At 60.8% G+C, this 56298-nt stretch carries 56 protein-coding genes (2 of these 56 running past the window's edge); 30 read left to right on the forward strand and 26 right to left on the reverse strand.

Features of this window, described 5'->3' with window-relative positions; all coding sequences use genetic code 11:
• The 4 genes in view from F0184_RS01720 to flhA are tightly spaced (at most 49 nt apart) and all read left to right on the forward strand, a layout consistent with a single transcriptional unit that may run on beyond the window.
• Window positions 1-279 carry the 3' end of a FliH/SctL family protein gene (locus F0184_RS01720; protein ID WP_150494598.1) on the forward strand. 423 nt of this gene lie to the left of the window's left edge, so 279 of the gene's 702 nt are visible here — the last part of the coding sequence; its start codon lies beyond the left edge, outside the window; its stop codon occupies window positions 277-279.
• Window positions 280-281: 2 nt separating this feature from the next.
• Complete coding sequence (gene fliN / locus F0184_RS01725) at window positions 282-617, forward strand: flagellar motor switch protein FliN (RefSeq protein ID WP_150493814.1); 336 nt, start codon at window positions 282-284, stop codon at window positions 615-617.
• A gap of 11 nt (window positions 618-628) precedes the next feature.
• Complete coding sequence (flbD, locus tag F0184_RS01730; protein ID WP_150493816.1) at window positions 629-1987, forward strand: sigma-54-dependent transcriptional regulator FlbD; 1359 nt, start codon at window positions 629-631, stop codon at window positions 1985-1987.
• A 49-nt stretch (window positions 1988-2036) separates the two neighbouring features.
• The gene (gene flhA, locus F0184_RS01735) at window positions 2037-4211 is read left to right on the forward strand and encodes a flagellar biosynthesis protein FlhA (protein ID WP_150493818.1); all 2175 of its coding nucleotides are present in this window, start codon (window positions 2037-2039) and stop codon (window positions 4209-4211) included.
• A gap of 10 nt (window positions 4212-4221) precedes the next feature.
• Here flhA and F0184_RS01740 read toward each other — a convergent pair whose 3' ends face one another.
• A complete protein-coding gene (locus tag F0184_RS01740) occupies window positions 4222-4461 on the reverse strand; it encodes a hypothetical protein (protein WP_150493820.1) in 240 nt (79 codons plus the stop codon).
• A gap of 252 nt (window positions 4462-4713) precedes the next feature.
• Between F0184_RS01740 and F0184_RS01745 the strand changes: the two genes are divergently transcribed.
• A complete protein-coding gene (locus F0184_RS01745; protein ID WP_150493822.1) occupies window positions 4714-5322 on the forward strand; it encodes a GNAT family N-acetyltransferase in 609 nt (202 codons plus the stop codon).
• Between the two features lie 57 nt (window positions 5323-5379).
• Here F0184_RS01745 and mtnA read toward each other — a convergent pair whose 3' ends face one another.
• Window positions 5380-6486, reverse strand: coding sequence for an S-methyl-5-thioribose-1-phosphate isomerase (gene mtnA / locus F0184_RS01750; RefSeq protein WP_150493824.1), 1107 nt, complete (start codon window positions 6484-6486; stop codon window positions 5380-5382).
• Window positions 6487-6715: 229 nt separating this feature from the next.
• On the opposite strand from mtnA, the gene F0184_RS01755 reads away from it, so the two are divergent.
• Window positions 6716-7300: a hypothetical protein gene (locus F0184_RS01755; protein WP_150493826.1), complete on the forward strand. Its 585-nt coding sequence runs from the start codon at window positions 6716-6718 to the stop codon at window positions 7298-7300.
• 38 nt (window positions 7301-7338) lie between these two features.
• Here the strand turns inward: F0184_RS01755 and F0184_RS01760 are convergent, their stop codons facing one another.
• Together F0184_RS01760 and F0184_RS01765 are read right to left on the reverse strand one after the other, a co-directional pair.
• The gene (locus F0184_RS01760) at window positions 7339-8259 is read right to left on the reverse strand and encodes a metallophosphoesterase family protein (protein ID WP_150493828.1); all 921 of its coding nucleotides are present in this window, start codon (window positions 8257-8259) and stop codon (window positions 7339-7341) included.
• A gap of 436 nt (window positions 8260-8695) precedes the next feature.
• On the reverse strand, window positions 8696-9670 hold the full coding sequence (locus tag F0184_RS01765; protein ID WP_150493830.1) for a glutathione S-transferase family protein: 975 nt from the start codon (window positions 9668-9670) through the stop codon (window positions 8696-8698).
• 360 nt (window positions 9671-10030) lie between these two features.
• Here F0184_RS01765 and F0184_RS01770 point away from each other — a divergent pair, with 360 nt between their 5' ends.
• Complete coding sequence (locus tag F0184_RS01770) at window positions 10031-10528, forward strand: GNAT family N-acetyltransferase (protein ID WP_150493832.1); 498 nt, start codon at window positions 10031-10033, stop codon at window positions 10526-10528.
• A 155-nt stretch (window positions 10529-10683) separates the two neighbouring features.
• Here F0184_RS01770 and F0184_RS01775 read toward each other — a convergent pair whose 3' ends face one another.
• From F0184_RS01775 to F0184_RS01790, 4 genes are read right to left on the reverse strand one after another with little or no spacing between them, the layout of a single operon-like run.
• Window positions 10684-12759 (reverse strand): hypothetical protein, encoded by a 2076-nt coding sequence (locus tag F0184_RS01775; protein WP_150493834.1) that lies wholly within the window; start codon window positions 12757-12759, stop codon window positions 10684-10686.
• A 10-nt stretch (window positions 12760-12769) separates the two neighbouring features.
• Window positions 12770-15583 (reverse strand): DUF4159 domain-containing protein, encoded by a 2814-nt coding sequence (locus tag F0184_RS01780; RefSeq protein WP_150493836.1) that lies wholly within the window; start codon window positions 15581-15583, stop codon window positions 12770-12772.
• Complete coding sequence (locus F0184_RS01785; RefSeq protein ID WP_150493838.1) at window positions 15583-16506, reverse strand: DUF58 domain-containing protein; 924 nt, start codon at window positions 16504-16506, stop codon at window positions 15583-15585. The genes F0184_RS01780 and F0184_RS01785 overlap by 1 nt, the downstream gene beginning before the upstream one ends.
• A gap of 31 nt (window positions 16507-16537) precedes the next feature.
• A complete protein-coding gene (locus F0184_RS01790; RefSeq protein ID WP_150493841.1) occupies window positions 16538-17557 on the reverse strand; it encodes an AAA family ATPase in 1020 nt (339 codons plus the stop codon).
• Window positions 17558-17826: 269 nt separating this feature from the next.
• On the opposite strand from F0184_RS01790, the gene F0184_RS01795 reads away from it, so the two are divergent.
• The 5 genes from F0184_RS01795 (at window position 17827) to F0184_RS01815 (ending at window position 21872) form a co-directional block, all read left to right on the forward strand.
• A complete protein-coding gene (locus F0184_RS01795; RefSeq protein ID WP_308809946.1) occupies window positions 17827-18402 on the forward strand; it encodes a DUF1285 domain-containing protein in 576 nt (191 codons plus the stop codon).
• 45 nt (window positions 18403-18447) lie between these two features.
• Window positions 18448-19101 carry a CoA pyrophosphatase gene (locus F0184_RS01800; protein ID WP_150493845.1) on the forward strand — a complete coding sequence of 218 codons (654 nt, stop codon included), beginning with the start codon at window positions 18448-18450 and terminating at the stop codon, window positions 19099-19101.
• A gap of 26 nt (window positions 19102-19127) precedes the next feature.
• Window positions 19128-19358, forward strand: coding sequence for a DUF6111 family protein (locus F0184_RS01805; protein WP_208998271.1), 231 nt, complete (start codon window positions 19128-19130; stop codon window positions 19356-19358).
• A gap of 3 nt (window positions 19359-19361) precedes the next feature.
• Window positions 19362-20636, forward strand: a complete 1275-nt coding sequence (locus F0184_RS01810; RefSeq protein ID WP_150493849.1) for a CCA tRNA nucleotidyltransferase — start codon at window positions 19362-19364, stop codon at window positions 20634-20636.
• A gap of 102 nt (window positions 20637-20738) precedes the next feature.
• A complete protein-coding gene (locus F0184_RS01815; protein ID WP_150493851.1) occupies window positions 20739-21872 on the forward strand; it encodes an HD-GYP domain-containing protein in 1134 nt (377 codons plus the stop codon).
• Window positions 21873-21947: 75 nt separating this feature from the next.
• Here the strand turns inward: F0184_RS01815 and hemF are convergent, their stop codons facing one another.
• Window positions 21948-22874, reverse strand: a complete 927-nt coding sequence (hemF, locus tag F0184_RS01820) for an oxygen-dependent coproporphyrinogen oxidase (RefSeq protein WP_150494601.1) — start codon at window positions 22872-22874, stop codon at window positions 21948-21950.
• A gap of 32 nt (window positions 22875-22906) precedes the next feature.
• Window positions 22907-23398, reverse strand: a complete 492-nt coding sequence (locus tag F0184_RS01825) for a tRNA (cytidine(34)-2'-O)-methyltransferase (RefSeq protein WP_150493853.1) — start codon at window positions 23396-23398, stop codon at window positions 22907-22909.
• A gap of 157 nt (window positions 23399-23555) precedes the next feature.
• On the opposite strand from F0184_RS01825, the gene F0184_RS01830 reads away from it, so the two are divergent.
• The 12 genes from F0184_RS01830 to F0184_RS01885 all read left to right on the forward strand — a co-directional run bounded on the left by F0184_RS01830 (window position 23556) and on the right by F0184_RS01885 (window position 36248).
• Window positions 23556-25406 carry an ABC transporter ATP-binding protein gene (locus F0184_RS01830; protein WP_150493855.1) on the forward strand — a complete coding sequence of 617 codons (1851 nt, stop codon included), beginning with the start codon at window positions 23556-23558 and terminating at the stop codon, window positions 25404-25406.
• A 203-nt stretch (window positions 25407-25609) separates the two neighbouring features.
• Window positions 25610-26026: a DUF2177 family protein gene (locus F0184_RS01835; RefSeq protein WP_150493857.1), complete on the forward strand. Its 417-nt coding sequence runs from the start codon at window positions 25610-25612 to the stop codon at window positions 26024-26026.
• Window positions 26027-26159: 133 nt separating this feature from the next.
• The gene (locus F0184_RS01840) at window positions 26160-27479 is read left to right on the forward strand and encodes a methyl-accepting chemotaxis protein (protein ID WP_150493859.1); all 1320 of its coding nucleotides are present in this window, start codon (window positions 26160-26162) and stop codon (window positions 27477-27479) included.
• A gap of 535 nt (window positions 27480-28014) precedes the next feature.
• Complete coding sequence (locus tag F0184_RS01845) at window positions 28015-28461, forward strand: hypothetical protein (RefSeq protein ID WP_150493862.1); 447 nt, start codon at window positions 28015-28017, stop codon at window positions 28459-28461.
• Window positions 28454-30295: an ABC transporter ATP-binding protein gene (locus tag F0184_RS01850; protein ID WP_150493864.1), complete on the forward strand. Its 1842-nt coding sequence runs from the start codon at window positions 28454-28456 to the stop codon at window positions 30293-30295. Before F0184_RS01845 ends, F0184_RS01850 begins: the two co-directional genes overlap by 8 nt.
• Window positions 30296-30621: 326 nt before the next feature.
• Window positions 30622-31185 (forward strand): ubiquinol-cytochrome c reductase iron-sulfur subunit, encoded by a 564-nt coding sequence (petA, locus tag F0184_RS01855; RefSeq protein ID WP_150493866.1) that lies wholly within the window; start codon window positions 30622-30624, stop codon window positions 31183-31185.
• 24 nt (window positions 31186-31209) lie between these two features.
• Window positions 31210-32478 (forward strand): cytochrome b, encoded by a 1269-nt coding sequence (locus F0184_RS01860; RefSeq protein ID WP_150493868.1) that lies wholly within the window; start codon window positions 31210-31212, stop codon window positions 32476-32478.
• A 30-nt stretch (window positions 32479-32508) separates the two neighbouring features.
• Window positions 32509-33351 carry a cytochrome c1 gene (locus F0184_RS01865; protein WP_150493870.1) on the forward strand — a complete coding sequence of 281 codons (843 nt, stop codon included), beginning with the start codon at window positions 32509-32511 and terminating at the stop codon, window positions 33349-33351.
• A gap of 138 nt (window positions 33352-33489) precedes the next feature.
• On the forward strand, window positions 33490-34359 hold the full coding sequence (locus F0184_RS01870) for an S-methyl-5'-thioadenosine phosphorylase (RefSeq protein ID WP_150493872.1): 870 nt from the start codon (window positions 33490-33492) through the stop codon (window positions 34357-34359).
• A 184-nt stretch (window positions 34360-34543) separates the two neighbouring features.
• Window positions 34544-35092, forward strand: coding sequence for an adenine phosphoribosyltransferase (locus F0184_RS01875; protein WP_150493875.1), 549 nt, complete (start codon window positions 34544-34546; stop codon window positions 35090-35092).
• 14 nt (window positions 35093-35106) lie between these two features.
• Window positions 35107-35757: a 5,6-dimethylbenzimidazole synthase gene (bluB, locus tag F0184_RS01880; protein ID WP_150493877.1), complete on the forward strand. Its 651-nt coding sequence runs from the start codon at window positions 35107-35109 to the stop codon at window positions 35755-35757.
• An 11-nt stretch (window positions 35758-35768) separates the two neighbouring features.
• Entirely contained in the window at window positions 35769-36248 is a 480-nt protein-coding gene (locus F0184_RS01885) for a GNAT family N-acetyltransferase (RefSeq protein WP_150493879.1), read from the forward strand.
• Window positions 36249-36352: 104 nt separating this feature from the next.
• On the opposite strand, the gene F0184_RS01890 is transcribed toward F0184_RS01885, so the two are convergent.
• Complete coding sequence (locus F0184_RS01890) at window positions 36353-36838, reverse strand: MaoC family dehydratase (RefSeq protein ID WP_150493881.1); 486 nt, start codon at window positions 36836-36838, stop codon at window positions 36353-36355.
• Entirely contained in the window at window positions 36835-37302 is a 468-nt protein-coding gene (locus F0184_RS01895) for a MaoC family dehydratase (RefSeq protein WP_208998302.1), read from the reverse strand. Before F0184_RS01895 ends, F0184_RS01890 begins: the two co-directional genes overlap by 4 nt.
• Window positions 37303-37552: 250 nt before the next feature.
• On the opposite strand from F0184_RS01895, the gene F0184_RS01900 reads away from it, so the two are divergent.
• Window positions 37553-38575: a methyltransferase gene (locus F0184_RS01900; RefSeq protein ID WP_150493884.1), complete on the forward strand. Its 1023-nt coding sequence runs from the start codon at window positions 37553-37555 to the stop codon at window positions 38573-38575.
• Window positions 38576-38702: 127 nt separating this feature from the next.
• Here F0184_RS01900 and F0184_RS01905 read toward each other — a convergent pair whose 3' ends face one another.
• From F0184_RS01905 to lgt, 13 genes are all read right to left on the reverse strand, one after another.
• Window positions 38703-40478: an SLC13 family permease gene (locus F0184_RS01905; protein ID WP_150493887.1), complete on the reverse strand. Its 1776-nt coding sequence runs from the start codon at window positions 40476-40478 to the stop codon at window positions 38703-38705.
• Between the two features lie 156 nt (window positions 40479-40634).
• The gene (locus F0184_RS01910) at window positions 40635-41318 is read right to left on the reverse strand and encodes a fumarylacetoacetate hydrolase family protein (protein WP_150493889.1); all 684 of its coding nucleotides are present in this window, start codon (window positions 41316-41318) and stop codon (window positions 40635-40637) included.
• A gap of 72 nt (window positions 41319-41390) precedes the next feature.
• Window positions 41391-42491, reverse strand: a complete 1101-nt coding sequence (gene ychF, locus F0184_RS01915; protein WP_150493891.1) for a redox-regulated ATPase YchF — start codon at window positions 42489-42491, stop codon at window positions 41391-41393.
• A 121-nt stretch (window positions 42492-42612) separates the two neighbouring features.
• Window positions 42613-43602, reverse strand: coding sequence for a ribonuclease T2 family protein (locus tag F0184_RS01920; RefSeq protein WP_172971947.1), 990 nt, complete (start codon window positions 43600-43602; stop codon window positions 42613-42615).
• A 72-nt stretch (window positions 43603-43674) separates the two neighbouring features.
• Window positions 43675-44421 carry an aminoacyl-tRNA hydrolase gene (gene pth / locus F0184_RS01925; protein WP_150493896.1) on the reverse strand — a complete coding sequence of 249 codons (747 nt, stop codon included), beginning with the start codon at window positions 44419-44421 and terminating at the stop codon, window positions 43675-43677.
• Window positions 44422-44521: 100 nt separating this feature from the next.
• On the reverse strand, window positions 44522-45136 hold the full coding sequence (locus tag F0184_RS01930) for a 50S ribosomal protein L25/general stress protein Ctc (RefSeq protein WP_150493898.1): 615 nt from the start codon (window positions 45134-45136) through the stop codon (window positions 44522-44524).
• Between the two features lie 169 nt (window positions 45137-45305).
• A complete protein-coding gene (locus tag F0184_RS01935; RefSeq protein ID WP_150493900.1) occupies window positions 45306-45998 on the reverse strand; it encodes an MOSC domain-containing protein in 693 nt (230 codons plus the stop codon).
• Between the two features lie 71 nt (window positions 45999-46069).
• A complete protein-coding gene (locus F0184_RS01940; RefSeq protein WP_150493903.1) occupies window positions 46070-47002 on the reverse strand; it encodes a ribose-phosphate pyrophosphokinase in 933 nt (310 codons plus the stop codon).
• Between the two features lie 232 nt (window positions 47003-47234).
• A complete protein-coding gene (locus tag F0184_RS01945) occupies window positions 47235-47759 on the reverse strand; it encodes a hypothetical protein (protein WP_208998272.1) in 525 nt (174 codons plus the stop codon).
• A gap of 80 nt (window positions 47760-47839) precedes the next feature.
• Entirely contained in the window at window positions 47840-48991 is a 1152-nt protein-coding gene (locus F0184_RS01950) for a M24 family metallopeptidase (RefSeq protein WP_150493905.1), read from the reverse strand.
• Between the two features lie 2 nt (window positions 48992-48993).
• Complete coding sequence (gene pgeF, locus F0184_RS01955; protein WP_150493908.1) at window positions 48994-49761, reverse strand: peptidoglycan editing factor PgeF; 768 nt, start codon at window positions 49759-49761, stop codon at window positions 48994-48996.
• 31 nt (window positions 49762-49792) lie between these two features.
• Entirely contained in the window at window positions 49793-50896 is a 1104-nt protein-coding gene (locus F0184_RS01960; protein ID WP_150493910.1) for a class I SAM-dependent methyltransferase, read from the reverse strand.
• Entirely contained in the window at window positions 50893-51720 is an 828-nt protein-coding gene (gene lgt, locus F0184_RS01965; protein ID WP_244298949.1) for a prolipoprotein diacylglyceryl transferase, read from the reverse strand. Before lgt ends, F0184_RS01960 begins: the two co-directional genes overlap by 4 nt.
• A gap of 188 nt (window positions 51721-51908) precedes the next feature.
• On the opposite strand from lgt, the gene F0184_RS01970 reads away from it, so the two are divergent.
• From F0184_RS01970 to F0184_RS01990, 5 genes are all read left to right on the forward strand, one after another.
• Window positions 51909-52202, forward strand: coding sequence for an accessory factor UbiK family protein (locus F0184_RS01970; protein ID WP_150493912.1), 294 nt, complete (start codon window positions 51909-51911; stop codon window positions 52200-52202).
• A gap of 260 nt (window positions 52203-52462) precedes the next feature.
• Window positions 52463-52963 (forward strand): type III secretion system chaperone family protein, encoded by a 501-nt coding sequence (locus F0184_RS01975; RefSeq protein WP_150493914.1) that lies wholly within the window; start codon window positions 52463-52465, stop codon window positions 52961-52963.
• Complete coding sequence (gene proC / locus F0184_RS01980; protein WP_150493916.1) at window positions 52960-53778, forward strand: pyrroline-5-carboxylate reductase; 819 nt, start codon at window positions 52960-52962, stop codon at window positions 53776-53778. Before F0184_RS01975 ends, proC begins: the two co-directional genes overlap by 4 nt.
• Window positions 53779-53865: 87 nt before the next feature.
• A complete protein-coding gene (locus F0184_RS01985; RefSeq protein ID WP_150493918.1) occupies window positions 53866-54582 on the forward strand; it encodes a TetR/AcrR family transcriptional regulator in 717 nt (238 codons plus the stop codon).
• Window positions 54583-54656: 74 nt separating this feature from the next.
• Window positions 54657-54998, forward strand: a complete 342-nt coding sequence (locus tag F0184_RS01990; RefSeq protein ID WP_150493920.1) for a tRNA-binding protein — start codon at window positions 54657-54659, stop codon at window positions 54996-54998.
• Between the two features lie 53 nt (window positions 54999-55051).
• Here F0184_RS01990 and F0184_RS01995 read toward each other — a convergent pair whose 3' ends face one another.
• Window positions 55052-56298: the 3' portion of an ATP-binding protein gene (locus tag F0184_RS01995; protein ID WP_150493922.1), read on the reverse strand. It continues 145 nt past the right edge of the window; only the last 1247 of its 1392 coding nucleotides appear in the window; its start codon lies beyond the right edge, outside the window — the gene reads right to left on this strand; the stop codon is at window positions 55052-55054.

Raw genomic sequence — 56298 nt, forward strand, 5'->3', positions numbered from 1 at the left:
GTGATCCGCATACACGAACGGGATGTGGAAGCGTTGAAAAAACGTCTCGATCCCATCGTGATGGAAAAGGGCTATGACGGACGGCTCGTGATCTTGGGAGAGCCTGACATTGCCCGCGGGGACTGCCGGATCGAGTGGGCGGACGGCGGTATCATTCGCGACCGCAAGGCGCTGGAACGCGAGATCGACGCCCGGATCAAGGCTTACCTCCAAGCCCGGGCAAACGAACGACAAGCTGGAAAAGTGGCGGCTGATCCCAACACACAGAGGGATGAATAAACATGGCTGAAGAACAAGAAGCCGGGATTCCGCTCAACGAGCTGGATGCTCCTGCGACTCAAAGCAGCGATGAGGAATTGGCAGCACCGCAATCGGCTGCCGATCTTGAAGCTGTTTTCGACGTGCCTGTGCGGATCTCGGCCGTGCTGGGTCACTCCAAAATGCATGTGTCAGATCTTCTCAAACTCGCCTCCGGGACCGTTTTGGAACTGGATCGGAAGGTGGGGGAGGCAATCGACATCTATGTGAATGACCGGCTGGTGGCGCGCGGTGAGGTCGTCCTGGTTGAAGACAAACTCGGCGTGACCATGACCGAGATCATCAAGACAGACCGGTAGGGGGTGGGGCCATGCGGCTTTTGATCATCGGATCCCTTGGAGGTCAGCTTAGCGCGGCGTCGAAGATCGCCATGCAGCGCGGGGCTAAGGTCACACATGCGGACGCCATCGATGGAGCGCTCCAGATCCTGCGCTCGGGCCGCGGCGCCGACTTGTTGATGGTCGATGTCAGCCTTGATATTGCGGGGTTGCAGGCGAAGCTGCAGGCCGAGCGCGTACACGTCCCGATTGTCGCGTGCGGTGTCGAAAACGACGCAAAGGCCGCCGTCTCGGCGATCCGCGCCGGTGCCAAGGAGTATATTCCGCTCCCGCCGGATCCAGAACTCATTGCAGCCGTGCTTTCAGCGGTCGCGCAGGAGCGCGGCGATCTGATCTATCGTGACGACGCCATGGCGGCGGTCGTCAAGCTTGCGGAGCAGATTGCGCCGTCTGACGCCTCTGTCCTGATTACCGGTGAATCGGGCACGGGCAAGGAAGTCATCGCTCGGCATGTGCACAGATGCTCGAACCGGGCCTCCAAACCTTTTATTTCCATCAATTGCGCTGCAATTCCCGAGCATCTCCTGGAATCGGAATTGTTCGGCCACGAGAAAGGTGCCTTCACCGGCGCTGTCGCCCGCCGGATCGGGAAGTTCGAGGAAGCCAATGGCGGAACGCTGCTGCTCGACGAGATTTCCGAAATGGATGTGCGGCTGCAAGCCAAACTGCTTCGGGCCATTCAGGAACGGGTCATCGACCGGGTTGGCGGCAGCCGTCCGGTCCCGGTCGACATCCGCATTCTGGCCACCTCCAACCGGGATCTGGCCGAAAGCGTGCGCCAAGGCCAATTTCGCGAAGACCTTTTGTTCCGTTTGAACGTTGTCAATCTGAAGCTGCCCCCCTTGCGGGAGCGTCCGGCGGACATTCTGGAACTCGCCCGGTTCTTTATAGCGCATTACTCCGCGGCCAATGGTGTGCCGGAGCGCCCGCTTGCGGCCGATGCCCGGCACGGGCTGATGACCAATCCCTGGCCTGGAAATGTGCGCGAGCTAGAAAACACCATGCACCGCGCCGTTTTGTTGGCCATGGGCGATGAAATCGGGATTGAGGCGATCCGGATGCCGGATGGCAGCCCCATCCTGGTCGATCGCGGTCCGGCCATGCGCGCGGCTCAGGCCGCGGAAGCCGTTACGCGATCCTTTGTCGGGCGCACGGTCGCGGATGTGGAACGCGATCTCATCCTTGAAACGCTCGATCATTGTCTGGGCAACCGGACCCACGCAGCGAAAATTCTGGGTATCTCAATCCGCACGCTGCGCAACAAGCTGAATCAATATACCGATGAAGGTGTTGCTGTTCCGGCACCGGGAGAAATCCGTGGTGTGTCGTAAAACGGACCGGATTTCGAGGTTCAAGGGTTAGGCGGGTCGATAGACGCTCATGACAGACGCACCGGCCAATACGGATCGCAAGGCGGGGCTTCCAGCCGAAACGGGTCCAAACGCAGGCATTGGTCCGCAGCCTCAAGGTCTTGGTCTGCCGAGTTTGGCGGAAATCTTCGATACCCTGCGCCGCGGCGATGTTGGCCTGGCAACCGGGATCCTTGTGATTCTGACGTTGCTCATCCTTCCCATGCCGCCCGTCATGCTCGATATGTTCCTGGCCGTATCGATCGTGTTTTCCGTTATGGTTCTCATGACGGCCCTGTTCATCCAGAAACCGCTCGAGTTCTCCTCGTTTCCGACGGTGCTTCTTATCGCGACGATGCTTCGGCTGGGTCTGAACATCGCGTCCACCCGACTGATCCTGTCCAATGGGCACGAAGGTACGGCTGCGGCTGGAAACGTTATCCAGTCCTTCGGCAATCTGGTCATGGGCGGGAATTACGTCATCGGGATCATCGTGTTCGCGATCCTGGTGATCGTCAATTTCATTGTGATCACCAAAGGTTCCGGCAGAATTGCGGAGGTCGCGGCCCGCTTCACCCTGGACGCCATGCCGGGGAAGCAGATGGCCATCGATGCGGACCTGTCGGCTGGCCTTATCGACGAGGCCGAGGCGCGTGCCCGCCGTAAAAACCTTGAAGACGAAAGCTCTTTCTTCGGCGCCATGGACGGTGCGTCGAAATTCGTTCGCGGCGATGCCATTGCAGGGCTTTTGATCACGTTCATCAACATTCTTGGCGGCATCTTCATTGGTGTTGCTCAGATGGAGCTCAGTTTCGGCGAGGCGGCCAACAACTATACCCTGCTGACCATCGGCGATGGGCTTGTGTCGCAGATTCCGGCGCTGATCGTCTCGACGGCCGCTGGTCTTCTGGTCTCCAAGGCGGGCGTTCAAGGGGCCGCTGACAAGGCTCTTGCCGAACAGTTTACAGGCTATCCCAAGGCCCTTGGAATGTCGTCGGCGGTGATGGTCATTCTGGCGATGCTGCCCGGTATGCCGCTGATTCCTTTTCTCGGTCTGGCCGCCCTCACCGGCTACCTGGCCTATGCAATCGGCACAAAGCGGAAACAGGAGGCGCAAAAGGCGCAGGTCAAAAAAGCCATCGAGGAGGCTCCGAAGCCGGCGCCCGAGCCGCCGATCACTGACGCGCTCAAAATGGACGAATTGCGCATTGAACTTGGCTACGCGCTGCTTCCGCTGATCAATGGCAAGGATCAAGCCGGCGACATGCTCACCGAGCAGATTAAGGCCCTTCGCCGCCAGATCGCAAGCGACCTCGGCGTCATCATGCCGCCGGTTCGAATCCTCGACAATATCCAGCTCAGTTCAAACGATTACACGATCAAGGTGAAGGAGGTCGACGCCGGGCGGGGAACGCTCTATCCGAACCACTTCATGGTGATGGACCCGGCCGGCGGCCAGGTGAAGCTTCCGGGGACGCACACGACGGAGCCGACATTCGGATTGCCGGCGACCTGGGTCGAGGCGCAGTACCGCGAAGATGCCTCCTTGCGTGGCTATACTGTTGTGGATCCGGCAACGGTGCTCGCCACACATTTGACGGAAACCATCAAGGGGAATGTCGCGGAACTGCTGACCTATGGCGATGTTCAGAAACTACTCAAGGAACTCAAGGGAGAGCAGGCGAAACTCGTCGACGATCTCATTCCGACCCATATCACGGTGTCCGGATTGCAGCGCGTTCTTCAGGCCCTGTTGAACGAGCGGATCTCGATCCGGGATCTCGGGACGATTTTGGAGGGGATCTCGGAGGCTGCCGGGTTCTCGCGCAACACGGATACCATCGCGGAACATGTCCGCAGCCGCCTGGCCCGGCAGATCTGTGCGGCGAACCTCGCTCCGGGCGGCTATCTGCCCTTGATCTCCTTGTCGCCACAATGGGAGCAAGCGTTCCTCGAGGCGATTGTCGGGGAGGGGGACGAGCGGCAGCTTGCGATGCAACCATCCAAGCTGCAGGAATTTGTTGGCTTGGTGCGAGACCGGTTTGAAGAGGCAGCTCAGATCGGCGAAGTGCCGGTGCTTCTTACCTCTCCACAAACACGGCCATTTGTCCGATCAATTGTCGAGAGGTTCCGGGCGCACACGACCGTGATGAGCCAGAGTGAGGTCCATCCCAAGGTCAAGCTGAAAACGGTCGGGTCTGTCTGACGCGATGTGCTCAAACCACAATGTTGACGCGGGCCATGACGGCGGTTGTCGACGCATAGACCCCCTGTGCACCGGCAAGCGGAGTCCGCTTGTCGATCTGCAAAGCAGAGTTGAACACGTTGGTTGTGAGGGATTGGCGCAGCTTCTGGGAGTTCTGGATCATGTCCTTGCGCCGGGCTTTCCAGGCCTTGTTAAAATCGGAGAAGGAAACGCGTTCTTCCCGATTGACGTAGTTTCCCACCGCCGGCATTTGCGAACCCCTTCTGGATGCAGGTGCAATCGTGCATTGGTATGGTTAACAAAGCGTTAATTCCGGCCTGTCCTGCATTCTGGCGTTGCATGTGGCGTCACTGTACACGCCAGTTCGGCAGGCCGGGGAATATTGTTTCCATGCCATCTTGATCCTTCCCGCTCGGCGGCGGGGCCATGTGCTGCTAGCCGTTGGCAGACCCGCCGGGGCCTGCTACAGCCCGCCTTGCGCATTGGACAAGTGGGGAAAAGAATGGCAGAAGCGAAACTGGAATTGAACGGATACACCGAAGTGCCCGACGGTAAGATCGCCATGGTGGTCACCTATCTGGAGATGTCGGAAGCGCGGCTCGCTCCCCCGGTACAAGATCGCACGGACGTGTTGCTGGAGCGGTGGCATAGACCTGACCTCGATGAGTACCGGAAGCTGTTTCGTGAGGTGGGCGAGGACTGGATCTGGTTTGGACGTCTGACGCAGACTGACGCGGCCCTTCAGGCGCTTCTGGCGGAACCAGCCCGCGAAAATTACATCCCCAAACGCAATGGCGAGGCCTTGGGGACATTGGAGCTGAATTTTGCCGACCCGGAAAATGTCGAGATATCCTATTTTGGCCTCGTGCCCAAAGCCATTGGCGGGGGATTGGGGCGCTGGCTGATGAGCCGGGCGCTGGAGATCGCGTGGACGCGGCCGCAGACCAGAAGGGTTTGGCTGCACACATGCACGGCTGACAGCCCGCAAGCGCTCGGCTTCTACCAATCCTGTGGGTTCAAACCCTACAAGCGGGCGGTCGAATTGGCCGACGATCCGCGTTTGACAGGCATTTTGCCCCGGCATCTCGGGCGCCATCTGCCGATCATCTAACAGTGCCCGATGAGCGTGGACCCGGGTTGCAGCGCACCCGCCCGATGGGCACCGGGATTAGGCCGCGCCGCGAACCCGGTCCGGAAAGGCCGCAGCGATCGCTTGCCGGTTCGCCGCCACGAGCCCTTTTTCGGTGATCAAGCCGGTAACCAGGCGCGCCGGGGTGACATCGAAGGCCGGATTGGCCACATCTGAGCCATCGGCGACGATTTCGACGGTCTCGATGGTGCCGGCGCGGGTTCGCCCGGTGATGTGGCTGACCTCCGTGCCGGAGCGCTCCTCGATCGGGATCTGGCGCAATCCGTCCGACAGGGAGAAATCGATCGTCGGAGAGGGCAAGGCGACATAGAACGGAACGCCGCAATCCTTGGCCGCCAGGGCTTTCAGATATGTCCCGATCTTGTTGCACACATCGCCGGTCGCGGTGGTCCGGTCCGTCCCGACAAGGACGAGGTCCACTTCCCCATGTTGCATGAGGTGCCCTCCGGCATTGTCGGCGATAACGGTGTGTGGGACGCCGTGGTGCCCCAACTCCCAGGCCGTCAGGAAAGCGCCCTGATTGCGCGGGCGGGTTTCATCCACCCAGACATGAACGGGTATTCCGCCATTATGCGCCATGTAGATGGGGGCGGTCGCCGTGCCCCAGTCCACGGTGGCCAGCCAGCCGGCATTGCAATGGGTCAGGATGTTCACGGGTTCGCCCGGGGCCTTGGTCTTGGCGATCTGGGCAATGATCTCAAGTCCGTGGGTGCCGATCGCCATGTTCATGGCGACATCCTCATCGCAGATGCGCGCCGCAAGGTCGTAGGCGGCCTGTTCACGGCTGTCGGGATGAACCTGGACAAGCGCCCGGCGCGCCAGATCCAGTGCCCATTGAAGGTTCACCGCTGTCGGCCGGGTTTCCAGAAGGCTGGAACAGGCCGTATGCAGGGCGTTGTCCGAACTGTCCTTTGCCATGGCCAGCGCAACCCCATAGGCGGCGGTCGCCCCGATCAGGGGGGCCCCGCGGACTTGCATGACCCGAATCGCATGGGCTGCGTCTTCGAGGCTCCGCATACGGACCGTTTCGAACGCATGGGGGAACCTGGTCTGGTCGATGATGTCGACACTCCGGCCGTCTTCGGCGAGCCAGATCGTTCGATACCGGGTTCCATTCACATTCATCGGCCAAATCCCCAAGCTTTTCTGCCGTTTGGCTTGCCAGTTTATCAGACTTCATCCGGCCGATGTTGATTTGCCTGGTCAAAATCGGTTCAAAATATTAATCTTTGTTAACCATACTTCCCCGATTGGCAGTGGATGACGCCAACACGAAGCGCTGCGGCGGTTTTTCTCGCGCGAAATTTGGTTAAGCTAGGATTAAGGTTAGCGTAGAGATGGAGTCCATTGGCCAATGTCTGAGGCGCAGGACAATGTGGTGCCGCATACCCGGGTGAGGTCATTGCGGGATGCCATACGGAAGGTCCAGCTTGGAGAAGTGGAGCGGTCCGACGTGGTCGTGGAACTCCAGGATACGGAACGCGCGCGCCTGGAGATGCTCGCGGATGAACTGAAGGACGTCTTCAAGGAAATACCGGAAGACGACGATCAGTTCACCTTGCAAATTGTGACCGGTTCAACTCCCCGGTTCTGGGTCGATGTCACGAGCCATATCTCCATTGGCGGCGACCGCCAGACCTATCGGTTCTTGAAGGACACACGTCTTGGCCGTGTGATCATTCTTGAAACGCCGAGCCTGGACGACATGGCCGACTGCGTCACCGAATACATTGCCGAGCGCATCCTTGAGCGCGAAAAGGCAATGGAAGGCGATTGGTTCAACAACCGGTTGCGTCAGGTCGCAACAGAAAACGGACGGCAGTACCGGGCTGAACAGAGTGGCAGCACGTGGCCGGCCGTGCTTGCCGGTTTCCTGATCGGGGCTGCTGCCGGGATGGTGGGGTTGATCGCGTTCGCGTGGTTCGCAAACCCGATGTAGACAAGGCCGACCCGGTTTGCTCGGCAGTCCGCGTCCTTTCAGGGTATGGCCTTGGGCAGCGTGAAGCGCGCGCGCGCGATCTCCACAATCGCATCCGAATCCGTGAAGCCCCGTTCCACCATCTGGACATTCCATGCGGTTTCATCTTCCGAAACCTGGAAGAGGTTGTAGCGGCCCGCGGGCTTTTTTCCTCCCGGCGCGGTCGTGGCAGACGGCACACCGATGACAGGGACCTGCCCATCGCGGCCCGCGATATACTGCAGGCTGTCGACATGGGTATGTCCGTGAAGGATCAGTTCCGCTCCGGCCCGCTTGATCATGGCGCGAACCCGTGACGCATCGGACAAGCGCTTGTGCCAGCCGGTCGCCTTGCGGAACGGGGGGTGATGCAAGATCACGACCCGGAACAGACCTTCCGCGCGCAAGGCATCCAGCGTGTTGCGAAGCCTCCGCGATTGGGTACTGCCGACGCGGCCGGTCGCGAACCACGGACCACTGGCGCGCGCGGTTGAAATGCCGACAAGCGCGATCTTGCCTCGCTTGCGGACAAACGGAAAGGTTGCGTCCGGCCATGGGCCGGATGCTTGAGCGCCGCATTCGGACATATAGGGATACCACGCCCGGATCGCCTTCTTCAGGGCTCCGGGCACATAGGCATCATGATTCCCGGGAACGACGGACACTTTTTCGGGCGGTCCGATGCCGTCGAGCCAGGCTTTTGCGCCGGTGATTTCAAGTGGAAGGGCGATGTTGACCAGATCGCCAGTAATGGCAATGTGATCGGGGTCCTGGCCCTTCAAATCGTCCACGAGGCGGCTGAGATAGGAGCCGCCCATCGCCTTGGCGCGATTTCGCCGCCAGTTCAGATAGCCGAGAATCCGCTTCGAGAACAGCTGGAGCAGTTTCGGGTCGGGCAGGGGCCCCAAATGAGGATCGGACAGATGAGCGAGCGTGAACATGGTGCGCGCATCATCAATCAAGGCGTTTAACAATCAAGGGGCAAATTTTCATTTGCCCCGTTTATGCGCTGGGCCGCAGGAGGGCGCGGTCAACGCGCCCCGGAGCACACCAGGTCGGTCAATTGGAAGGGAAGGTCGACAAAGCCTGAACAAGCCGTTGGTTGCTCAGATCGAGAGACGGCTTCCAAGTGTAGCTAGCGCGGCGGCGGCGGTTGTGGATCAAACGGTTCAACATGGGTATGGTCCTAGCTTGATGGGGTTGTGCCTTTTTTCCCGGCACGATGGGCATGAAATAGGCACGACCGGCCGGTTTGAGTAGCCGGTCTTATCTCGCAGCTGATCTGCGCCGGGTGCATGGGTTAATCAATCCCAAATGCGTGCCGGTCCGCAGAAGTCCTTCAAGATACCAGAGGACTTGCCAGGCTCAGGGCCGCGGTCACGCGGCCTTGGCGATCCGGTCCCGATGGTGCGGGCGGATCAGGTCGAGTGCGGGGCCGGCCGGAACAATGCCGGTCGGATTGATCGTCGCGTGGGAGCCATAATAGTGCGTCTTGATCGCATCCATATCGACGGTCTCTGCCACCCCGCCAACCTGATAGAGCTCGCGCATATAGGCGGACAGATGCGGATAGTCCTGGATCCGGCGGATGTTGCATTTGAAATGGCAAACATAAACGGCATCGAACCGGATCAAGGTGGTGAACAGGCGCCAGTCGGCCTCGGTCAATCGATTGCCCACCAGGTACCGTTGGTGCGACAGCCTGTCTTCCAGCATGTCGAGGGTGTTGAAAACGTCGGCCACGGCCTCTTCATAGGCTTCCTGGGTCGTGGCAAAGCCGGATTTGTAGACCCCATTGTTCACCGAATGATAGATGATCTCGTTCACCTGCTGAATTTCCGTGCGCAAATCCGGCGGATAGAAATCGACAGCCGACCCGGTCAGGCTATCGAAGGCACTGTTGAACATTCGAATGATTTCGGAGGATTCGTTGCTGACGATCGTTTGCCGCTTCGTGTCCCAGAGGATCGGCACGGTCGCCCGCCCACTGTAGGTGGGATCCGCCTTGACATAGAGCTGCCAAACGTAGTCCGCGCCATTCACCGGGTCGGGCGAAGCGAAGGTCCAGCCATTCTCCAGCATCAGAGGGGTGACGGAGCTGACCCCGATCAGATCTTCCAAACCTTTGAGTTTGCGAAAGATCAGCGTTCGATGCGCCCAGGGGCAGGCATAGGACACATAGAGGTGGTAGCGGCCGGCTTCGGCCCCGAATCCCCCTTCGCCGGATGGGCCGGCGGCGCCGTCCGGTGTCATCCAGTTGCGGAAGGCCGACTCCTTGCGGACAAAGCGCCCGCCCGACGACTTCGTGTCATACCAGGTGTCTTTCCATTCGCCGTCAACGAGAACGCCCATCGTTCATCTCCCAATGGATCCGATTTGTTTCCACGCCTAGACATGGGCTGCTGTCAGCGGCATGGCAACCGGGTGAATAAACTGTTCAATCTGGTTGAACGATTGTGCCTGTTTGCGCGCGTGTTGCTGTCAAAATAGATCTGGACCGATCCCGACCGGCATGCTAAGCGCCTCGTCCATTCGAGCAAAACGGATTGACCCAAGCCTCCATGCTGAGCTTTGCGACACTGCGACGACGAACCGGCCGACGAGTGAGAACTCGTCCCGACCATCGCGGCTGACCGGTTCCCGCCCGCATGAACACAATGGCGGCACGGACCTGGCGGCAGCACATCGCTCTCGTATGCCAGGAAGTGCCGAATGAAACCGTTTTGTTGGTTTGTGCGTCTCGAAACCCCCGAAGATGACCAGGGTATCCAGACCCTCCAGGCCGAAGCCTTCGGACCGGGCCGTTTTGTCCGGACTGCGTTCCGCTTGCGCGAAGGCGTTGGCCATCGCACGGATCTCAGTTTTGTCGCAACCAGCGGAACCACACTTGCCGGCTCGGTACGGCTGACGCAGATCCGGATCGGGCATGAGAAGGCGCTGTTGCTCGGGCCGCTCACGGTGGCGCCGGCCTTCAAAAACCGCGGCATCGGCAAAACCTTGTTGCGCACGGCTCTGGAGGCGGCCGCATCGTGCGGGGAACGTGCTGTCTTGCTGGTCGGCGATGCGGCCTATTACGCACCGCTGGGCTTCGAACCCGTTCCGTTTGGAAAGATCACCTTGCCGGGTCCTGTCGACCCGGCCCGCCTTCTTCTGGCCAGACTGAATGAGGCGGGACCACTCGAAGGCGCGGTCAGCGCGGTCCCGGGTTGAGACCGGCAGGGCCGATGCCAGGGTATCTCTTGACAGGATTGAACCGCTGCGCGATCGATTGGATCACGAAAAAATACCCGAATAGCTTATAAAACAAAGAAGTTTCTTTCCCTGTCAGTTTGGAGTGGTCCTCTCCAAACTGACAGGACATCGCACTAGCGCCCTTCCCGATACCACATGGCCGAGACCATGCCCAAGAGCAGGGCGAGGCCGAAGAAGCCAAGAAACAGGGGATACCGATCGACGCCGTTCAGAACGCTGGCCTCGGTCGTTTTCAGCCCAATCCAGCCATTGCCGGAAAAAGTCGCTGCCGAGCGCATCGCGACAACCCGCGGCACGTCAACGTCTCCCCCGATATCCACCACCCGTTGGGCGCCGCCACCGGTGGCCTGGGCGACGGGATCAAGCAGGTCCGTTGTGGACAGCACGTCCGTGAATTCTTTCGGGTTCTGTGGTCCGGCATGAACCAGGGTGGTCAGGTCACCATTCGTGACGGAAAACAGGCCGATCTCGCTGACCGGCATGGTCCCGCGCCATAAGCCCGGCTCCTGTTCACTCATGGTAACCGGTGCTGTTTCCCCCGATGGTGCCGTCACCGTCACACCGGAGATGTCATCCGACAGTGTTTGACGCTCCACGACCAGATCCGCCCCGCGCATGGTCACCCGCAAGGCTTCCTCTTCCAGATCCGGTTCTTGCATCAGCCAGTGGCCGAGACGGCGCAGAAGCGGCACATGCGGTCCACCGCCTTCATATCCGCGGGCCCAAAGCCAAACATGATCGGACAGAAGAAGCGCGACACGGCCTTCGCCCTCGCGGTTGAGCACCAGGAGCGGCGTGTCGCCCGGACCGGACATCAGGGTTTGGCCGGCCAGAATGTCCGTTTCCACCGCGCGGAACCATCGGCTCCAGGCAGGCGGGTCCTGATCCGCACCCGGCAAGCCGCGCGTCACCGGATGGCGTTCCCCCAGACCGGCCAAGGTGGCGTGGAAGGGTTCTTCGAGAATGCCGCCGGTTGGCCGTGCGGGCAAGATGGGCGCGAGCGGTGTCCGGTAAAGGCTTCCAGCTTCGGCATAGTCGGGACCTCCGGCCAGAAGCACCGCGCCCCCGTCGCGGACATAACGTGCGATGTTGTCGAAATAGAGCATCGGAAGGACGCCCCGGCGGACATACCGGTCGAAAATGATCAGATCGAATTCGTCGATCTTCTCCGCGAACAACTCACGCGTTGGAAAGGCGATCAGCGAAAGCTGATTGATCGGAGTGCCGTCCTGCTTCTCCGGCGGGCGAAGGATGGTGAAGTGAACAAGATCGACGGAGGCATCCGACTTCAAAAGGTTGCGCCAGGTGCGCTCTCCGGCATGAGGGGATCCGGAGACGAGGAGAACGCGAAGGTTTTCCCGGATGCCCTCAACGGTGACCACTACCCGATTGTTCAACTCGGTCAGCTCGCCGTCCAGGGGCTCGACTTCGAATTCGAAGATATTGTCGCCGCCATTCGATATCTCGACCGGGATGTCGAGGGTGACGCCGACGGTCGCTTGCCGCTCGCTGATCATCGTTCCGCCGCGCTTGACCGAGAGCCGGACACGATCGCCGCCGCCAGCGTTTCGGCCGCGGTCCATCACCCGCACGGAAATGATCTGCTCCGACCCGACAAGACCAAATCTTGGCGCCTTGCTGAGAACCAGACGCCGGTCGCGCTCGTTCGCAGAACCCGTGATCAAGCTATGGACCGGGGCATCGAAGCCGAGCGCTTCGGCCGTTTCGGGGATATCGTGCACCTGTCCGTCCGTGATCACCACCGCGCCGCCCACCCTGTCCGGCGGGACGTCGGCCAGACTGTCGGACAGCGCCTTGAAAAGCTGGGTGCCGCCGCCCGAGCCTGTGTTCCGCGCCTCGACGATACGGGTCTCGAAACCAGGCAGTGCATCAAGGCGTTCGGTCAACTGGCGTGTCACCTCGTCGGTCACCGACTCCCGGTCGGCCAGCCTCTGACTTTGGCTCTTGTCCACGACCACGGCCACGACGCTGGACAGCGGCTCGCGGTCCTCGCGCTCGATCGCCGGATTGGCCATTGCCAGACACACGAGGACCATGGCAGCGCCGCGCAGGACCCAGCCGCGCAGCCCAAGATACCCGGTGATCAGGAGGACGGCCGCGACCAGCAGGGCAGCCGCACCCAGGGCCCAAAGCGGGATCAGCGGATCAAATGTCATGGACCAGATCATCAGGCGCTCCTCATTGACCCAACCGTTCGAGCAGCGCGGGTATATGCACCTGATCTGCCTTGTAGTTTCCGGTCAGGCTGTACATCACGATGTTGACGCCGGAGCGGAAGGCATAGTCCCGCTGCGCAATATCGTTGGGTACGGTTGGAAACATGAAGTTTCCGCTGTCGTCGATGGCCCAGGCGGATGCGAAGTCATTTCCGGTAATCAGCACGGGAGAAACCCCATCGCCAGCACGGACCGGACGGCCACCGGCCCCGCTTTCCTCAAGGCTTTCGACCCAAAGCGGGCTGGTGGAATAGCGGCCGGGGAAACTGTCGAGCAGGTAGAATGCCTTTGTGAGAACGTGATCCGGTGGGACCGGCTCCAATGGCGGGATGTCGAGACCTTCCAGGATTTCCCGCAGTTTCAAGGTGGCGGGGGTTGAAGAGAAGCCGCTCGTCGTTGCCGAAATGTGATCGCGCGTGTCGAACAGTATGGTCCCTCCGTTGCGCATGAACGCGTCGATGCGGGCCATGGTCTGTTCCGTCGGTTTTTCGAGTGCGGAGTCGATCGGCCAGTAGAGCAGGGAATAGAAGGCCAACTCGTCTGTCGCGATGTCGACGCCCGCCGGGGGGCCGGGCTCCAGTGCGGTCCGTTCTGTCAGAAACTGGGTCAAGCCTCGAAGGCCTGCTTCGCTGGCTCTGTCGACCTCGGGCAGTCCCGTTTCCACGAAGGCCAGCCGCGTGTCCCGTGTGGACTGGATGGCCTGAAGGTCCTGGGGCGCGTTCTGCGCTTGCGCATCGTGGGGATTGCCAAGTCCGGTGCCGATCAGGATGCCGAGACCGGCGAGTGTTCCCGCCGCCGCCCTGCGCAGGCCGAGCCGCCCGGGACCGCCTGCCAGCAGGAAGACGGCGACCGCGTCGGCAATCAGCAAAAGAAACGCCAGAACGAAAAGCGCCGCGCGCAGGTCGACCGGGTTTGCCGAAGGATAGCTTGCGATCGTCGCCTGCTCGCCAAGCGGGGCAAGATCCAAAGGCTGCAGCTCTGCGTCCGGCGTGAGCAGGTTGAGGGACCGGAAACCGTCATCATTGCCATAAAGACCAGGCGGAGTGGCCCGGCTGGCGACCGCATCCCGAAAGGCTGCGGTGGACACTGGGCGAACATTTGCCGGAGGAGACGTGAATTGGCCGTATCCATTGAGCAGCCGCAGGGGCGGCAAGGTGCCGACAGAGCCGTCCGCATTGGTTTCTCCGCTGATGGCCGCGTTCGAGATCGCCAGCATGCGCCGAAGCATATCGAGAAAAACGCCGGAAAGGGGCAGGTTTGACCAGGCGGTGTCCGCCGTAACGTGAAACAGCACGATCGTGCCGCGACCGAAGGGTGTAGCGGTGACCAGGGGCGTGCCATCTTCCAGGGTCGCCCAAGTCCGGTCCGGCAACTCGGATGTCGGCTCAGCCAGGACCTGGCGCGTGATCGTTACGTCTTCTGGAACGGAAAGGCCGGCGAAGGGCGAAGTTTCGGAAAACTCTGCAAGCCGTTGTGGCTGTTTCCAGGACAGGCTTCCACCCAGAGACCGGTTTCCGGCCCGCAAGGTGACCGGAACCAGACGGTCCGTGCCGCCCGCCGTGCGCGGGCCAGCAAAACGAACCAGGGTTCCGCCATTTCTGATCCAGGCTTCCAGTTCGTCGGTCGCCATGTCCGGCAAGCGCCCGACATCGGCAAGAACCAAGACGGAAATGCCCTGATCAAGCAGGGCAGGAACCGCTTGAGCCAAATCCGCATCGCGGGGGCTGCGGATGTCCGAAAAGGGCGACAGCGCGCGCTCCAGAAAATAAAGCGGTGACAGGAGCGGCTGATCGAGGTCGCCGCCCTGGCCCGAGACGAGGCCAACGACGCGCCGCCGCCAGCTGTCGTCCAGCAGTTGAACCGCAGCCGCCGATCTCTCTCCTGCGATTTCCACCCGGGCAATGTCGTTGCGAAGTTCGCTCGGCAGATCGAACCGGACCTGCGTCTCGGTTGCTCCGGCGTCAAAGTCGGCTTCCGCTTCGCCAAGGACAAGACCCTTGAGGTCCAGGGCGCGCACCACAGCCGTGTTGACCGTGTCATTCGGATGGCGCACCGCGGTCAGGGTGAGTGCATCCGCATCGTTGCTGAGCGCCTTGAGGCCTTTGCCGGGAAATAGACCCGTCAAGACCGTTACAGGTGCGCTGCCGATTGCGGTGTCGAGGGCTTCAAGAAACGCGGTTGTTGTGGACGTGTGCGTGCTGTCTGACAGCCACAGGATCGAGCCGGGAGCGGTCATTTGCGCGGCCGCTGAAAGACCGGTGACAAGTTCAGATCGCTCCGGCGCGTAGGGCCGGGGTTCCAGTGCCCGCAAGCGTTCCAGAGCCGCCGCCGCGGATCCCGGCGTGAGATCCTGATTGGGGCCCTCCGCCGTCGCGGCGAACAGCACCGGCCGCCCCTGGCTTTCCGCGAGTGTCAGGATCTGCTCGGCCGCGCCGCTTTTGTCGTCCCATGCCTGTGCGGATTGCCAGCCATTGTCGATAAGCAGCCACAACAGACCGTCACCCGTCTGTACGGTGTCGGCTGGCCGCCAAATCGGCCCCGACAGTGCGAGGATCAGGAACGCGGCCAGCAGCAGACGCAGCAAGGTCAGCCACCAGGGGCTTTGCTGCGGCATTTCCTGATGCTTGTCGATATCAAGCAACAAGCGGGTGGGCGGGAAGGAGATTTCCCGTGGGCGCGGCGGCGTGAGCCGGAGCAGCCACCAGATCACCGGAAGAAGGGCCAGTCCGGCAAGGGCCCAGGGAGCGGCAAAAGCAAGAGGAAATCCTGACAGCATTACCGCGGGCCTCCTTGAGAGATCGCTTCGGCCGATCCGGACAGCGCACTGTGCAGCACCAGAAGCGGCTCCGCCGCTGGTCGGTCCGTGTGATGCAGAACACATGTCCAACCGGCCTTCCGGGCTGCGTCCCGGATTTCCGCCCGATGCGCTTCAAGACGTTGCTGATACGCTTCCCGCCATGTCTCTGCCCGGCCCGTGATCAACCGCGTTCCACGTTCGGGATCGCGGAATTCGATCCGGCCATCAAAAGGAAAGGTCTCTTCAATCGGGTCCAGGACCTGAACCAGATGCCCGCGGGCTCCCGTTCCGGCGACGCGCGTGATCCAGTTTTTTACCTCTTCGACGGGATCGAGAAAATCGGTGATCAACACAACGTCGGAAAACCTCTGGATTCCGGCCGTTTCGGGAAACGCGGCCGGTTGGCTCAGATGGGCAAGAGCATCGGCCAGACGTTCTGCCGCCTTGCGGTCCGAGAAAGCCCGGGTCAGCCCCGGAAGGCCGATCCGTTCGCCGGTGTCCGCCAGCATGTCCGCCAGGGCGAGCATCAATACAATGGAGCGATCGCGTTTTGAAACTTTGGCCAGACGCGACTGAAAATTCATGGAGGCGGAGAGGTCCGCCCAGAGCCATACGGTGTGTGCGGCTTCCCACTCCCGCTCGCGGACATACAAATGATCGTCCCGCGCCGAGCGGCGCCAGTCGATCCGCCTGGCCGGTTCGCCCATGTTGAAAGGGCGAAACTGCCAGAAACTTTCGCCTGGCCCCGCGCGCCTCCGGCCGTGCCAGCCCGACACGATCGATGCGGCAACATGGCTGGCTTCGGCGAGAAGGTCGGGCAAGGCTTCAGCCACGGACCGGGCTTCGCCAACGATGTTCGGCCAATTTGTCTGTTCAGAGATATCCTGGCTCTTCAACGCCATTCACGCTGGCCTCCCGCCGCTGCGTCCGGTCTCAAGTGATGCGTTCCTTGACCCGCCGAATCAGGTCACGGACGGTGTGTCCATCCGCCCTGGCGGCGAAGGTGAGCGCCATGCGGTGTTGCAGCACCGGTTCCGCAAGGGCCAGAACGTCATCGATAGAGGGAGCGAGGCGGCCATCCACAAGAGCGCGGGCCCGGACGGTCAGCATCAGCGCCTGACTGGCCCGTGGACCGGGGCCCCATGCGATCAATCGGGTGATTTCGTCCGATGCGTCCTCGCCGTCCGGGCGCGCGGCACGCACGAGATTGAGAATGGCCTCAACGACGGATTCGCCGACCGGCATCTGGCGCACCAGCTGCTGATACTCGGCCAGTTCCGCCGCTTCCATCGTGGTCTGGGGGGCGACTTGATTTGCGCCGGTCGTTTCCAGCAGGATGCTGCGCTCCGCGTCACGGTCGGGATAGTGAACGTCGATTTGCATGAGAAAGCGGTCGAGCTGTGCCTCTGGGAGGGGATAGGTTCCTTCCTGCTCCAGCGGATTTTGCGTTGCCAGCACATGAAACGGCCGCGGCAGATCGTATGGGTGTCCGGCCACGGTGACGTGATACTCCTGCATCGCCTGCAGCAGAGCCGATTGGGTTCGGGGGCTTGCCCGGTTGATTTCGTCGGCCATCAGCAGCTGGGAGAAAATCGGGCCCTGTATGAAGCGGAATGCCCGGCTGCCGTCAGCGCTTTGTTCCATCACTTCCGCGCCGAGGATATCGGAGGGCATCAAATCGGGGGTGAACTGGATCCGGCGTGCGTTCAGTCCGAGAACGGTGCCAAGTGTTTCGACGAGCTTTGTCTTGGCCAGCCCCGGCACGCCGACGAGAAGGCCGTGCCCCCCGGCGAGGATGGTCACGAGCGTTTGTTCCACGACCGATTGCTGTCCAAAAATCACTTGGGCGATGCCGTGACGCGCGGCCATGATGCGATCGACGGCCCGCTCGGCCTTTTCGGCGATTGCACTCTCATCCACGGTTCCGGAGGGGGCGGGGGTTACAACGCTCATAGGTCACCTCTCGTATCGCGCATGCGGTGCCAGGGTCAGATGGTCAGCGGTCCCACTCTGCACTGGTTGATCGAGTGTTGCACCGTTTGCGATTTTAAATAAGTCGCAAATTGTTGCGAGACAGAGGCAAGTCACGCATTTTTCAGAAAGCGCCGTGCGGCGTCCAACGTTGACAGCCATGCGCTGGCGGCCCAAGTCATGGGGGGACCGTCTCTGATTTTGACCGGGTAGGGAGCTCCATGCGTTCCGCTGATTTTGATTTTTCGAGGATGCCGCAAGGCCTTGCCGAGTTGATCGGCAGAGCCGATAGCACCGGTAGGGCACCGCCGCCGGTGGAGAAATGGGATCCGCCGTTTTGCGGGGATTTGGACATGCGCATTGCGTCCGATGGATCATGGCATTACCTCGGATCGCCGATCGGCCGCGCGCCGCTGGTCCGGCTGTTCGGATCAATACTGCGCAAGGATGAGGACGGCCGCTACTATCTTGTTACACCGGTCGAGAAAGTCGGAATTACCGTGGAGGACGCGCCTTTTCTTGCGGTCGAATTGCACGCCCAGGGAAAGCGGGACACGCAGCTGATCACATTCAGGACAAATGTGGGTGATGTGGTGGTCGCGGATGCGGATCATCCTTTCCGGTTCGCAACGGATCCTGACAATGCCGGTCTCAAGCCGTATGTGCTGGTCAGAGGCCGTCTGGAAGCGCTCCTGGCCCGCCCCTTGCTCTATCAACTGGCCGACCTGTTCGAAGAGCATGACCGCGGCGAAGGGCCTGAAACGGGGGTCTGGAGCGGTGGCCGGTTCTTTGCATTGCCACCAGAGTGCCTATCTCCTAAGACATAAAGGCCCGACAAGGTCATCACGCCAAGGTCGCTCTTGATCCAAACCATGCCAGAACCGTTGCCATCGACCCGCCCGGAGGGCGCCGCCACTCTTGACGCGATCCGTGCGTGCTTTGCAGGCGGCGATGCCAGGCATCTTGCGCGGGAAACCGGCGATCATATCCTCAATCCCGGAATGGGGGTGTATGCGCGGTGGCAGGAAAAGCCCCGGGATGCCGCGGTTCTGATCGGAATACACGGGACACCGGACAACCCGCTGGTTCTGTTGACGCAACGCACAGCGACCCTTTCCTCGCACGCCGGTCAAATCGCCTTTCCGGGCGGCAGGATTGATCCGGACGACGAAGACGCCGCCCATGCCGCTTTGCGTGAGGCAAATGAAGAGGTTGGGCTGCTGGCAGATCAAGTCGATCTGATCGGATCTCTTCCGCCCTATCTCACCGGGTCAGGCTATCGCGTCATACCTGTGGTGGGGAGGATCGAGGGAACTCCCCGGCTGGTTCCCAATCCTCATGAAGTGGCGGACCTGTTCGATGTTCCGTTGTCTTTTCTCATGAACCCGGCCAATCACCAGAAACACAGCAAGACGTGGCAAGGGCAGCGCCGCTATTTTTACGCCATGCCCTTTCAGCAACGCTACATCTGGGGTGTCACGGCCGGCATCATCCGCTCCCTTTACGAAACGGTTTTCCCACAATGATCCGAGTCGTCTTATCGCATATCATCTTGTTTCTGCTTCCATTTATTGCCTATGGCGTATGGCTTTGGCTGAACAAGAAATCCCAAACCGCAGAAAACTGGCAGGGCAAGCCCATCGCCTGGCTGTCTTTGACGGGCATGGTGATTGTGGTTGTCAGCCTTGTCAGCCTGGCAACCTTTCAACGGATGCCGGAGGGGACGGAATACCGGCCTTCGAAAATGGAGGATGGCGTTTTCGTGCCCGGCGGCTATCAATAGGGCATGGTCGATCCGAGTTCCGCGCCACGTCTTTCCAACGCTCCGTGGTTGAGCGCCCCGGGGATACAGGCCGTCTTCCGTGCCGTGGAATCGCTTGGCGAAGACATCCGTGCCGTTGGCGGGGCCGTCCGGAACACCATACTTGAATGCCCGGTTGCCGATATAGACCTTGCAACGACAGCCCGGCCCGAAGCGGTGCTCGCCGCGGCTGAAGCAGCGGGATTGCGTTCGATCCCGACGGGTCTCGATCACGGCACGGTCACGATCATCGCCGACGGCGCGCCCTACGAGGTGACGACGCTCCGGCAGGATGTCGAAACCTTTGGCCGGCAGGCCAAGGTCGTCTTTGGCCGCGACTGGCGTGCCGATGCCCTGCGGCGCGATTTTTCAATGAATGCGCTTTATGCGGACAGGGCCGGAACAATCCATGATCCTTTAAACGGCCTTCCGGATTGCCTCGCCCGCCGCGTGCGTTTCATTGGTGATCCGGCGACGCGCATCCGCGAGGACTATCTGCGGATCCTGCGCTTTTTCCGCATCCACGCGGCCTATGGAAAAGGCGCCTTCGACAATGACGGGTTGCTGGCCTGCATCCGGCAAAGAGATGGCCTGCGCCAGCTGTCCGCGGAGCGGATCGGCATGGAAATGAAGCGGCTTGTGGCCGCCCCCGGCGCGGCCGAAGCGCTCGCGGTGATGGAGGATGCCGGGCTTTTGGAGATTACCACGGCGGGCGTGTCCCGGATCGCGGATTTCCGGGCTCTTCGCTCGCTCGATCAAGAGGCGCCCGAGACCCGGCATGCCACTCTCGGGTTCGCCGTTCTTTCCGGCTTCGTCGATGAGGATCTTGACCGTATCGCGGACCGCTTTCGTCTGTCGAATGCCGAACGAAACCGGATGCACGGGGCGCTGCGGGCTGCGGCCTTGATGCCGCAGACCCCTTCCGGAGACGTACCCATCAAGACCGCTCTTTATCGGGTCGGCAGGGAGGCGGCAATCGAGGGCGTCCTGGCCGCATGGGCAAGAGCGCGTGCGAAAGGGGCCCCGCCGGACGTCGATGAGGACTTTCGAGCCGTGCTTCACGCTGGCAGAACGCTGCCGATCCCGGACTTTCCCCTGAAAGGCCGGGATTTCATCGAATTCGGCCTTGCGCCCGGGCCTGAATTGGGGCGGGCCATGAAAGCGCTGGAGGCTTTCTGGATCGATTCCGGTTTCGATATCGGCCGGGACGAGCTGCTCGCCAAACTGGCGATGAGCGGCTCGGCATCGGTTGACACTTGATTCACCATGTTTCCCGGATCCGGTTCGATAATCGGCGACGTTACGTAATTTCAAGGAGTTCTTGATCATACTTCGCCTCAAAACCGAGGGTGTGACCAAGACATGGATTTAGTTCTGATTTCCGATGGAGAGGCCGTCAAAGGTTCGCTTTTGAAGAAGCTTCCGCTGTTTTTCTCCGCCCGGTTGATCGACATGAAAGACCTTGGTTCGAAATCGATCTCGCCTGCCAAGGTGGCGGCCATCGACTTCACCGGAGCCTCTCCCCTGGCGCTTCGGAAATTGGCGGCGTCGATCAAGACGGCCGGGGATGCCGCGATTGTCTGCCTGGTGAACAAGTCCATCCGGCGGGAAGTGGTGCAGGCGACATCCTTGGGTCATGTCGTTTTGTTCGACAAGGAATTGGGCCTGAAGGCACTCGTGCGGCAAATCCGCTCCCACTTCGCCGAACCCATCAATGTCGAAGCCTTGGAAAACGCGCCGATAGCGAGCCAGGCCGCATTTTCCAAAGCCACGCAGTTTCTCAATGAACTCATGTTCTCGTCGGCCATTCCGGACGACGTTCCGCTGCAAATCATGAACCGGGCGGCCGGGGCGCTGTCCGTCGCGATCGAGCGGGACGGCATTCAAGGCTGGATGGGAACCGTGCAACATCACCACAGTTTCACGTTCCGCCATTCCCTTCATGTCGCAGGGCTGGCCACCGCCTTTGCCCAATCTCTGGGTTGGCCGGAGCCGGACTGTGCCGAAATTGCCGCCGGCGGTCTCTTGCACGACATTGGCAAAACGCGAATTCCCCTGTCCATTCTCGATAAGCCAGGACGCCTTAGTGACGAAGAAAGAGCATTGATCAACATGCACCCGGAGTTTGGCCGGGAGATCTTGAAGACACAGCTGGATATTCCCAGAGACTTGAAAAAGATGGCCGTACAGCATCATGAATTGCTAGATGGCACGGGCTATCCGGCGGGGCTGTCTGGCGATCAGATCGACGTCAAGGTCCGTCTGATGACCATTTGCGATATCTTTGCCGCCTTGACCGAAAAGCGGTCCTACAAACGGGCCCTGTCGCCGCGCGAAGCCTACGGCGAGCTGCGCGGCATGGGCGGAAAGCTGGATGCCGATCTGGTCCGTAAGTTCCGCAGCGTTGTTCTGGGAATGGATTTCGGTGACCTCAAAGCGGATGCGAAACCGCTTTTGGCGCAAAATCAGGCATCCCCGGTTGTGCAGGGGCGTTGAGGACGATCTCTGCCACGTTCCGCGCAGTGCCGATCGATGGTGCGGCCGGTCGTGCCTGACCGCGCGGTGGTCCCGTCAGGGCCACTTCACCACAGGGGGCATTGAGGACAGGATGGAAGCGACATTACCTCCGGTTTTTAGCCCGAAGATCGTTCCGCGATCATAGAGGAGATTGTATTCCACATACCGGCCTCTGCGCACGAGCTGTTCCTCGCGCTGGGCATCGCTCCACGTGGTTTCGAAATTCTGACGCACGAGGCGTGGATATATGTCCAGGAAAGCGCGCCCCACATCCTGAGTGTAGGCGAAATCCTGCGACCAGGTGCCGCTGTTCAGGTAGTCGTAGAAAATTCCGCCAACCCCGCGCGGCTCGTTGCGATGCTTGAGAAAAAAATAGTCGTCGCACCACGCCTTGTAGGCGTCGTAGTCCGCCACCTGGTGGGCGTCACAGGCGGCTTTCATGGCCAAATGAAAGGCTTGGGTGTCGGGGTCCTCCTGGGTGCGGCGGGCGTCGAGCACCGGCGTGAGATCCGCCCCGCCTCCAAACCACTGGCGCGTTGTGACCACCATGCGCGTGTTCATGTGAACCGCTGGAACATTCGGATTTTGCGGATGAGCGATCAGGCTTATGCCGGATGCCCAAAACCGCGGGTCTTCGTGGGCGCCGGGTATCTGCGCCCGGAACTCCGGCGAGAACTCACCGAATACGGTTGAGATATGGACCCCGACCTTTTCGAATACACGTCCATGCATCAAGGACATGACACCGCCGCCGCCTTTCGCGCCCGTGGCGTCTGTCCGCTCCCACGGTGTGCGCTCGAAACGGCCGGCGGGCTGGTCGCTCAAAGGGCCGGACCTGTCGCCGATTTCGTCTTCAATGCGTTCGAACTCGGCGCAGATCGAATCCCGCAGTTCCGCAAACCAGGTTGCAGCCAGTTCCTTTTTTTGCTCGATCTCGTCGGGAATTGGGCCGCCGCGTTGGTCCAGAGCTGGGGCATTCATCATTGTGGTCCTCGGTCATCAGTGACTGACTGTCAATCGGATTGGACACTAGCACCGGTGATGTGCGACGGGAAAGAGCGTGTTTGCCGGAGGGCTTCGCCGAGCGCCATCCCTGCCGATAGAGCCATGTTGATCGACCGGACACCGGCGACCATGGGGATCGTCAGCCGCGAATCGGCGGTCTCGTGAACATCTTCGGGAACCCCCGAGGTTTCCCGGCCCATCAGGAGCAGATCGGTGGGGCGGAATTGAAACTCCGTATAGGGTACGGTGCTCTTGGTTGTCAGGAGGATCAGACGGCGTCCTTCGGATCGGCGCCAGGCTTCGAACGCGCCGAACGAGATGTGCCGCGTCAGCCGGGCACGTTCCAGATAGTCCATACCGGCCCGCTTCAGGGCGCTATCGGAAAGCGGGAAACCTGCCGGTTCGATGAGGTGCAGGTCGATGCCGAGACAGGCCGCCAGGCGCAAAAGCGTACCGGTGTTTTGCGGAATATCCGGCTGGTAGAGAGCAAGGTCGGGCATGAACGACACCATCATACTGCAGGCTGGGATCCGGTGCTTTATCATGGCTTGGAAGCGATTGTCTCGGCGCGCCGGCTCTTCCTGACAGGCGGTTTGCTGCCTGGTCCGTTGCGGCCTAGTGTCACCAACACTTTGTTCAACTCTCGCGGAGCAAGGCGTGCGCCCTGTCTTTGAGCTGTTCGAAAAATGGATCGACCCGTTTCGGGAACCGTTGGACACGGCACCGCCGCGGGGCGGCCTGGCTTTCCTGATGTACTTCATTCTTCAGGTCCGCTGGCCCTTTGTGCTCATGCTTGTCCTGGGCGGACTGACAGCAATCGTTGAAGTCGCCATCTATTCGTTCATCGGCCAGATCGTGGACATGCTCGAACAGGGCACGCGGGATACCTTGTTCGAAACCCATGGACCCACGTTGCTGGGCATGGCGTTTGTCGTCCTCGTTTTGCGTGCGGGGGTCGCCATCCTGACCGCGCTGGTCGAAGAACAGACAGTCGTGCCCGGCTTCTTCAATCTCGTGCGCTGGCAATCCCATCAGCAGGTCATGCGCCAAAGCCTGTCGTATTTCCACGACGACTTCTCCGGCAGGATTTCGCAAAAGGTCTGGCAAGCCGGCCAATCGGCCGGAGACTTCATGGTCACCCTTTTGCAGGTGGTCTGGTACATCGTGATCTACGCGATTTCGACGCTCGTGCTCGTGGGGGACCTCGATTGGCGGCTCGGCATGCTGGTTGCGGTCTGGATTGCCGGTTTTTGTATCGTGGCCCGGATCTTCGTGCCGCGTGTGCGCCAAAGGGCGAAGGATGTCGCCCATGCCGGCTCGGGCGTGAGCGGCCAGTTGGTTGACACGTACGCCAATATCCAAACCGTCAAGCTCTTCGGGTCGGTGCCGCGCGAAAATGAAGGCGTGCGCGCGAACTTCGAGATCTTCCTGTCGGAAATCCGCCGCTTTACCCGCGTCCTGACATCCGTGCGGGCGGTCATGGCGCTGTTGAACGGGACCATGCTGGTTGCCATCGCCGCTGCCGCGCTCGTGAGCTGGCAGCAGGGCTTGATCTCCACCGGACATGTGGCGTTGACCCTGGGTCTCATCCTCCGCCTCAATCTGTTGCTTGGCCGCCTGTTGGGTCTTTTGAATACGCTCTTCCGCAGTTTTGGAACCCTGCAGGACAGTATGGACATGATTGTCCGGCCGGTCGTCTTGCGCGATGCGGACGAGGCAAGCGAACTCAAGGTGTCGCGCGGGAAAATTCAGTTCCAATCGGTTTGTTTTCACTACGGCAAGAGCGGCGGTGTCATCAATGGGCTCGACCTGACCATCCTCCCGGGCGAGCGGGTCGGGATAGTCGGGCCGTCCGGGGCGGGCAAGTCGACGCTCCTCAATTTGCTGCTGCGCTTTTATGATCCGGAAGCTGGCCGCATCCTGATCGACGGCACGGATATTGCCCATGTCACCCAACAGTCTCTGCGGCACCAGATTGGAATGGTCACCCAGGACGTTTCGCTTTTGCATCGCTCCGTGCGCGACAACATTCTTTACGGCTCGCCGGACGCGAGCGAAGAAAGATTGATGGATGCGGCCAGACGGGCGCGCATACTCGATTTCATCCCAGCCTTGGAGGATCGAAAGGGACGCCGCGGATTTGACGCCCATGTGGGTGAGCGGGGCGTAAAACTCTCGGGTGGTCAGCGTCAGCGTATTGCGATCGCGCGTGTTCTCCTGAAGAACGCGCCGATCCTGGTGCTGGATGAGGCGACATCCGCGCTGGACTCCGAAGTGGAAGCGGCCATTCAAGACAGCCTTCATGGATTGATGCAGGGCAAAACCGTGATCGTCATCGCGCACAGGCTGTCCACGATCGCAGAACTTGATCGGTTGGTCGTGATGGAGGAGGGGCGGATCGTGGAAACCGGGACCCATGACAGGTTGCTGGAGCAGGGGGGGCTTTACGCGCAGCTCTGGTTGCGGCAGTCCGGCGGCTTCTTGAGCACCGGTCAGCTGACCCGCTGAATCATCTCCCGCGCGAGAATGATGCCTGTTGGCCCCGCTACGGCCGTTCGGGACTGGATTGCTCGCCGGGGTGTTCTGCCGGCCGAGCCGGGGCTTTCATTGAGCTCGTGAGAAGCCATCAAGCAAGTGACCAGGGTGCTCATATTGCTTGATCCACACTGTGCACCGTGCCGTATCTAGATCATGTTTTTGAGGGCTGATCCATGATCCATCACATTACGGCTTATATTACCACCGCGATCGTTTTTCTCGCGATTGACTACGTTTGGCTGACACAGGTCGCGACGCGATTTTACTTCGACCGGATCGGCCACCTCTTGATGGACAAGCCGAACCTGGCAGCCGCCGGTGTTTTCTACATCGTCTACGTTGTCGGCATCGTTATTTTCGCCGTCGCGCCTGCGCTAAAGTCGGAAAGTGTGACAACCGCATTGGTTTATGGCGCTCTGTTCGGCTTTTTTACCTACGCCACCTACGACGTGACAAATTATGCTACCTTGAAAGACTGGCCTCTCATTGTCGTGGTCGTTGATGTGATCTGGGGAACCGTGTTGTCGGCGGTGTCCGCCGTCGCGGGTTTCTTCCTGACACGCATGATCTTGTCGGGATCCGCCGGATAAGTCTTCGTACTTAGCGTCGGCATATTGCGTTTAACCGGCTGAGCTTACGCATTCTTTACGCTCATCACGCATCATCCGTCTCCACGGTATCCGGCGCGGTCGTCCCGTGCCGTGCAATCAGGGCGGAAAAGCTGTGACGTTAACAATCAAAGGCCGGTTCATCGCAATGGTCGTGGCTGCTTCGGTTATCATGACCGGTGGCACAGCCTATGCCTTTTACTCGTTTCGCGAAGCGCTCATCCATCATTTGGGGACGAGCACGCTCGCGCAGGGCTTCATCGGTTCGGACATCGCCAACAACATAGATCAGCTTATTCTTGGCGAAATCATCAGTATCGTGGTGGTGGTCATGCCAGTCGGCATCTTGTTCCTGGCGATGGCTGTCTATCTGGCCATCGGCATCGCACGGCCCCTCGGACGTTTGCAGAAGGCCCTTGAGAAGCTGTCGATGGGTGATCTGGATATCGAGATCGATGGGATCGAACGGTCAGACGAAGTGGGCGCCATTGCCCGGTCGGTGACGCAGTTCAGGAAGAAACTGAAAGAAAAGGCCGCCGAGGATGTTGCGGAACGGGCTGCGCAGCAGGAACGGATCGACGAGGAACGCAAAGCATTGATGGCTGACATCGCTGACGATTTCGAGCGGTCAGTGATCAACGCGGCAACGCAGCTGATCGAGTCCGGCAAGGTGGTCAGTGCGCACTCGGAACGGCTTCAAAAGGTTGTGGATTCGTCCGCGGATGCGGTCGAGAAAGTTCAAAATGCCTGCACGGTCGCGGCCGGTTCCGTGCAATCGGTCTCAACCTCCGCCGGAGAACTTTCGGGTTCCATCACGACCATCACCCACGATGTGGAGCAGGCGGCGGATATCGCGGAAACGGCGGTTGCCGAGGCCCGAAAGACCGACGAAATCGTGGGGCGGCTCTCCGAGACGGGCCGCGCGATTGGAGAGATCGTGGAACTCATCTCCCAAATCGCAAGCCAGACCAATCTTCTGGCCTTGAATGCCACGATCGAGGCGGCGCGTGCGGGCGAGGCCGGCAAGGGCTTCGCAGTCGTGGCCAACGAGGTCAAGGCGCTGGCGGAGCAAACCACGAAAGCAACCGAGGACATCTCCGCACAAGTGGCGTCCGTGCAAGGGGTCGCCGAGCAATCCGAAACGGCAATCCGGCGGATCGCGTCGACGATCGATCGTATCAGCGAGCTCTCCGGCGCCATCAAAAGGGCGGTGGAGGTTCAGGCCGAGGCAACCCATCAAATCGATGGCAGTGCCCACGCCGCTCAGGAAAGTTCGCAGCTCATGGCGGCGAACATGGGAACATTGTCGGACGCAATGGTCGAGAGCCGGGCCGCCGCCGACGGGATGCATGAGGCCTCCGGACAGCTGTCCATCTTGTCCAATGACTTGAAAGCACAGGTCGGACAGTTCCTGCAAAGTGTCAGGGCTGCGTAGATCCGGAGGGATTGAAGCAGAACCGGCTGATCGCCCGGAGCCGATTGGTTTTGGCTCGATGGCCCTGTGGCGGGACCGCCGACTGAGCGCCCGATACGTCCTGCTGACCGGAAGGGCTCCGGTTGGCCGGGGGGCTTCAACCGGCCGGTTGGCCGAACGGGACTCGACCCCAAGAATGTGGTGTCGCATTTCCGCAACGCCCGGCGGGCTTGTCCTGGGGCGTGCCACAAACTTCTTCCGTTTGTGCGGATCGTGAAGTAAACCAAAACCCATGGGTTGGACAGGCTCCACCCATTCGTATTTTCGGCCGAGTTCAAGAGGGGAAGGCGTATATGACGAACATACCGTTCATGCATTCGTGCCGCCTACCCGTCGTACGGTCCGGGTTTGCCGCAACCGCCTAAAGCGGACCAATTCCCTTTCCCAACGTCATGACGACCGGTTGAAGCCGCGCAGGTCTAGCGCGTGCTGCACCCTGAATTTTGCGGGATGTCCTGCCGGCGTCTTTCTGCCTTTCCTATTCGGAGATTTTCCGATGTCTGTTCGATATCCCTATGACCCGTTCGCTTTGCCGGAGCGCCCGGATGTTCATCCGCCTCAAGCCAGGTTGGCCACTGAAGGGTGCTCCACCGTGTCAGCCGCCAAGCGTATTCTATTCGCTGCTGCCGGTTTTGCCGCGGCGGTCATCATGTTGGCAATCCTCCTGTTTATTCCGGTTCTGGTCCGGGAGATCGGGCGGATCGATGCCGTCGTCCTCGCTGGCCATATGTTGCCAGCCCATTCCTTCGCCGAACGCTTGCTGGATCTGTTTTTCGGCACAGTTATCGTGGCAATTGCAATCTTGAGCTTCCTGGCGGCCTCTGCCCTCGCCCAGGACCCGCGAACAGAGCCGGTGGGGTTCAAGCCGCAGCGCCCGGCAACAAGGAATGGCTGGCGCGTTCAAAGATCCATGGTGCAGCACAAGGAGGTGACAGATGTTTAAGCGCTTCGAAGCACTGCTCGATCCGTTCGCCGACATGTCCCTCGACGTGCCGCCGAAAGGGTTTTGGGCCTTCTGCTGGTTCTACACGAAACCCGTTTGGCCGATCCTTCTGGGAGTGGCGATCCTGTCAGGGATCGCCGCTGGTCTGGAAGTGTTCATTTTCACGTTTCTGGGCGATCTGGTGAACTGGCTGACCGACGCTGACCCGGAGACGTTCCTGTCGGAAAACTGGGGAATGCTGGCCATGATGGCGCTGGTGATCCTCGTAGTGTATCCGGTCTTTGAAGGCTTTTGGCAGGTCCTGTTCCATCAGGGACTGATGGCAACTTACCCGATGTCCATCAGATGGCGGGTCCACCGGTATCTGTTGCGGCAGAGCGTCTCGTTCTATCAGGACGATTTCGCCGGGCGGATTGCCAACAAGTTGATGCAGACCGCCTTGGCCGTGCGTGAGGTCGTCACCCGCATTGCCGACATCTTCGTCTACGTCACCGTTTATTTCACGTCTGCGGTGATCGTGGTCCTGCAGGCCGATCTTTGGCTGGCGGTGCCGTTTATGCTTTGGCTTGGTGCCTATCTGGTGACCCTGCGGGTCTTCATTCCACGGTTGAAGGATACATCCAAGGACCAAGCGGATGCCCGTTCCATCATGACGGGGCATGTCGTCGACGCCTACACCAACATCGCGACGGTGAAGCTGTTCTCACACGCCGACCGGGAGGAGGACTATGCCCGCGGCTCGATGATGTCCTTTCTGGACACGGTGTTCCGGCAGATGCGTTTCGTCACGCTGCTCAATATCACCCTGACTGTCATCAACATGCTGCTTCTTGCGTCCGTTGGCGGTTTGTCGATCCTGCTCTGGAAAGCGTCAGCCGTGACCACTGGGGATATTGCCATCGCCGTGGCACTGGTGCTGCGCATTCAGGGGATGTCCCAGTGGATCCTGTGGGAGGTCTCGGGTCTTTTCGAGAATGTGGGCACGGTCCAGGATGGCATCACCACCATCTCCCGGGATCGGGACGTTGTGGACGCACCCGATGCGAAACCTTTGAAGGTTGCGGAAGGCGATATCCGTTTCGAGAATGTCCGCTTCCATTACGGAAAGCAGACCGGGGTCATCCAGGACTTCAATTTGACCATCTGTCCCGGCGAAAAGGTCGGCCTGATCGGCCGCTCCGGTGCCGGGAAATCAACCCTCGTCAACCTTTTGCTGAGGTTTTACGACTTGGAGGGCGGGCAGATCCTCGTGGACGGAGCGGATATCTCGACCTTTCTCCAGGATGATCTTCGGGCGCAAATTGGCGTGGTGTCGCAGGACACATCGCTGCTTCACCGCTCGATTTTTGAGAATGTCGCATATGGTAAGCCGCAAGTAAGCCGCGAGGAAGTGCGGCTTGCCCTTGAAAAAGCCCATGCCTGGGAGTTTGTGCAAGGCCTTTCGGACCCATCAGGCCGAACCGGTCTCGATGCCCATGTGGGTGAACGGGGTGTCAAGCTGTCGGGTGGCCAGCGGCAGCGGATCGCGATCGCGCGGGTTCTGCTCAAAAACGCACCGATCCTGATCCTGGACGAAGCAACGTCGGCGCTCGATTCGGAAGTGGAAACGGCCATCCAGGAAAGTCTGTTCGACTTGATGGAGGGCAAAACCGTGATTGCGATCGCCCATCGCCTCTCGACGATCGCTGCCATGGACCGTCTGATTATTCTCGACAAAGGCCGGATCATGGAAGAGGGGACGCATGCGCAACTTATTGAAAAGAATGGACTATATGCGCAGCTCTGGTCGCATCAATCCGGTGGTTTTCTCGTCGAGGGCGAGGCGGCGGCCTGAGGGCCGCCGTCCGTGGCCGGCTTGGCAAACATGCCAGTGGCACCGCGTCAGGCTTTCGCTGGTCCGGCCTGTCGAAAGCTTCGCGTGGCCCGGACCGACGCGGCAAAATAGCTGCGACATTTGTGTTTCGTGCCGACTGGTGATCTGGACAACGGCCCGGAAGGGTGCAAAAAGACATGCGTTTCAAGCTGGTGCGAGTTCTTGCCGCACCATGCTGCCGTTGAGCCCTGCATCGAACCGCCTATCCTTCCCGTTTATCGAGAAGGTTCCCGCGGTCTCCTGCGGGCTTTCGGTTCATGTAGAACAGGTTTCGAGAGGACGCGACCTTGGCACACACGGATCAGGCGGAACCGACCCGCCGGGATTTCCTCTATATTGCGACCGGCGCAATGGGCGCTGTCGGAGTGGGCGCACTGGCTTGGCCGTTTATCGATCAGATGAATCCGGACGCGGGCGCACTCGCTCTGGCCTCGATTGAAGTCGATATTTCGTCAGTCGAAGAAGGCCAGTCGGTCACGGTGACGTGGCGTGGTAAGCCGGTTTTCATCCGCTACCGCACCCCGGCCGAGATCGACGAGGCGAACAGCACCCCCATTGAGGCTTTGCCCGACCCCTTGGCCCGGAACTCCAACCTTCCCGCGGATGCGCCGGCAACGGACGCAAACCGAGGCGCGGAAGGCGCGGAGCAATGGCTGGTCCAGGTCGGCATCTGTACGCACCTTGGCTGCGTGCCCATGGGTGACGGCGCCGGCGAGTACAACGGCTGGTTCTGTCCGTGCCACGGCTCGCATTACGATACGGCTGGCCGTATCCGCAAAGGCCCGGCACCGGAAAACCTTTTGATCCCGCCGTATCGGTTTGTCACCGATACCACGATCGAAATCGGCTGACGGCCAGGATTTGAGGAGAAACCCATGGCTGGACATTCCAACTACGTTCCGCAGAGCGCGGCCGCCAAGTGGCTTGAGAGCCGCCTGCCGGTCATCTCGCTGGTGCGCGGATCCTTCGTCGACTTTCCGACCCCGAAGAACCTGAACTATTTCTGGACCTTCGGTGGTATCCTGTTCTTCATCCTGATCGCCCAGATCCTCACCGGGGTCGTGCTGGCGATGCACTACACAGCCAGCACGACCATGGCGTTCGACAGTGTCGAAAAGATCATGCGCGACGTGAACTTCGGCTGGCTCTTGCGCTATCTGCACGCCAACGGCGCGTCGATGTTCTTCATCGCGGTTTACATCCACATCTTCCGCGGTTTGTATTACGGGTCCTACAAGGCCCCGCGCGAGGTTTCGTGGATCCTCGGTGTGATCATCTTCCTGCTGATGATGGCGACGGCGTTCATGGGCTACGTTCTGCCTTGGGGGCAAATGTCCTTCTGGGGTGCGACCGTGATCACCAACCTGTTCTCCGCTTTGCCGCTCGTCGGTGAGAGTGTCGTGACATGGCTCTGGGGTGGCTTTGCGGTCGACAATCCGACCCTGAACCGTTTCTTCTCGCTGCACTACCTGCTGCCGTTCATGATCTTCGGTGTTGTCCTGCTGCACGTGTGGGCGTTCCACACCACCGGCAACAACAACCCGACCGGCGTGCAGCCCAAGTCCAAGCAGGACACGGTGCCGTTCCACCCTTACTACACGGTCAAGGATCTGTTCGCGATTGTGGTGTTCATGATCCTGTTCGCCTATTTCGTGTTCTACCTGCCGAACTATCTCGGCCATGCGGACAACTATATCGAGGCGAACCCGCTGGTGACGCCGGCGCACATTGTGCCCGAATGGTACTTCCTGCCGTTCTACGCCATCCTGCGCGCCGTGCCGGACAAGCTTGGCGGGGTCGTGCTGATGTTCGGCGCCATTGCCGTGCTGTTCATCCTGCCTTGGCTCGACACGTCGAAGGTTCGCTCCGGTGCGTACCGGCCTCTGTTCAAGCAGTTCTTCTGGATTTTCGCCGCCAACGCCGTTGCTCTGGGGTATCTCGGCGCGATGCCGGCGGAGGGGATCTACGTGATCCTGTCGCAGATCTGCACAGCCATCTACTTCGCGTATTTCCTGATCGTTCTTCCGGTGCTGGGCTTCCTGGAAAAGCCGAACCCGGTTCCCACGTCCATTTCGGAATCCGTTCTGAAAGGCGGGGGATCAGGGACCCCGCTCGGTGCGGCAGCCGCACCGGAAACGAAGTAAAGCGAACCGGATCAGGAGTTATTTGAGACAATGAAAACTATGATCAAAATGGTTCGCTCGCTGGCAGCGGTGGTGGCGCTTGGCGTCGCTGCCACCCCGGCCCTGGCGGCCGGCAAGAAGATCGAGATGAGCTATCAGTATTGGTCGTTCGCCGGTCCGTTCGGAACATACGATCGCGCGCAACTTCAGCGTGGGTTCAAGGTCTACCAGCAAAACTGCGCTGCCTGTCATGGCTTGAGCCGTGTCGCGTTCCGCAATCTGGCCGAGGATGGTGGGCCCAGTTTCACCGAGGACGAAGCCAAGGCGATCGCCGCGGAATACATCGTCATGGACGGGCCGGATGATTTCGGCGACATGTTCGAGCGGCCGGCGATCCTGGCCGACCGGTTCCCGTCGCCGTTCCCGAACGAGCAGGCGGCCCGCGCGGCCAACAACGGCGCTTATCCGCCCGACTTCTCGCTGCTTGCGAAGGCCCGCGCGCCCCAGCGCGGTTTCCCGAACTTCGTATTCGACATCTTCACGCAGTATCAGGAAAGCGGTCCAGACTACATCTACTCTCTTCTGATGGGCTATGTAGAGCCGCCGGAAGGTAAGGAAGTCCCGGTTGGCCAGTATTACAACAAGTCGTTCCTGGCCGGTGAGTTCATTGCCATGGCGCCTCCGCTCTATGCCGAGTCGATCGAGTACACCGACGGCACTCCAATGACCGAGGAGCAGTATGCCAAGGATGTGGCGGCCTTCATGATGTGGGCTGCGGAACCCCACCTGGAAGACCGCAAGAAGATGGGTTTCCGTGTGATGATCTTCCTGATCGTATTCGCCGGGATGCTGTACTTCACCAAGAACCGGGTCTGGCGCAACGTCGAGCATTGATGGCGCGCTGTCAGACTTGAAATGAAGGGCCGCCGGTTGATCCGGCGGCTTTTTTTATGGGGTGGCCATGGCGATTCCCATTTGACAGAAGCACCTTCCCGGACCGTATAACTACGTTAAAACCAAGGGGATGCGAGCATGACCGAAACGGTTCTTGGGGTGGTTGGCGGATCGGGGATTTACGATCTGCCCGGACTGGAGCATGCGGAGTGGGTTTCGGTTGAAAGCCCGTGGGGTGCGCCGTCCGACCAGGTTCGTATCGGCCGGATCGACGGCTTGAAGGTTGTGTTCCTGCCGCGCCACGGGCGCGGGCATGTTTATGCCCCAAGCGATATCAATTACCGGGCAAATATCGATGTCCTCAAGCGCTGTGGCGTGACGGACCTCGTATCCGTCTCGGCCTGCGGCTCTCTCAAGGAAGAACTCGCGCCCGGCACCTTTGTGCTCGTGGAGCAGTTTATCGATCGAACCTTCGCGCGTGAGAAGAGTTTCTTCGGTGCCGGGTGTGTCGCGCATGTTTCAATGGCTTACCCTGTCAGTCCAAGGCTGGTGGATACCGTGGAAGCCGCTGCTCGGTCGGAAAACCTGACCTATCGGCGGGGCGGCACTTACCTTGCCATGGAGGGGCCGCAGTTTTCCTCGCTGGCTGAAAGCCATCTCTACAGATCATGGGGGTGCGACGTGATCGGCATGACCAACATGCCCGAGGCCAAGCTCGCCCGCGAGGCGGAGATCTGCTACGCAACCGTTGCGATGATCACCGACTATGACAGTTGGCATCCCGATCACGGCGAAGTCGAGATACAGGCGATCATCAAGGTCCTCCAGGACAACGCTGCCAACGCCCAGAACCTCGTGGCGCGCATTGCCCGCGACATTCCCCGGATCCACGAGGCCTGCCCGGTCGGCTCCGACACCGCCCTGGAATTCGCCATCATGACGAAACCCGAGGCACGCGATTCGGAACTCGTGGAAAAGCTCCGGGCCGTGGCGGGGCGGGTTCTTTGAGTTATCGATCCCTTCGATGATCCGGTATCCCGAGGCCACTTGTCCTGCGGCGGGAGCGAAATTCGTTTGATCCGTGCTGCAAACCAGACGAAGTTCGGAAGCTGGCAGCCAGGTTTAGGATGTGGAACTGCGGTCCGGGAATGATGACCGGGGCCGTTCAGCCAGATAAGGAAAAGACATTTCCATGACTGATCAGACAGTGCAGGATGAGTTGCTTGCGGCGATCCGGACCATCAAGGACTATCCGAAAGAAGGAATTCTGTTTCGCGATATCACGACCTTGCTTGGCAATGCCCGGGCGTTCCGGCGCGCGGTAGATGCGCTGGTTCAGCCGTGGGCGGGGTCCAAGGTGGACCAGATAGCCGGGATCGAGGCGCGGGGATTCATTCTGGGCGGTGCGGTGGCCCACCAGCTTTCGGCCGGCTTCGTTCCGATCCGCAAGAAGGGCAAGCTGCCCCATGACACTGTCCGGATCGCCTACTCTCTGGAGTATGGTCTGGACGAGATGGAAATGCACAAGGACGCGATCAAGCCGGGTGACAAAGTCATCGTGGTCGATGACCTGATCGCCACCGGCGGGACCGCGGAAGCAGCTTGCAAGCTGCTCAAATCCATGGGCGCCGACATTGTGGCCGCGTGCTTTATCGTCGATCTTCCCGATCTCGGTGGGCGGCGGAAGATCGAGGGCCTCGATGTTCCCGTCCGCACATTGGTTGAATTTCCCGGCCATTGAGCGCGAGGTCCAGTATGGCGGCATCTTCGCCGGACTTTGACGCCTGTTTTCAGGCCCAATTCGAGGCCCTTTTGAGATGGCGCCGGGACGTCCGGCGGTTTTTGGACAAACCGGTTGACGCGCAAGTGATCGACCGGGTTCTCGCGCTGGCCGATCTGTCACCTTCCGTTGGCAACAGCCAGCCTTGGCGCGTAGTGCGCGTGCGTTCCGATCACCGCCGCATGGAGGTGGCCCGTGTCTTCGAAGAGGCGAACGCCGCTGCGCTCGCCGGTTACGGTGCCCATACCGACCGGGGGCTGATGTATGCGGGTCTGAAATTGGCGGGACTGCGGGAGGCTCCTGTCCACCTGGCCGTGTTCAGCGAGTCCGGACCTGTCCAGGGACAGGGCCTTGGCCGCGCGACCATGCCGGAAACCTTGGCTTATTCGACCGTGGGCATGATTCAGACGCTGTGGTTGAGCGCCAGAATGCTGGGATTGGGCGTGGGGTGGGTATCGATTCTGAAGCCGGACCGGCTTACGGAAATCCTCGAAGTTGACCCGGCTTGGCAATTCATAGCTTATCTATGCGTGGGCTATCCGGAAGAAGAGCATACCGACCCGGAACTGGAGCGCGCCGGTTGGCAGGAACGCACACCGATGGATACCCGGATCTTGGACCGCTAAGGAAACACCCGATGAGCTTGACCATTCGACCGATCGAAGATGAGGACCACGGCGCCGTTCATCAGTTGTTGGCCGAACGCTGGGCTGGCCCCGATATCCTCCTCGACGGGCAGATGGTCGATGCCTCCCGTCTGCCCGGATATGTGGCTGTCCTTGGCAATGAAATGGTCGGTCTGGTGACGTTCATCAAACGCGAAAACGAGTGGGAGATCCTGACGCTGGACAGCCTGCAACGCTGGAGCGGCACCGGAACCGAGCTCCTCAACGCTGTCATCGATGATGCCCGGGAGGCCGGGGTGAAGCGGCTGACCGTACGCACGTCAAACGACAATCTCGACGCTTTCCGGTTCTATCAGAGGCGGGGCTTCCGTCTGGAACGGGTGACCCCCGGCGTGATTGAGGAAGAGCGCGAGAGGAAGCCGGAAATCCCGCTCCGCGGCGATTATGGCATCGAAATCCGGGATGAAGTCCTGTTCGCCCGCGCCCTGTAGCGCGCGCTGGGAAACGCCGGCGTTCGCAACCGGCCATGTCCGGCCGATTGCCCGCGGGTCGGTCCGCAGGGCCATCCTGCTGGATGACGAACCTCCGGCATTGCTCAGGTCCGGGCCGGCCGGCGCTCGAGAAAGACCTTGCTCTTGAAAAAGAAGACCGGAGTTCCGTTCTGGTTTACGCCGTGATTGTCGGCGAACACCAATCCCCAGCCGGGCCGGGAAGCTGAGGCTTTCTTGCCGGTCACGATGCTGTGGTAAGTCACAGTGTCCCCGGCATAGACGGGTTTCAGCCACTTGAGCTGCTCAAAGCCCGGTGAGGGGCCGTAGCGGCCATGTGCGATGCCGGCCTTCTCGGCGGCAGCTTCCTTCGCTTGATGCGTTGCTACCAGGAGCTTCATGTAAACCGACGCGGTATGCCAGCCCGAGGCGCAAAGCCGGCCGAAATGCGAGCGTGCCGCTTCGTCCTCGCTCATGTGGAAAGGCTGGGGATCGAATTTCCCGGCAAACCGGATGATGCTGTCCGCGGTGAAGGTGTAGGAGCCCAGATCGAGGCGCGCACCTTCTTCCATGTCTTCGAAAAAGCCGCTCATGCACCGCCCTTCCGCTTCAGGAACATGACCGGATTTTCATAAGTGGCGACCAGCGCCTTGTCCTGGTTCGCAAGCGACACCAACAGGGTCACGAGGCCCATCTCGTCACGGGACTGCAGGGGCCGTGTCGCGAGAATTTCAGCCGTCCCGGTCAAGGTGTCCCCCGGCATCACGGGCCGCTTCCAAGACAGGGTGTTGATGCCTGGAGAGCCCTGGCAGGAGCTGTGTCCGATCAAGCCATCATACAGCAGCTTCATGCCAAGGCAGGCCGTATGCCAGCCAGATGCGGCCAGTCCGCCCAGCATGGAGTCGGATCCGGCTTTCGGATCGAGATGAAAAGGCTGCGGGTCGAACTCGGAAGCGAATTCGATGATGGCGTCTTCCGACACTGCGATCGAACCCAGGTCGTAGCGCTGCCCCGCCTCGAAGTCTTCGAAATACAGATACTGTTTCATGGCGCTCATGTAACCGAAGGCAAACAATTTTGCGAGCTCTCCTTTCTTATCGAAGTTTTCTCAAGAAAAGGAACGAAAATACAATGTTTTAATGCACCGAAATCACAGTAGTGAATGAAATTGCAAAATTCATCTGAATTTTGCAATGCGATAAGATGTGATTATAATGGATATTGAGCACGTACGCGGACGGTTCTGATCTGTTTGCATTCTTTATGAGTTCAATGAGATATTTAACAGGAGGTTTGAGATACATTCGATGGGATATGCAGCGCCTTTGGAGACTGCCGAATCAATCTCGGAAATTGCCTTTGCTTTCATGGGGTCGAAGGCTCTTTTCGCCGGTTTGCACGTCGATCTTTTTTCCGCTCTTTCGGAGAAGCCCCTGACCGCCGAGGAGGTCGCCGCCTCGACCGGTCTTGACGTGGACCGGGCGACAACCCTTCTCACGGCCCTGACAGCGCTCGGCTTGCTGACGCGCGATGGCAGCGGCTTTTCGAATTCGCCGGCGGCCGAGAGTTTTCTGGTCAAAGGCAAGAAGTACGATTTTGGAGATTATTTGCGGTTCCAGATCGACCAGCAGATGTATCCGTTCATGACGCAATTGAATGCCGCGATGACCGGCTCACTCGATGAACTGCAGGTTGCATCCTACGCGGAGTGGTTTTCCGACCCGGAACAGGCGCGGCTTTATTCGCGCTCGCAACACGCCGGATCGCTCGGGCCGGGACGCGGGCTCGGCAAGAAAGTGGATCTATCACACGCGCGAACTCTTCTGGATGTTGGTGGGGGGACGGGGGCGTTTTCCATCTCGCTGTGCAAGATCTACGAAAACCTGTCCTCAACCATCCTCGACTTCCCCACGGTCGCCGCTGTCGGCCGCGACTTCATCGCGGAGGAGGGATTGTCGGACCGGATCCGCTATCAGCCCGGAAACGCGCTCACGGATCCTTGGCCGCAAACAGCCGACGCGGTGCTGATGTCCTATCTTTTTTCCGGCGTTCCGGGAAAAAGCCTCCCGGGGCTGGTGCGCCAGAGCTTTGCCACGTTAACGCCGGGCGGACGCTGCATGGTGCATGATTTCATGGTGGACGAAAGCCGGGAGGGGCCGAAGCTTGCCGCGCTCTGGCAGCTTCAGCACACCGCTTTCAATCCGCAGGCCAAGTCGGTCACCAGCGATTATGTTGCAGGCCTCATGGAAGCCGCTGGTTTCATCGATATCGAGGTGTCGGTCATGATCCCGGGCCTGACCATGCTGGTCCATGGCCGAAGACCGGATTGAGCCGCGCGTTTGCCCTTCGCGGCTGGTGCTATCGCATGGGCGTTTTGTTTGAAACGCCCAAAGATACGGGGCCACAAAGACGAACAGTTTCGGGCGTGAAACCGGTTCCGATTAAACGCCCGCTGACCTAAAGCGGCCAGAAGACCAGGATCCCGGGAAGGGCGACAGCCATCACCAGGAGTTCGAGCGGCAGACCCATGCGCCAATAGTCGCCGAAGCGATAGCCGCCGGGGCCCATGATGATCGTGTTGTTCTTGTGGCCGATCGGAGTCAGGAAAGCGCAGGATGCGGCCACCGCAACCCCCATCAGGAACGCATCCGGATTGACGCCCAGCGTTGTGGCGATCTGAACGCCGATCGGGGCGGCGATCAGGCAGGTCGCCACGTTGTTCAGAAAATCCGACAGAGTCATTGTCACGAACATCAGGACAGCCAGCGTCACCCATGCCGGCGCGGTGTGGGTGAGCGCGACTATTCCGTCGGCGATCAGTTGGGCATTGCCCGCGGCCTCAAAAGCCTCGCCGAGCGGGATCAGCGATGCGAGGAGAACAATCACCTTCCATTCGACCGCGTCATACACTTCCGACCCGCCGAGAAGGCCGCTGACAGCATACAAAATGGCACAGGCTGCGAGCGCCACAGGCAGGTAGACAAGCCCGCTGACAGCCGCCGCGATGGCCAGCGCAAACCCTGCGATCGCAGGCCAGGCCTTGTTGCGTTGCACGACATGTGTGTCCCGGCCCTCCAGCGGCAGGACGCCCATCCAGTGTGTCGTCGTTTCGATCCGTTCCTTGGGGCCCAGCAGAAGCAGAACGTCGCCCGGCCGGATGACCATGTGCCGCACACGCGTGTGCACGTGCCGCCCCTGCCGCGAGATCCCAAGCAGCGTGACACCTTGGCGGGCCGCAAGATTCAACCCAGTGGCCGTCCGGCCGGCGACGCGCGCGCTTTCAGGAACAATGGCTTCCTTCAAGGTGAGGCCGCCGCCAGTCAAACCGCCTTCGTGCTTTTCCGATTTGGCGAAATCGAGTTTTGCCGCTCCCATGAAGCTTTCTATGGACTTGGGATCGCCTTCCACGACCAGATAATCCCCCTCCATGATCCGTTCCCGCCGCGCGAAACCGCTGGTGCGGCGGCCGTCCCTGACCAGTCCGAGCAGGTTGATGTCTTTCTCGTCGGCCAGCGGATAAAGATCTGCGAGCATCAAGGGCTCTTCGGCGGACAATTTGCCCACCTTGAGTTCAGCCACGTAGAGGCTCTCAGCCGGATCCTCGGCCTCGATCTCGGCATGGAAACGCTTCGGCAACAGCCGCCATCCCAGAAGCGTTATGAAGGCGATGCCCGAAACCGCGACGATCAGGCCGACCGGAGCGAAGTCGAACATTTGGAAGGGAGCGCCAAGGGCATCGTCCCGGTATTGCGCGATCACGATATTCGGCGGTGTTCCGATGAGGGTGATCATCCCGCCGAGGATCGTCGCGAATGACAGCGGCATCAGGGAGAGCCCGGCGGCGCGCGCCGCCTTTCTGGCTGCTTCGAGATCGAGCGGCATCAACAGGGCGAGGGCAGCCACATTGTTGATGATGGCCGACAAACCCGCGCCAGCCACCGAGAGAATTCCAATATGTGCGGGCAGGGGGCGGTCGGCCTTGAGAAGCCGGCCGGCCAGCATTTCGATCGCCCCGGAGTTCATCAAGCCCCGTGACACGATCAGGACCAAAGCGATGATGATCACGGCGGGATGTCCGAAGCCGGAAAACACGCTGTCCGCAGGAACAAGGCCCAGGATGGTGCCCAGGATCAGGGCTGCGAAGGCTACGAGGTCGTATCGGATCCGCCCCGAGATCAGCAAAGCGAACACAATGCCGAATAGGCCGAACAACACTGCTTGATCGAAAGTCACGCAGAACCTCTCCTCTGGGCAGATCGGGCCAGAGCATCCTTTTCCGGCCAGACGGAAGCGCAGCGCCTCGATCTGACCGGGGATTGCTCTTGTGACCGCACCATAAGGATGGATTCAGACCCCGAACACCCCGGAGCATAACGGACACGGACCGTGTCAGACGACGGAAACGATCAGCGCGCCCAGACCCTCGATCTCGCCTTGGAGGCGATCGCCCCGGTGAACGGGCCCCACACCGGACGGTGTCCCGGTCAGGATCACGTCGCCCGCTGCCAATTCGAAATACGCCGACAGGTACGCGATCATCTCCGGAACCTTCCAGATCATCTGGGACAGATCGCCGTCCTGCCGCAGATCGCCGTTGACCCTCAAGCTGATCCGTCCTTGGTCCGGATGCCCGCAGGCGGCGGAGGGGACCAGCGGCGTTATCGGCGCGGAGTGCTCGAACGATTTGCCGATTTCCCACGGACGTCCGGCTTTCTTGGCTTCGCCTTGAAGATCCCGCCGGGTCATGTCCAGGGCAACGGCGTAGCCGAAAACATGGTTGAGGGCGGTTTCGACCGGTATGTCCCGCCCGCCGGACCGCAGGGCGACCGCCAATTCGATCTCATGATGGACGTCAGCGGTCTTGGGCGGGTAGGGGAACCGGCCGGAGGTGTCGAGGCTATCGGGGTTTTTCTGGAAGAAAAACGGTGCTTCCTTGTCCGGATCATGACCCATTTCCACCGCATGGGCCGCGTAGTTCCGGCCGATACAGTAAACCCGGCGCACCGGAAACAGGTCGGTTGTGTCTTTGACCGGTACGGTCACTTGGGCAGGAACAGGAACGACGTGGGCCATGGGGATCTCTTTGGATCAGGAAATGCCGGAAGGAAAAAAGGCCAGCGCTTGTGGCGCTGACTGTGGTCGCGATCACGTGTTGAACTTGAACAGCAGGACGTCACCGTCCTTGACGACATATTCCTTGCCTTCGTCCCGCGCCTTGCCGGCTTCCTTGGCTGCGGTTTCCCCGCCGAGCGTTGTGTAATCGTCATAGCCGATGGTTTGCGCCCGGATGAAGCCCCGCTCGAAATCGGTATGGATAACGCCGGCCGCGCCAGGGGCTTTTGTTCCGTTGGTGATTGTCCAGGCGCGTGTCTCCTTCGGTCCGGCCGTGAAGTAAGTGATCAGACCGAGAAGGTCATAACCGGCGCGGATCAAACGATCGAGCCCTGGCTCCTCGAGCCCAATCGTCTCCAGAAACTCTTCCTGTTCTTCTCTGTCGAGCTGGGAAATCTCTGCTTCAATGGCGGCGGAAATCACCACGCAACCCGCGCCTTCCGCCTGCGCTTTCGCTTGCACCTTTTCCGACAGGCTGTTGCCGGTCCCGGCCGAGCCTTCTTCCACGTTGCAAACGTAGAGCACGGGTTTCGACGACAGAAGATTGAGGCCGTGGAGCATCTTCTGCTCTTCGGCATCATTGACTTCCAACTGCCGCGCTGGTTTGCCATCCTGAAGAAGGGCGAGTGCGCCCTCCATGATCGGCAGAAGCGCCTTGGCCTCCTTGTCGCCGCCGGTCGCTTTCTTTTTCAGCGGGGCGATGCGGCGCTCCAGGCTTTCCATGTCGGCCACCATCAGTTCCGTTTCCACTGTGTCGGCATCGGCGATCGGGTCGACCTTGCCTTCGACATGGGTGATGTCGCCGTCTTCAAAACACCTGAGCACATGAACGATGGCGTCGACCTCGCGGATGTTGGCCAGAAACTGGTTGCCAAGGCCTTCGCCCTTGGACGCGCCACGCACCAATCCAGCGATGTCGACGAAGGTGATCCGGGTCGGGATGATTTCCTTCGAGCCGGCAATCTGGGCGATCTTTCCCAGCCGCGGGTCCGGAACCGCCACTTCACCGGTGTTGGGTTCGATGGTGCAGAACGGATAGTTGGCGGCTTGAGCCGCGGCCGTCTTGGTGAGCGCGTTAAAGAGAGTGGACTTGCCGACATTGGGCAGCCCGACGATGCCGCACTGAAATCCCATGGGGGTCGCTTTCGGTTGGGAGGCTGGAAAAGGTTTGCGGCTATGTGCCGGAAGGCCGCGCCGAGGTCAAGGCTTGCCGTGTGCCGTCGGCCCAGCCGCGGCGCAAACCGGAGGCGGAACCCTATTGCAGTCCGGCACCGTCGATCACCCCGCCCCGGCACCCCGGTGCGACCGGACTGGCCGCCAAGAGGAGCTCCGACAGGGGCGTTTGCGGGGAAATCACGCCCTTCAGATGGACACGGATCTCAAGTGCGAGTTTGCGGGTGCCGTCTTCGACGCAAACCAGCGAGACGCGGTCACCGGTTCCATCGCCAAAGGATCGGTTGAAGGCGTCCCGGATCCTGCGGATCGAGATGTATTGTCCGATCCCATTCGGCAGAATGTCACCCAGCTCGCTCTGGTTGATGGCTTCCGTCAACAGAAGCGTGTCGTCGAAGTACTCGTCCGCCCCGCCATATCCCATATAGCAGGTGCCGTGCTTGATCCATTCATGGCGGTCCAGACCGCTTGCGACCCCGGGCATGGCTTCCGCAAGGGCGCGGCGTGTCTGCCGGTCGATGTCCGGGGCCGGCAGCCGGTTCCAGTTTCCGCTCTCGTCCAGCCGGACCAGACCGGCATCGACCCCGCAATAAACTTTTTCCCGCGGTTGCGGCCACAGTCCGTGGATGGACAATTGGGCAACCGCATTGGGAAGGCGTCCTGAGTTCAAGGCCTCGCACTCCGGCACCTGCGAACGGGTTTCGCAAAAGGCAGGCTGCCAGCTCAGGGCAAGAACGTTGTCCGTGCTTTCGCGCGGTCCATCCGCCGCATCCGCCCCGTTCAACCGTCCGCAAGTGATCTTGACCCAGCGCTGGGTGGTGACCGGTGCGTCGGGCATCTCGACAAGGATGAAGTCGCCGCCGCTGCGATTCAGCCCCAAGGCCTCGTAGGACGCCCCCGGGCGCGTGGTGATGTCGCCCGGATTCGTCTTGTTGCGGATCGACTGAAAGGCGGTGCATGCCGCATGAGTGTCGAATTGACCGGCGAGCGGTTCGAAAGCTGCGGCGGGCGAGGCCGATAGGGCCGTCAAGCCGAGCGCCGCTGCAAGTGCCATGGACAGATAGGACGTCATGAGTATGGCTCCCTTGGCAGCATCGTCGGTGGTACAAAATCCCAACCGGTCGCGCATGGCAAGGCGCTTTGCTCAGTCCGCGTCCTTATTGCCCAGAAGCTTCCTCAGCATGTCGGCCATCGGACCGGACTTTGGGAGCCGGGCTGCCGGGTTTTGGCCGGCCTGCCGGATATGGCTTTGTTGCTTTGGTTTCTTCGCCGGCCCGGATCCTGCAGCCGAGCCCGCGGGTTGCGCGGTCTTTCCCTTGTCCGGGGACAATGAAAGGGTCAGCTTGTTGGCAAACTGGCTGTCCTGCCCGGCGGCGAGCAGCGCGGCGTGGTCGGCGATCGCGCGCAGAAGCGGTTCCAGCCAGTCGGCGTCCGCCTTCGCAAAATCTCCAAGCACATAGTTGGACACCAGCTTCTTGTCGCCGGGATGTCCAATGCCCAGACGCAGGCGCCGGTAGGATTCCCCGATATGCGCCGTAATGGAGCGCAAGCCGTTGTGCCCGCCATGCCCGCCGCCGGTCTTCATCCGGAACTTGGCGGGCGGCAGATCCAGTTCGTCATAGATGACGCACACATCCTGCGGTTCGATCTTGTAGAAGCGCATGGCCTCGCCAACGGCCCGGCCGGATTCGTTCATGTAGGTGGAGGGCTTCATCAGAAGCACTTTTTCCGTTCCGATCCGTCCCTCGGAAACCTGGGCCTGGAAGCGGCTGCGCCAGGGCGCGAACGAGGAATGGGCCCGATGGATTTCGTCGGCCGCCATGAAGCCGATATTGTGACGGTTGCGCGCGTATTTGTCTCCGGGATTTCCGAGACCGACGATAAGCCTCATGGGACGCGCCCCGTATTGTCAATGCCATGGACGAAGCGGCGCTTGGACGCCGAAGCAGTACGGGGGGAGGCCCCCGTACTGTCACCTGAAACGGTTCGGCTTACTCGCCTTCACCCTCGCCGTCCGCGGAGTCCGCTTCCGACTTCATGCCGGCCGGTGCCGCGATCGTAGCGATCGTGAAATCGCGATCGGTGATCGTGGGTTGAGCGCTTGCCGGCAGATTGACGTTGGAGATCTTCAGCGCATCGCCGGGCTGGGCATTTGCCAGATCGATCTCCAGAGCTTCCGGAATATCGTTCGCCGGAACGATCAGTTCCACCGTGTGGCGCACGATGTTTAGAACCGCGCCTTTCTTGATGCCCGGGCACTTGTCCTCGTTGAGGAAGTGAACCGGAACCTCGACGGTCAGCGTCGTGCCCTTGCCGACCCGAAGGAAGTCGACATGCACCATGTCATCGCGCACCGGATCGAGCTGGTAGTCTTTCGCGATCACCTGATGCTTCTTGCCGTCCACATCGATGGTGCCGACATGGGTCAGGAAGCCGCCCCGATGCAGGGTGAGGGTGGTTTCCTTGATCGGCACAGCGATCGGAAGAGGGGGTTGTTTGTCGCCGTAGATGACGGCGGGAAGAAGGCCCTCGCGACGCAATGCACGAGCGGCCCCCTTGCCCACCCGGTCGCGTACCGACGCCTTCAGCTCATAGCTGGTAGCCATGGCAAACTCCTATGGGTAAAGATAACGGACCGGCGGATTTCTGCGCCGCAACGACTTCAGTTGTCCGGGGTCGGTCCACAAGCGCCTCCTCCAGGGGTGCAGGCGCGCCGCGGGTCATACCGGAAACCACGCGGAAGAACAAGCCTGCGGCGCGATATTCCGCGCTTTTTCACGCTCCAGGCTCGCCGAGCCGGCGGCTGGAGTCCTCCCGGTAGTGGGGATCGAGCTTTTTGGCGAAGGCGGCGCGCCAGTTTTCGGCGAGTTCGGGCAGTTGGGACAGGCGGGTTGCCAGAGCCGGATCGGGCGCCGGGTCAAAGCGCGCGGCCGTCACCGTTGCCAGCGGGAGGTCGGGGCAGGGCCGGTCGATCAGTTGTAGTACGGACCCTTCGCCAACCGTGCCGTCTTCCAGAACCCGAAAATACCAGCCCGTTTTCAGCGATGTTTGAAACCGTGCCGCCAGGGTGGGCAGTCCCGTGTGCATGTTCAGCTTCCAGCAGGGCTGACGGCCCTGGGAAATCTGCACACGGGCGGTCCCGAGTTCAAAGACATCGCCAATATGGACCGCATCCTCGCTGAGGCGTGCGGCGCTTATGTTTTCGCCGAAACGTCCCGGCGCGAAGGAAAACGGGGTGTCCGGGTAGATTTTGCTCCAGTACGGATAGTGGTCCGCCGGATAAAAATGGATCGCCTTGTCCGGGCCGCCGTGAACGGTCAAGTCCGCCTGTTCATCGCCCTCCAGACCCAAACGGGACACCCGAACCGGCCCTGCCACGCGGGATTTGCCGATCGCCGAAGCCGGGCGATCCTCCCAGCGCCGGACCGGCTTCCCGGTAAAAACGCCCATTACCGTTGTCTCGACCATCGGTCCACCCCGGATCGAAAACGGCGGGAGAACCCGCCGTTTTGTTAAGGAATTATGTTGCCTGCCTTGGCCTAGTTGAACAGGCTCGACACCGACTTCTCAAGGGCGGTCCGGTTGATCGCCTCGCCGATCAATGGCGCAATCGAAACGGTGCGGATGTTGGGCGCCGCAGTGACGGCGGCCGTCGGCTCGATGGAATTCGTGATGACGAGTTCCTTGAGCATGGACGAGGTGACACGGGCGACCGCGCCGCCAGACAAGACCCCGTGGGTGATATAGGCGGTCACCGACTTCGCGCCCTTGGTCAGAAGCGCTTCGGCGGCGTTGCACAGCGTGCCGCCACTGTCGACGATATCGTCGACCAGAATGCAGTCAAAACCGCTGACTTCGCCGATGATGTTCATGACTTCAGATTCGCCAGGCTTGTCCCGGCGCTTGTCCACGATCGACAAGGGGGCCTCAATGCGCTTGGCCAGCGCACGGGCGCGGACAACGCCGCCGACATCGGGAGAGACAACCATCACGTTTCCGGTTGCATAGCGCTCCTTGATGTCCCGCGTCATGACCGGCGCGGCGAACAGATTGTCCGTGGGAATGTCGAAAAAGCCCTGGATCTGTCCGGCATGAAGATCAAGCGTCAGAACACGGTCCGCACCCGCATGGGTGATCAGGTTGGCAACGAGCTTCGCTGAGATCGGGGTCCGTCCGGACGCGCGCCGGTCCTGGCGCGCATAACCGAAATAGGGGATCACCGCAGTGATCCGGCGCGCGGATGACCTTTTGAGCGCGTCGATGATGATCAACAACTCCATCAGGTGGTCATTGGCCGGATAGCTGGTCGGCTGAACAACGAACACGTCTTCGCCGCGCACGTTTTCCTGGATTTCAACGAAGATCTCCTGATCGGCGAACCGGCGGACCTGGCATTTCGCCAGCGGAACGTCGAGATAGGCGGAAATCTCTTCTGCGAGGGCTCTGTTGGAATTGCCCGCGACGATTTTCATAAGCCGCAAGTCCTTCTGGCGCGAGGCCGTTCGGGCTGGATGCGAACGAGTGGGCCGCATTCACGTCCGACCGGGTGGATCCATCACTTCGGGTGCCACATGGCGCGGGCTTCATCAGCCCTTGGCAAGCGGCGGCGTTTTAGCAACAGGCCACCAAAAGAACAACTGGCGGCACCTGTAAAACCGCCATATTCGGTAAAAAGTTTTGCGGCCCGCTTTTTAGCCGGCCAAGTTACCCGCGATTGATCCAGGCCTGGATTTGCGAGACCGAGCGTTGCGCGATGCGGGTCAAGGTGCTTGAGTCGACAGATGACCAAGGGTCTCCCGCGCCGCCGGACGCAGTTTCGGTGCCCGAGACCCGGTTGACGCGGCGCCCGGAGGCATCGACGATGTCGAAGACATAGAACACGGTTGTCGAGGACCGGTCACTCGTGGCCGACAGGTAGCCATTGACCCGATAGGTCGCCGTCGCACCAACCCGCCGCACAAGCGTGAGGTTGGCCTGGCGCGCCTGGATTCCGATATCGCGCGCGAGTTCATCCGCAATGTTTCCCGGAATTCCGGTGAACGGTTCGAAGGCGAGCGTGACCTGGCCTGCAGGAACGACCGGGGCCGGTCCCGTGATGGGGGCCGCCTGTCCGATCCCACGGGGGGGTTCGGGAGAGCCCTGGCATCCGGCGAGCGCGACCGCGAGGATGGTGGCGGCCAAAGCCGGACCGGGACGGCAGCGTGAGGCAAAGAGTTTCGTTGAGCGCATGAGCACCCCTAAGACTGTGGCGTTTGGCGGCCGGCATCAACCTGACCGGCGCGGGGCTGTGGTTCTTGTCAGGGTAAGACTTACTTCACTGGCAGGTCGAGGGGAAGCCGCGACAGGCATTCCGGGGCGTTTTGCGTGATCAGATAGGTCTGTCCCAGGCACATCGCGGCTTCGGAGATCGAATCCATCAAGATCATATGCTGGAAGATCACCATATTCGGTTCAAGCACCGTCGGGTTGTTCTTGTAGGCCATCGGGGGATCCATCCAGCTTGGCGTGAACCGGGCGCCAAGCGAATAGCCGCAGGCATTGAGCCTGTGGGGCATCATGTCCCGCGCATCCATCGCCTTCGCATGGGCATCGAACACATCGCCCATGGTCCTGCCTGGCACCAGTTCCTCCTCAACCGCCGAAAGGGCCGCCCGGCATGCGGCGTACATTTCCTCATGGCGCTTGGTCGGGGCGCCGATGACCACGGTGCGCATCAATGCGGCATGATACCGCCGGTAGACACCGGCCCATTCCAGCGTGATCTGATCCTGCGAATCAAGGGTCCGGCGGCCGGACTTGTACCGGCACAAGAGCGCGTCCCGGCCGGATCCGATGATGAACTCGTTGCCCGGATAATCGCCTCCGCCATCGAAAACGGCGCCTTGCATGGCCGCCAGGATGCGTCCTTCATCAGCACCAGGGCGGATTTCGGATAAGGCGGCATGGAAGGCGGCATCGCCAAGCTCGGCCGCCTTGCGCACGAACACCAGTTCCTCCGCGCTTTTGACCGCCCTTAGGCCCGGGATCAGGGCGGACACATCGAACAGGTCGGCGAAACTCTTGAGTTCCCCATCGAGTTCGATGCCGATTTTTCCCGTCATACCATGGGTGTCGTATTCCACGCCGATCCTGGAGCCGAGCAGGTCCATGTCGAACAGGAGTTCCTTGAGCTGACCGACCGGACTTGCCCCGCCGCGGTCGACCCAGATCCTGATATCGCGGATGTTGGAGGTATGCTTTGCTTGGCGTTCATCGGCCGAACGGGTCAGCAACACCTTCTCGCCCTCGGCGGTGACCACGAGGCATTGGAAGAAGCAGAAGCCGAAGGTGTCGTATCCCGTGAGCCAATACATGCTTTCTTGGGCAAACAGCAGCATGGCATCGAGTTTGTCGCTCTCCATGCTTTGCTTGAGCCGTTCAAAACGGCTGTCGAACTCGGCATCGGAAAAATGCAGGGCCATAATCATTCCTCAGTCAGCACAATCACGGAAAGCAACCGGCCGTAATCGGGCTCACCCCGATGAACTGTCCGGCGGTAGGAGAAGAAGCGCTTGTCGTCCCGATAGGTGCAAAGCGCCAGATCTGTGGCCTTGCCCACGCCGGCGGCCGTCAGACGGTCGAGGATGTAGCGCGGCAGGTCGAACATATGATGATCTGCCTTTTCGGATGGCGTGAAATAGATGGCGTTTTCACGCCCGTCATCGGTCAGCCTGGCGTGAAACTCGGGGCCGACCTCATAGGATTGTTGGGAAATCGTCGGACCGAGCACGGCGGTGATTGCCTTGCGCGCGGCGCCCAGCTTCTCCATCGCGTCGAGCGTGTTTTCCAAGATGCCGGTTGTCGCGCCTTTCCAGCCCGCATGGGCCGCGCCGACCACGCGGTTTTCCGCGTCCGCAAACAGGACCGGCCCGCAGTCGGCGGTGGCAACGCCAATGGCAAGTCCGGGTGTCGCTGTGACAAGGGCGTCGGCCCGCCGGTCTTCATTTTCTGCAAAAGGCCGGGATACCGCGATCACATCGGGCGAATGGATCTGATGAGGTGTCACCAGCCGGTCGGGTGCAACCTGCAGGTTTTCGGCGATGCGGCGCCGGTTTTCCAACACCTTCGTGCGATCATCATCTGATCCGAGCCCGCCATTGAGGCTGTCATACACACCGTTCGAAACGCCACCTTCTCGTGTGAAGAAGGCGTGGTTCACACCCGGATGGGCAAGGATATTCGAAACGATCATGGGATCCTGTTCGTGATGGCCGCGCCGCAGATCATTGTGGCGGCGTCCAGATCTTGTCAAATGGCGGCAGGGGCGTCGTATCTTGTGAGATCGCAAGGACCTTGAACAGATCGCCCATCTGGTCCGGAGCCGCCAGCCGCTCCACGGCGTCGCGGATCGCGGTCTGCAGGGCGGGCGATTTGCCCGCTCCGAGCGCGCCGGCGCGTTCCAGCAGACCGAGCCCCAAAAGAAATTGCGATTGGGTTATCGGCGCAAACGGCATGGCTCCGGCAATCCGCGCGGAGCGGGCAAGCGCCTCGAAATTGACATGGGCTGTCAGGTCGGCCTCGCCGGGATGGGCCAGAACAGGATCGAAGGCGTGTTTGTAGAGGGCCTGCAAGGTGTCGCCGGAAGTACCTTGTGTGTAGCCGTAATCGATGAAAAGAGCCACGCCACCTTGATTGGCAATCCGCTCGGAAAGGGCCGCGCAGATCGCATTGGATGCCGGCTGCGTTTCCAGAATGCTGCCATCGGATGCGGCGCGCGCATGGCGCGGGATCTCAGCTTCCGGCAGGAACGCCGCACCGATCCCGAAGGTCAGTTCGCCTTGGTGATCAAGTCCGACCAGCCGCTCCCGCCAACCGGACGGGGTTTTGATGAACTGGTGTATCGGCAGCGCATCGAAGAACTCGTTCGCCACGATGAGAAGCGGACCGTCCGGGAGTGTGGAAATGCTATCGTGAAACCGCGGTTCGAGCGGTGCCTGTGACAGGCTGGACGCCTGAATGGCGCGCAGCCGGGGACTGGTTTCAACCAGGTGCAGTGTTGCAGCTGCCAGGAAGGCGGGCTGCAATCTGGCTGTGCGCAGAAGATCCGCCATCAGCGTTCCGCGGCCCGGGCCCAGTTCGATCAGATGAAACCGCGCCGGTGCGCCCATTTTCTCGAAGGCCGAAAGACAGAACGCACCGATGAGTTCGCCAAACATCTGCGATATCTCCGGAGCGGTGATGAAGTCGCCAGACGGTCCGAAGGGCTCGCGGTTCCGATAGTATCCGTGCTCGGGATGGCTCAGGCAGGCCGCCATGTAGTCGGCCACCGGAACCGGGCCTGTCGCCGCGATGCGCGCTTTCAGCGTCTGGGCCAGTGGTGTCGTCATGGCTGAAGGCGGGGCTTTCGCGCTGACCAATACATCACCGCCAATCCGGCAAGGATCATCGGAACGGACAGCAACATGCCCATGGTGAAAAAGCCGGACAGGTAGCCAATATGGGCATCGGGGACCCGGTAGAATTCCGCGATCGACCGGCCGAGCCCGTAACCGAAGGCAAAGGCGCCGGCCAGGAAGCCGGGCTTTTGCAGAAGTGGAAAGCGCGTGCTGAGCACCCGGAGCACGAGGAACAGAATGACGCCTTCAAGCGCCGCTTCGTAAAGCTGGCTTGGATGACGTGGTTCCGGTCCTGCTCCGGGGAACACGAAGGCCCAGGGAACATCCGCCGGCCGGCCCCACAGCTCGGCATTGATGAAGTTCGCGATCCGGCCGAAGAATATTCCGATCGGGGCCGCGCAACCCGCCAGGTCGAACAGGGTCCAGATCGACAGGCCCCGGCTCCTGGCGAAAAGGATCATGGCCGCAACTGTGCCGATGAAGCCGCCATGAAAAGACATGCCCCCCGACCAAACGGCCAGAGCCTCCAGCGGATTGGCGAGATAATAGGCGGGGTTGTAGAACAGAACGTAGCCCAGGCGTCCGCCGATGATGATCCCCAGCGTTCCCCACATGACGAAATCGTCGATATCGGCGGCCGTTGGGCGGGGCGTCGTGCCCCAAAGCCGGTCATTTTCGACGAGGCGGCGCATGTAACGCCAAGCCAGCAGAATGCCAACGATATAGGCCAGCGCATACCAGCGCAGGGCAAAGGGGCCGACTTCGATCAAGACCGGATCGATGGCGGGAAAAGGCAGGACCACCAGGGGCGTCACGTTACATCCTTTGAACTGACATCGAAAAACAGGCAAGCAGCGGCGCGGGCAGACGGTTGCCCGTTTGCGCTTGCGCCGTCAAGGGCATGCTGCCGGTTTGAACGGCATGTGAACTTCACCTTGAAGTTCAGGCAATTCCCCCATACGTGTGTGGCAGCTATTCCGCGCGCGGCGCAAAGGAGAGATCCATGACCCAAGGCCCCAACCGTTTCCTGGATGATTTCGCCAAGCTGATGACCGATGCTGCCGGTGTTGCCCAAGGTGCGCGGCGGGAAGTGGAAACCGCCTTCCGGGCGCAGGCGGAGCGGTTCCTGGCCGACATGGACGTCGTGGCCCGCGAGGATCACGAGGTGGTCAAGGAAATGGCCGTGCGCGCGCTTGACCGCGTCGAAGAACTCGAACAGCGGGTTGAAGCTCTTGAGCGGGCGCTTTCCGCAGAGCCCAAGACGGCGGCGAAAAAGAGTGCCAAAGACGCGGGCTGAGCCGCCGCGGCGAACGGGATGCGGAGGGGGCTTCGCCCGTCCGCGCCGGGGTCGTCCACAAGTTTCAGCCAGCCTTTCCGGTCCATTTGTATCGTTTCCTCAAGATATTCCCCTATATTAGGGACTACAGGGATTCGTCTGAGCATTCTGGACACGCGAAAATAAGCGGCTGTTTGCTCCTTCGTCTTGGGACATGCCCGGCGGTCGGTTCGGACATTCGCACCGAACCTTGCGCCTCCGGCTCGGAAGGGGAGAAGGCAATGAGCCTTATCGAAATCGACTTCGAGCGACCTGACAATCCCGTCGACACCATCGAAACCGTTGCCGCCTTGAACGACTGGTCGTTCGAGCGCTCGGGTGACGATGAGATCACGATATCCATCAAGGGCTCCTGGTGCGACTATCACGTTTCCTTTTCCTGGATGGAAGACGTGGAAGCCTTGCACCTTGCCTGCGCCTTCGATCTAAAGGTGTTGGACACCCGAAAGACGGAAGTCGTCCGGCTTTTGGCCCTGGTCAATGAGCAACTGTGGATGGGGCATTTTGACCTTTGGAGCCAGGAAGGCGTCGTCATGTTCCGGCAGTCTCTGCTGTTGGCGGGCGGGGCCGAGGCCTCCTCGGCGCAGATCGAGGGCATGCTGACCAACGCCCTGGAAAACTGCGAGCGCTACTATCAGGCGTTTCAGTTTGTGGTATGGGCCGGCAAGAGCGCGGTCGAGGCCGTGGATATTTCCCTGTTCGAGACCATGGGAGAGGCATGATTTTTTCAAAAGAGCGGCCCTTTCTTCTGGTCGGGGCCGGCAGGATGGGCGGCGCGATGCTGTCCGGCTGGATGGCAGAGGGGGTGGATCCCTCTGCCATTGTCGTTTCCGATCCTTCTCCGCCCGAGGAGGTCCGTGCGGTGATTACAGGCCATGGTATCCGGTTGGCGCCGGAACCCCCTGCGGGGCTGGAGCCTGCCGTGGTGATGGTGGCGGTGAAACCGCAATTGATGAACAAGGTGCTGCCGATGCTGGCCCCTGTCGTCAAGCCGGACACGCTGGTTGTGTCGGTGGCTGCCGGAACGCCGGTCACAACCTTCGAGGCTGCCTTCGGTCCGGTGCCGGTCGCCCGGGCCATGCCGAACACGCCGTCGATGGTCGGCCGCGGCATCACCGGTGTTTACCCGAATGCGGCGGTTACCGCGGACCAAAAGGACACTGTCGGATCGCTCTTGTCCGCGGTTGGCGAAGTCGTTTGGCTTGAAACGGAAGACGAGATCGATCTGGTGACCGGGGTGAGCGGGTCCGGTCCGGCCTATGTTTTCTGGATGGCTGAGTGTCTGGCGGCTGCCGGGGAAACGGCCGGTCTGTCGCCCGAAACGGCCAAACGCCTCGCGATCGCAACGGTTTGCGGCGCGGGCGAACTGATGCACCGGTCCAAGGAGGATCCGTCGGTATTGCGCCAGAACGTGACATCACCAAACGGCACCACGGCGGCGGCCTTGGAGGTGCTCATGGCCGAGGACGGATTGAAGCCCCTTTTGGAAACTGCCGTTGCCGCCGCAGTCCGGCGCGCCAAGGAATTGCGAGGGTAGGCGGCGGGGGCTGACGCATAATCATCCCGCCTGCCTTTCCGCTGTGCCCGGAAGACCCTATGTTGCGGTCGAGACAGGAGATCCGGCATGGCGACAGCGAAAACACGGCAAAAAATCCTCGACTGCTTCTTCGATCTGCTCACGCAGCACCCTTACGAAGACGTCCGTCCGGCGCAGTTGGCGGACGCAGCCGGGGTCAGGCTTTCCGTGCTGCGCGATTGCTTTCCTTCCAAGGTCGCCCTGGTGGCGGCGTTCGCCGAGCGGGTCGATATGGCTGTGTTGGATGAACAATCCGGCGATATGGATGACCAGCCGGCCCGGGATCGTCTGTTCGACGTCCTGATGACCCGGATTGATCATCTGGCGCCACACAAGGAGGCCATCCGGACACTTTACCGGAGCGCGCGCAAGGACCCGCTGCTGGCGCTCGAATTCAACAGGATCGCGGTCCGGTCGCAGCACTGGATGCTGGAAGCCGCCAGGATAGAAATGCGCGGTGCGAAGACCCAGATCGCGGCGCAAGGGCTGGCTGTTGCCTTCGCAAGGGTTGTTGAAACCTGGCTCGACGAACCGGATGCCGGGATGCCGCGAACCATGGCGCAACTGGACAAGGAACTGGACCGGGGCGAGGAATGGATGAGACGCGTCGACCAATTGGCCGGGATCGCGAATGGGGTTGCACGGTTTGCCAGCCTTTTTCGCGGCGGGCGGCGCAATCGTGGAAGCGCGGAGCGTGATGACTGGGGCAATCCGATGGAAGACAGCGACCCCGGCCCGGACGCCGCATCCTCACCGGCCCGGTGACCCGGAGTGTTTGTTTTCTGATGCGGCCCGCGCCATGGTTCGATTTGGATCAACAGCGCGTTGCGGAGGAGCATGTGAGCGAGACGATTTCCTTTGATGAATTCCTGAAAGTCGATGTCCGGGTTGGCCGGGTCACCGAAGCGGAGGTATTTGCCGAAGCCCGAAAGCCCGCCTACAAGATGCGGATTGATTTCGGACCCGAGATTGGCACCAGAAAGACGTCGGCTCAAATCACCGAACACTACCGGCCCGAAGACCTGGTCGGACGGCTTGTGCTGGCGGTCGTCAACTTTCCGCCCCGCCAGATTGGTCCCTTCATGTCGGAAGTTCTGACGCTTGGTGTCCCGGACGAAACGGGAAACGTCGTCCTGCTCGCTCCGGACAAGGACGTCCCGGTCGGCGGGCGGCTCTATTAGAGTTTGGGTCTTTGAGATCAACGGGCGTTTCAAACGAAACGCTCAAAGATGCGCTAGGCCGGAATGCGGATGCGGGCCCTCAGGCCGCCAAGCGGGCTATCCTCCAGGAACAGTTCCCCACCATGGGAGCGGGCGATGTCCCGGGCAATTGACAGCCCGAGACCGCTTCCCGGCCAATCCTGGTTGCGCGCCTCGTCAAGGCGCTGGAACGCTCTGAGCGCCACGTCGCGTTCCGCCTCGGGAATGCCGGGGCCGTCGTCATCGACACTGATGGTCAACCAGCCGAGTTCGAACCGGCCTGTCAGTTCGACCGTCTGGCCGAATTTCTGACTGTTGGTGATGAGGTTCAGCAGGCACCGCTTCATCGACAGGCGCCGCACCCGGACCACCGGATCGCCGGTATACGCGGTGGTCAAGGCGTGGCCAGAGATTTCCGCTTCTTCCTCCAGCTCCTCGAACAGATGGGTGATGTCCGTGGCCTTGACCTCCTCGTCGGCGTCTCCGCGTGCAAAGGCAAGGTAGTCTTCCAGCATGTGGCTCATTTCGTCCACGTCCTTGCGCAAAGCTTCGCCTTCCGGCGCATCGCCAAGGAAGGCGATTTGAAGCCTGAAACGGGTGAGGATCGTCCGCAAGTCATGGCTGACACCGGCCAGCATGGCGGTCCTCTGTTCGATCTGCCGTTCGATCCGCCGGCGCATCTCGACAAAGGCATGCGAGGCCTGACGCACCTCGCGGGCGCCGCTTGGCCGGAAGTCTTCCACCGGCCGGCCCTTGCCGAAGGCTTCCGCGGCGTTGGCGAGGCGGATGATCGGCCGGATCTGATTGCGCAAAAACACCATGGCGATGGCGATCAGAACCAGTGAGGTGGAGAACATCCAGACGAGAAAGATATGCGAATTCGAAGCGAAGGTCTGACTTCGGCGGGTGAAGACGCGCAGCACGCCGTCGTTCAGTTGGATCCGGATCTCGACGTAGCGGGAGCGGCCCACCGTGTCGATCCAGAAAGGTTTGCCGATCTGTTGGCTGATCGCCCGGCTCAGCCCCTGATCAATGACATCGAAATAGGGTTTGGGCGCGGGCGGCGGCAAGGGTTCGGGGGGCATGACGGTCATGGACATGCCAAGCGCGTCCCGTCCCAAATCCTCGATCTTCTGATAATCCGCGTCTTGTTCGAAATTCTCCAGCACATACACAACGGCCGCGATTTCGCGCACCACCGCTTCGGACATCCGCCGGGAAACGAGTTCGTAGTGTCGTTCCATGAAGACCACCACGAGCACCGACTGAAGAACCAGGATCG

Source organism: Roseibium aquae (assembly GCF_008711285.1).
GTDB classification, from domain to species: Bacteria; Pseudomonadota; Alphaproteobacteria; order Rhizobiales; family Stappiaceae; genus Roseibium; species Roseibium aquae.

What these genes read in the sequence shown, in the direction of transcription:
- F0184_RS01885 (WP_150493879.1), top strand. Translation starts at nt 35,769, where the DNA reads ATGAGCTTGACCATTCGACCGATCGAAGATGAGGACCACGGCGCCGTT.
- F0184_RS01795 (WP_308809946.1), top strand. Translation starts at nt 17,827, where the DNA reads ATGCCGCAAGGCCTTGCCGAGTTGATCGGCAGAGCCGATAGCACCGGT.
- mtnA (WP_150493824.1), bottom strand. Translation starts at nt 6,486, where the DNA reads ATGAATGTGAATGGAACCCGGTATCGAACGATCTGGCTCGCCGAAGAC.
- F0184_RS01770 (WP_150493832.1), top strand. Translation starts at nt 10,031, where the DNA reads ATGAAACCGTTTTGTTGGTTTGTGCGTCTCGAAACCCCCGAAGATGAC.
- F0184_RS01900 (WP_150493884.1), top strand. Translation starts at nt 37,553, where the DNA reads ATGGGATATGCAGCGCCTTTGGAGACTGCCGAATCAATCTCGGAAATT.
- pgeF (WP_150493908.1), bottom strand. Translation starts at nt 49,761, where the DNA reads ATGATCGTTTCGAATATCCTTGCCCATCCGGGTGTGAACCACGCCTTC.
- F0184_RS01745 (WP_150493822.1), top strand. Translation starts at nt 4,714, where the DNA reads ATGGCAGAAGCGAAACTGGAATTGAACGGATACACCGAAGTGCCCGAC.
- F0184_RS01845 (WP_150493862.1), top strand. Translation starts at nt 28,015, where the DNA reads ATGTCTGTTCGATATCCCTATGACCCGTTCGCTTTGCCGGAGCGCCCG.
- pth (WP_150493896.1), bottom strand. Translation starts at nt 44,421, where the DNA reads ATGAGGCTTATCGTCGGTCTCGGAAATCCCGGAGACAAATACGCGCGC.
- F0184_RS01875 (WP_150493875.1), top strand. Translation starts at nt 34,544, where the DNA reads ATGACTGATCAGACAGTGCAGGATGAGTTGCTTGCGGCGATCCGGACC.
- flhA (WP_150493818.1), top strand. Translation starts at nt 2,037, where the DNA reads ATGACAGACGCACCGGCCAATACGGATCGCAAGGCGGGGCTTCCAGCC.
- F0184_RS01755 (WP_150493826.1), top strand. Translation starts at nt 6,716, where the DNA reads ATGTCTGAGGCGCAGGACAATGTGGTGCCGCATACCCGGGTGAGGTCA.
- F0184_RS01780 (WP_150493836.1), bottom strand. Translation starts at nt 15,583, where the DNA reads ATGCTGTCAGGATTTCCTCTTGCTTTTGCCGCTCCCTGGGCCCTTGCC.
- F0184_RS01860 (WP_150493868.1), top strand. Translation starts at nt 31,210, where the DNA reads ATGGCTGGACATTCCAACTACGTTCCGCAGAGCGCGGCCGCCAAGTGG.
- F0184_RS01890 (WP_150493881.1), bottom strand. Translation starts at nt 36,838, where the DNA reads ATGAGCGGCTTTTTCGAAGACATGGAAGAAGGTGCGCGCCTCGATCTG.
- F0184_RS01825 (WP_150493853.1), bottom strand. Translation starts at nt 23,398, where the DNA reads ATGCCCGACCTTGCTCTCTACCAGCCGGATATTCCGCAAAACACCGGT.
- F0184_RS01775 (WP_150493834.1), bottom strand. Translation starts at nt 12,759, where the DNA reads ATGATCTGGTCCATGACATTTGATCCGCTGATCCCGCTTTGGGCCCTG.
- F0184_RS01765 (WP_150493830.1), bottom strand. Translation starts at nt 9,670, where the DNA reads ATGGGCGTTCTCGTTGACGGCGAATGGAAAGACACCTGGTATGACACG.
- F0184_RS01835 (WP_150493857.1), top strand. Translation starts at nt 25,610, where the DNA reads ATGATCCATCACATTACGGCTTATATTACCACCGCGATCGTTTTTCTC.
- F0184_RS01960 (WP_150493910.1), bottom strand. Translation starts at nt 50,896, where the DNA reads ATGACGACACCACTGGCCCAGACGCTGAAAGCGCGCATCGCGGCGACA.
- F0184_RS01790 (WP_150493841.1), bottom strand. Translation starts at nt 17,557, where the DNA reads ATGAGCGTTGTAACCCCCGCCCCCTCCGGAACCGTGGATGAGAGTGCA.
- F0184_RS01935 (WP_150493900.1), bottom strand. Translation starts at nt 45,998, where the DNA reads ATGGTCGAGACAACGGTAATGGGCGTTTTTACCGGGAAGCCGGTCCGG.
- F0184_RS01865 (WP_150493870.1), top strand. Translation starts at nt 32,509, where the DNA reads ATGAAAACTATGATCAAAATGGTTCGCTCGCTGGCAGCGGTGGTGGCG.
- proC (WP_150493916.1), top strand. Translation starts at nt 52,960, where the DNA reads ATGATTTTTTCAAAAGAGCGGCCCTTTCTTCTGGTCGGGGCCGGCAGG.
- F0184_RS01785 (WP_150493838.1), bottom strand. Translation starts at nt 16,506, where the DNA reads ATGGCGTTGAAGAGCCAGGATATCTCTGAACAGACAAATTGGCCGAAC.
- F0184_RS01970 (WP_150493912.1), top strand. Translation starts at nt 51,909, where the DNA reads ATGACCCAAGGCCCCAACCGTTTCCTGGATGATTTCGCCAAGCTGATG.
- bluB (WP_150493877.1), top strand. Translation starts at nt 35,107, where the DNA reads ATGGCGGCATCTTCGCCGGACTTTGACGCCTGTTTTCAGGCCCAATTC.
- F0184_RS01760 (WP_150493828.1), bottom strand. Translation starts at nt 8,259, where the DNA reads ATGTTCACGCTCGCTCATCTGTCCGATCCTCATTTGGGGCCCCTGCCC.
- hemF (WP_150494601.1), bottom strand. Translation starts at nt 22,874, where the DNA reads ATGAATGCCCCAGCTCTGGACCAACGCGGCGGCCCAATTCCCGACGAG.
- F0184_RS01985 (WP_150493918.1), top strand. Translation starts at nt 53,866, where the DNA reads ATGGCGACAGCGAAAACACGGCAAAAAATCCTCGACTGCTTCTTCGAT.
- F0184_RS01975 (WP_150493914.1), top strand. Translation starts at nt 52,463, where the DNA reads ATGAGCCTTATCGAAATCGACTTCGAGCGACCTGACAATCCCGTCGAC.
- F0184_RS01740 (WP_150493820.1), bottom strand. Translation starts at nt 4,461, where the DNA reads ATGCCGGCGGTGGGAAACTACGTCAATCGGGAAGAACGCGTTTCCTTC.
- ychF (WP_150493891.1), bottom strand. Translation starts at nt 42,491, where the DNA reads ATGGGATTTCAGTGCGGCATCGTCGGGCTGCCCAATGTCGGCAAGTCC.
- F0184_RS01800 (WP_150493845.1), top strand. Translation starts at nt 18,448, where the DNA reads ATGCCAGAACCGTTGCCATCGACCCGCCCGGAGGGCGCCGCCACTCTT.
- flbD (WP_150493816.1), top strand. Translation starts at nt 629, where the DNA reads ATGCGGCTTTTGATCATCGGATCCCTTGGAGGTCAGCTTAGCGCGGCG.
- F0184_RS01870 (WP_150493872.1), top strand. Translation starts at nt 33,490, where the DNA reads ATGACCGAAACGGTTCTTGGGGTGGTTGGCGGATCGGGGATTTACGAT.
- F0184_RS01910 (WP_150493889.1), bottom strand. Translation starts at nt 41,318, where the DNA reads ATGGCCCACGTCGTTCCTGTTCCTGCCCAAGTGACCGTACCGGTCAAA.
- fliN (WP_150493814.1), top strand. Translation starts at nt 282, where the DNA reads ATGGCTGAAGAACAAGAAGCCGGGATTCCGCTCAACGAGCTGGATGCT.
- F0184_RS01940 (WP_150493903.1), bottom strand. Translation starts at nt 47,002, where the DNA reads ATGAAAATCGTCGCGGGCAATTCCAACAGAGCCCTCGCAGAAGAGATT.
- F0184_RS01895 (WP_208998302.1), bottom strand. Translation starts at nt 37,302, where the DNA reads ATGAGCGCCATGAAACAGTATCTGTATTTCGAAGACTTCGAGGCGGGG.
- F0184_RS01950 (WP_150493905.1), bottom strand. Translation starts at nt 48,991, where the DNA reads ATGGCCCTGCATTTTTCCGATGCCGAGTTCGACAGCCGTTTTGAACGG.
- F0184_RS01945 (WP_208998272.1), bottom strand. Translation starts at nt 47,759, where the DNA reads ATGCGCTCAACGAAACTCTTTGCCTCACGCTGCCGTCCCGGTCCGGCT.
- F0184_RS01930 (WP_150493898.1), bottom strand. Translation starts at nt 45,136, where the DNA reads ATGGCTACCAGCTATGAGCTGAAGGCGTCGGTACGCGACCGGGTGGGC.
- F0184_RS01810 (WP_150493849.1), top strand. Translation starts at nt 19,362, where the DNA reads ATGGTCGATCCGAGTTCCGCGCCACGTCTTTCCAACGCTCCGTGGTTG.
- F0184_RS01815 (WP_150493851.1), top strand. Translation starts at nt 20,739, where the DNA reads ATGGATTTAGTTCTGATTTCCGATGGAGAGGCCGTCAAAGGTTCGCTT.
- F0184_RS01850 (WP_150493864.1), top strand. Translation starts at nt 28,454, where the DNA reads ATGTTTAAGCGCTTCGAAGCACTGCTCGATCCGTTCGCCGACATGTCC.
- F0184_RS01920 (WP_172971947.1), bottom strand. Translation starts at nt 43,602, where the DNA reads ATGACGTCCTATCTGTCCATGGCACTTGCAGCGGCGCTCGGCTTGACG.